Raw genomic sequence first — 57,231 nt, 5'->3', positions numbered from 1 at the left:
ACACCTGGGCGCTGATCCGCGACGCCGCGAACCAGTGGGTGGCGGACCAGAAGGCCAAGGGCCGCACCGACGCCCAGATCGCCCAGGAGATGCGGTCGTACGACCAGTGGGACCGCTTCGACTTCGACGGCGACGGCGACTTCAACGAGCCGGACGGCTACATCGACCACTTCCAGATCGTCCACTCCGGCGGCGACCAGGCCGACGGTGACCCGCACCAGGGCGAGGACGCGATCTGGAGCCACCGCTGGTCGGCGTACAACAGCTCGCCCGTCGGCCCGCCGAACTTCCCGATCGGCGGCACCGAGATCGGCAACACCGGCATCTGGATCCGCGACTACACCATCCAGCCGGAGAACGGTGGCCGGAGCGTCTTCTACCACGAGTACGGTCACGACCTGGGCCTGCCGGACGACTACGGCTCGACCGACAACAACAACGAGCACTGGACGCTGATGGCCCAGAGCCGGCTCGGCGCGAAGAACGACGCCGGCATCGGCGAGCGCGGCGGCGACCTCGGCGCCTGGAACAAGCTCCAGCTCGGTTGGCTCGACTACGAGGTGGTCGTGGCCGGGCAGAAGCGCACGCTCGACCTGGGTCCACAGGAGTACAACTCCAAGAAGGCACAGGCAGTGGTGGTGGTGCTGCCCCAACGGGAGTACACGTTCAACTACGGTCAACCGTTCGAAGGCTCGAAACAGTACTTCTCCGGTAACGACGACGACCTCAACAACTCCATGACGAGGACGTTCGACCTCACCGGGAAGACCTCGGCGTCGCTGTCCCTCAAGGGCAAGTACGCCATCGAGGAGGGGTACGACTACCTCTACTTCGAGGCCTCGACCGACGGCGGCCAGACCTGGACCGACCTGGACGGCACCGTCAACGGCCAGCCGATCGGCGTCGACGGCGCGGGCCGCCCGGCCCTCGACGGCAGCAGCAACGGCGCCTGGGCCGACATCAACATCCCGCTGAACTCGGTCGCCGGCAAGGTGGCGCAGGTCCGCCTGCACTACGTCACCGACGGTGGCGTGGCCGAGGGCGGCTTCTTCGGTGACGCCATCACCGTGACCGCCGACGGGCAGCAGGTGTTCAGCGACGGCGCCGAGACCGCGGACGCGGGCTGGACGCTCGACGGCTGGCAGGTGGTCGGTGCGACCTACACCCGCCTGTTCGACAACTACTACATCGCGGGCAACCGGTCGTACGTCTCGTACGACAAGTACCTGAAGACCGGGCCGTACTTCTTCGGTTACACGAACACCCGCCCCGACTGGGTGGACCACTACGCGTACCAGGAGGGCCTGCTCATCTCGTACTGGAACACCCGTTGGGCGGACAACGACACGGGCGCCCACCCGGGCGAGGGCCGCAACCTGTACATCGACGCACACCCGCGCCCGATCTACAACCTCGCCGGGCAGCCGTGGCGGGCCCGGATCCAGGTGTACGACGCGCCGTTCAGCCTGAAGAAGGCCGACTCGTTCACCCTGCACCTGAACAGCCAGCCGAGCTACATCCGCGGCCAGGACGCCCAGCCGCTGTTCGACGACACCAAGAAGTACTTCTACGAGGAGCTGCCGAACCACGGCGTCAAGCTCCCCGCGACCGGTGTCAAGATCAAGGTTCTGGAGCAGGACGGCACCTCGATGAAGGTGCGCATCTCCTGATCCGGTAACGGTGACGGCGGCGGCGCCCGGGGCTCTCCCGGGCGCCGTCGTCGTCTCCGGCCCCGTCCCGTCGGCGTCGGTTCCGGTTCCGCCGCCACCAGCCCGGAGTTGCCGGCGCCGGAACCACCGCGGGGCGCCGGGCGTCGAAGGAGCGTGTCGATGTCGCACCGAGTCGCCCTCGCGGCCCTGTCCCGCGCGGCCGCCGCCGCGGGCGTCGTGCTGGCGCTGACGGCCTGCTCGACGGGGCTCGAGGGGCCGGCGACCGCCGACCGCCCGAGCCCCACCGGCTCCGGGCCGGACGCGGCGGTCACGCCGACGCCGGGCGGCCCGGACGTGGCGGTCACGCCGACACCGGGCGGCCCGCCCGCGAGCGGACCGGCGTCGCCGGGCGCGCAGCCGTCGCCCCGTGCCGCGGAGCCGACCGGGCGGGCGAGCGCACCCCCGCTGTCACGTACGAAACCGCCGACGCTGCGTCCGCCCGTGGTCAAGCCGAGCCCGCCCACGGACCTGCGGGCGGCCGGCCTGGTCAGCGGCTTCGTCACACGCGGCGGCGCCGGTCCCTGCTACGGGCTGGTGGCCGAGGACGGCACCGAGTACGCGCTGCACGGCCCGGACGCCGGCGAGCTGCGCACCGGCGCCTTCGTCACGGTGCGGGTCACCGCACCCCGCGTGCGCGTCGACTGCGGCCCCGGAGTCCCGAAGAGCATCGTCTCCGACTGACCGGCCGGCCCCCGTCGCACGGCCCTGACCAGGCACCGGGACCCGGTACGGCCCGGGGGCCCTAGGCTGAGGCACATGACCGACCAGCACGGCGAACTCGTCGACGAGTCCTGCGTCCTCACCGAGGGGCCGTGGACGCACCGGTTCATCGGCGCGAACGGCAGCCGGTTCCACGTGGTCGAGGCGGGCGCGGGGCCGATGGTGCTCTTCCTGCACGGCTTCCCGGAGCACTGGTGGGCGTGGCACGAGCTGCTGCCGGCCGTCGCCGACGCCGGCTACCGGGCGGTCGCCGTCGACCTGCGCGGCTACGGCGCGAGCGACAAGCCACCCCGGGGGTACGACGGCTACACCCTCGCCGCCGACATCGCCGGGCTCATCCGGGCCCTGGGCGAACGCTCCGCCACGGTGGTGGGCACCGGTGCCGGCGGCCTGATCGCCTGGACGGTCGCCTCCTTCCACCCGGCGCTCGTACGCCGGTTGGTGGTGCTCGGCGCGCCGCACCCGCTGCGGTTGCGCGCCGCGATCTTCGCGGACCCGCGCGGCCAGTTCGCCGCCAGCACCCCGACGCTGAAGTTCCAGCTGCCCCGGTACGAGCACGTGCTGACCCGCGACGGCGGCGCCGTCGTCGAGGAGCTGCTGCGCCGCTGGGGCGGCCCGGACTGGGTGGACGGCCCGTCCTTCGCGGCGTACGCCGAGCGGTGCCGGGAGGCGATGCGGATCCCGCAGGCAGCGTTCTGCGCGCTGGAGGGCTACCGGTGGGCGTTCCGTTCCGTGCTGCGACTGCACGGCTACCGGTTCGTCAAGCTCATGCAGAAGCCCCTGGCCACCCCGACCCTGCAACTGCACGGCGCGGTCGACGTCGCCTCCCTGCCGCGCACCGCCCAGGGCTCCGGCCGCTACGTGGTCGCCCCGTACGAGTGGCGGCTGCTCGACGGTGTGGGGCACTTCCCGCACGTCGAGGCACCCGACGTGGTGCTCGGCGAGGTGCTGCGCTGGACGAAGACCTGATTGGGCCGGTCAGATCCGCTGTTCCCGGAGGTCCCTGACCTCGGAGGCCGGCGCCCAACCCTGGTAGACGCCGAAGTCGAAGACCTCCAGCCGCATCGCCTGCGCGACCGGCCACCGGCCACCGGTGTACTCCACCCGCAGCCACCCGTCGTGCTCGCCGAGCACGATGAACGGCTGCCCCTGCCAGGTGCAGGTGGTCCGCACGTACGCCAGCTCCTCGACGTCGCTCGCCGGGAGCACGCGCACGTACCGACCCGGCCGGACCTCCTCGAAGCCCTCACCCGGCTCCGGCTGGTAGAGGCGCACCTCGTCGCCGTCCGGGCTGGCCTGGTACTCGCGACCACGCCAGCGGGCAACGTACCCGTCACGGATCACGCCGTGCCCACCTCCCGCCAGAGCAGCGCGTCGCTGTCGAGGATCGCGACCACCCGCTCCGCGCCGTCGGCGCCGACCCGCCACAGCTGCGCGCCGTGCGGCAGCCGGGCGCTGTCCACCTTGAACTCCGCCACCACGTCGCTGCTCTCGCCGGGGGCGAAGCCGTTGCCGCGGAACGGCGGCCGCTCGATGACCCACCCCTCCATGGCCCGCATGGCCGCCTCGTTCTGCCCGCCGTAGGGGATGCGGTACAGGCTCGGCCGGTACGCCGGCCACCGCAGCACGTAGATCTCCTCGGCGTCGCGGGAGAACGGCGAGTCGGGGTAGCCGAGCCCGAGCGCGTCGTACAGCTGCGCGGGCGTGTTCAGGTGGGCGAGCTCGTTGGCCCGGTGCACGAAACCGGAGACGCGGTCGTAGCCGCGCTCCAGGTAGTAGGCGACCTGGCTGGGGGCGACCGCCTTCTGCATGACGACCGGGCGGGACGGGTCGACCGGCTTGGGCGTCGTCCGGGGCTGCGGAGCGGGTTCGGCCGCGGCGGCGGGCTCCTCCGCCTCCACGTCGTCGCCGAGCCCGACCTCGGCCGCCCAGTTCGCCAGCCCGACGATCTGCTCCCCCGGCAGCTTCGCCCCCACCGGCGTACCCGGGTTGACCGCGAACGACCAGGCGTCGTCCGGCCAGCGCCGGATCAGCTGGACGAACTTGACCCGGACCGTCTCCACCTCGCCCTCGACCCGCTCGGCCAGCCGGGCGGGCGAGGTGTAGACCACCACGAAGGTCTCGCCGTCCAGCTCCTCCGTACGCCAGACGAAACCCGGCTCACCCGGCCGGCTGCCGGGCGCGGACTCGGCCGCCACGGGCAGCAGCACCCGCGCGAGCAGCAGCGTGGAGAGGAAGGTGTCGGTGCTGCCGGCGTCGGCGGCGCTGAGCAGGTCCTCCTCCACCTCGTTGGCCGGCTCGAACGCGACCGCCGGCTCCGGGGCGGGCGCCCCGACCGCTGTGGCGTCGTCCGCCCCGGCGGCGTCGGCCCGTCCGCCGAGGCCCCCGGCGGGCGGGGCGGTGGCGGAGAGGTCGGCGGTCGCGTCGGCGAATCCACCCGCCCAGGCGGGGGGTGCGGCGTCGGGCACGTCCACCGGCTCGGCCGTCGTATCCGTGCCGCTCGGCGTCGCGTCGACGGGCCCGCCCGGTGGCTCGGAAGCGGTGGTCGCAGGACCGGCGAACCCGGTCCGCGACTCGCCGCCGTTGGTCGCCAGGTCGGCGAACCCGCGCTGCGCCTCGGTGTCGGCCTGAGCCGGGGCGGCGTGGCCGGCCTCCGCCGCCTCGCGAGCGCCGGACGACCGGTGCGCACCCCACAGGTCGGCATCGGCGTCGGGTCGACCCGTGGGAGCGTCGCCGGACCGGGTGGGTGACCACGGATCCTCACCGCCGGTGCCCGCGCTCGAAGACGAGCCCCAGAGGTTCGTGTCCCCGGTACTCCCGTCCCCGCCGGGCGGGGCGGAGTCTCGCCACCCGGCCGGGGCCTCGGTCGGCCCGGGGCCCGCCTCGGACCGGCCGTACGCCCCGCCGGAGCCGGCACCGGGAAGGTCCAGGTCCCGGGACTCGATGATCGTGCCCTCGATGACGATGGGCGTGAAGCCTCGGCGGGGCGCGGGCGGGCCGGAGACCGGCTCCGCGGCCGACGGGGGCAGCTCCTCGATCGGGTCGGGATCGCCGAGCCCCGTACGGGGGCGGGGCGGGAGCGGCTGTGTCGGCTCGCCGTCCGCGTCCGGCCAGGTGCCGGGCGGCACGGGTGAGCCGCTCAGCCCGAAGGCCCGGGTGGGCTCCTCGGCCGGTCGCTGGTATCGCAGGGGCTGGGTCGTCTCGGCGCTGGACCCGCGGGTCCGTGGCGCCCAGTCCTCGCTCAGCGACGGTCGCGGCGCCGGGGTCGGCTGCCGGGCGGGAGCGAAGAACGCCTGGGTCGCCTCCGGGTCCGTCGGACCCTCGGGACCGCGACGCGGAAACGGTTGTCCGCTCCCGCCGAACCGGAAGGCCGCCGACGTCCGTTCGCCGGGACGCACCGGTTCCCGGTGGGTCGCGCCCCGGCCCGTCGACGGTTCGAAGAAGGAGCGGCGCGGGGGCTCGGCGGGATTCCCTTCCCGTCGGGTGACCCCATCGCCGGCCCCCCGCGCGCCGTGGTCGCCGGGCGCCCGGCCCGGACCCTCGACGGCTCCCCGCCGGGTCGCGGACGGCCGGCCCTGGTCGACACCGGGACGGTCGGCGGGAGGATCCAACGGGGAGGGTCGTCCGGAGCCGGCGTGCTGCCCGCTCGCCGGGCGGGCGGGGTCGACGGCGGAGGAGTGGCGGGCGGCCTGTGCCGCGTCGGCCGCCCGCCGCTGCAGCACGGCCGGAGCGGGCGGGGGTGGCGGCACCCGTGGCGCCGGCCGGGCAGCTTCCGGCCCCAGTGGCGATCTGGCCGTGGGTGCCGCGTTCCGGAACGAGGTCCGCCCCGGCAGGCCGACGGGGGGCCCGGCGTCCCGCGCGCCGGCGGCGGGCGACGACGAGGTGTCCCGCCCTGGACCGGCGGCGCGGGCCCGGGCCAGCGACTCGGCCCGCTCCAGCCGGGCCCGGGCACCGAGGGTGCGGCCGGGCAGCCGCACCTCGCCCCGGGCGAGCTGGGCGACGAACCACGCCGGCAGGTAGCCCTCGACGGGCAGGCCGGGGTTCACCGCGAGCCACCACTCCGGGTTGGGCCACCCGTCGGCGAGATCCGCGTACGGCGTGCGACGGGTGGTCCCGACGTTCTCGCCGAGACAGGCCCGGAGCGCGGCGGAGGAGGTGAAGGCGAGCACGTGGGTGCGGCCACCACTGGTCCAGGTGCCCCAGCCGCCGGCCACGCCGGAGGTCGGCTGCGCGACCGGGAGGAGGAGATCGGTCCGGGCCAGGATCCGGAAGTAACGCTCCTGGTCGTTGGCGCGCAGCGCGTCCCGCATCGCCGCCTCGACCTCCGTGGCCGGCTCCCATTCGGTCACGGCCACCTCTCCTCCCGAGAACAGGCCATAGGCATCGCCTACAACCTACAAGGTAGTAACAAGATCACAATGGCAGCCCGGCCGCGGGGCGCCGGGACGGTAACATCCCGTGCCGGAGCCGACACGATACGGAGGCGTCGATGTCCCGGTCGATGACGCGCCGGTCACGGGCGTGCGGCGGCGGGTGCCGGACGTCGCGTCCGGCCGTGGCCGCGCTGGCGCTCACCCTGCTGGCCGGCGCACCGGTCGCCGCCGTCCCCGAGCCGGCCACCGTGCCCGTCGGTGGGCCGGCGCTGGCCGCCGGGCAGGCTCTCCGGCCGGCGCCGGGCTGCGCGACGCCGCCGGCTCCGGCCCGGACGGTGGAGGCGGTCCCGTGGCCGCAGCAGAGGTACGCCCCGGAGCGGCTGGCCCCGCTGGCCGACGGAGCCGGGGTGACGGTGGCGGTGGTGGACTCCGGTGTGGACCGGGACCATCCGCAGCTCGCCGGTCGGGTGCGCGACGGCACGGACCTGCTCGACACCGGCGGAGACGGCACCCGGGACTGCGCCGGTCACGGCACCGGCGTCGCGAGCATCATCGCGGCCGCGCCTCGACCCGATGTGGCGTTCCGTGGCCTGGCACCCGGCGCCCGGATCCTGCCCGTGCGGGTCAGCGAGCAGCAGGTGGTGGAGGGCCGGGAGTCGGGGCGTACGGTCGGCGCCGCCGAGTTCGCCCGGGCGATCCGGTGGGCGGTGGACCACGGTGCCGACGTGCTGAACCTCTCCGTCGTGCTGTACGCCGACAACCCGGCCGTCCGCTCCGCGGTCGGTTACGCGCTGGCTCGGGACGTGGTCGTGGTGGCCGCCGCCGGAAACCTGCGAGAGGCCGGGAACCCGCACCCCTACCCGGCCGCCTACGAAGGGGTGCTCGGGGTCGGTGCGATCGCCGCGGACGGCTCGCGGGCTGCCTTCTCCCAGGTCGGCCCGTACGTCGACGTGGTGGCGCCCGGCGTCGACGTGCTGATGGCCGCCCCCGGCCGGGGCCACCACCGGGCCGAGGGGACCAGTTACGCGACCCCGTTCGTCGCCGCCACCGCGGCGCTGCTGCGCGCGTATCGCCCCGACCTGACCGCCGCCGAGGTGGCCGGGCGGATCGTCGCGAGCGCCGACCCCGCACCGGGTGGCGGAGACGGAGCCGGTGTGCTCAACCCGTACCGGGCCGTGACCGACACCTCCGGTCACGACACCGGCCGGACGCGGCCGGTGGCCGGCCTGGCCGACGAGCCGGCCGACCCGGCCGCCCTGGCACGGCAGGCGCGGCGCGTCGACGCCCGCGACCGCGCCCTGCTCATGGTGGCGGTCGTCGGGGCGGTGGCCGCCGCGGTCGTCCTGCTCGCGCTGGTGGTGCCGCCCGGCACCCGCCGGCGCTGGCGGCCGGCCGACCCGGACTGACGGGCCGACGCGCCCTCGGGCGAGGCCGCCATCACCAAACCCGCGCCCGGCGCCGACCGCGCTGCCGGGGACCGGCCGGCGGGGTCTCGGAAACCGCCGGGCGATCCGCACGTGCCGGCGCGCCGAGTCGTGGCACCAGCGGCCGGACACGCCACGACGGTGGTGCCGGCTCCCCGTGGAGGGGATCGGCACCACCGTCGGCACGCGCACGGCCCACCCGGAACGCGTCGGGCGCCCCGGGCGCAGGCGTCACTGGAACAGCCCGACGTTCTTCCTCTCGGTGTCGAGGTAGTCGGCGGCGGAGTCGTCCACCGCGAGCTTGATGTCACGAAGCATCGCCTGCAGGTCCTGCGAGGCGGCGCGCCACCGCGACTGCCGCTGCTCGTACGCCTGCCGCGCCTCGCCCGTCCAGCTGGCCACCAACGGAGCGGCGTCCCGCTCCAACTGGCCGAGCTGCGAGTCGAGCGTGTTCAACGCCTTCTGGATGTCCGCGCCGGCCTGTTGCAGCGCGGCGAAGTTGACGACGAGTACGCCGTTGTCCACCTGCGGATACCTCCCCCTGGAGCTGATTCGGTCAGAGCGGCAGCTGGATGCCGCCGCGGTTGGTGCCGGCGACCCGGCCGGCCGCCTCGGTGTCGGAGACGTCGTACTGCTGGCCGGCGGTGCGGATGGCGCCGGCGGTCTCGCGCAGCGCGCGCTGCAACGTGGCCTGGTCCTGCGCCCACTGCTGCTTGACCTGCTCGAACGACCGCCCACCGGCGCCACGCCAGGCCTGCTGCAACACCTCCAGCTCGGCCATCAGACTGCTGAGCATCGACTGCAGCGACTGGTCGACCTGCTCGAACCTGGCCGCGGTCTGCTGCATCACCGCTGCTTCTGCCTGGGTCTGGGACACTCCGGACCTCACCTCGTCTCATCGGTCGTGGCTGGCCGTCAACGCGCCCACGGCGGGGACTCGCCACTCGCGCCCCGGGATGTCGCGCGCGGCGGGCGCTGGGGTCAGCGGGAACTCGTGGCTGACGGTAGCCGTCCGGTAGCAGTTCTGCTACCCCGCCCCACTCCCCTGTGGACAACGAGGGCCCACCGATTCGCCTACGATGTGCGTCGGTCAGGTAGCGCCATGTGACGGGGAGGCACGGTGACGGCCACCAGCACCGTCGACCCGCCGCTGACGGAGGGGGCCGGTCACCGCACCTCCGTCGTGGGTCGACGCCCCGCGCTGCCCGCGCAGTGGCTGGCGCACGCCCGCCGGCCGGTCGGCGTACGGGCCGGTCAGGTCGTCACGGCCCAGGTCGCGCTCGCCCTACCGGTGGCCGCCCTCGGCCGGGGGGTCGGCGTGCTCGCGGGCGCCGTGCTGGTCGCCGCGCTGCTGCTGCCGCTGGCCTGGCTGCGGGTCCGGCGCCGGTGGCTCTCCGAGTGGGCGGGGACCGCGCTCGGTCACGTCGCGCGGCGGTGGTGCCTCCCGGCGGGGTCCGGGCCGGCCGCGCTGCTCGACCGGGTCTCGCCGGGGGCCGTCGTCCGCGCCGGCGAGCTGGCGGGAGGGCCGGCCGCCGTGCTGGACGACGCGACCGGCGTGGTGGCGCTGGTGGAGATCGGCGACCCGGGCGACCTGTTCGGCGACGGCCGCCGGGCCCTGCCCGAGCCGTCCGAGCTGCTCGCGCCCGCCGGTCCGGATGCTCCACCGGTGCGGGTGCAGCTCCTGCTCACCGCGCTGCCGGCACCCGCGGTGGGCGGTGCGGTGGGCGCCTCCTACCTGCACCTCACCGACGGGCGGCCAGCCGCACGGCAACGCGCCGTCCTGGCCATACGGGTGCTGCGCGCCGATGGGTGGTCGCCGGCCGAGCTGCGGAGCGCGCTCGCCGGGACGGTGCGCCGGATCGTCCGCCGGCTGCGGCCGCTCGGCGCACGTCCGCTCGGCGTCGCCGCGGCGCTGCGCACGCTCGCCGAGCTGGCTCACCACGACGGGGCACCGGCACGGGAGCGCTGGACAGCGGTGCACACGGGCGGGCTGCGCCAGGCCACCTTCCGGCTGGACCGGTGGCCCGACCCGGGAGGGGACGGCGGCCGGCGGCTGGTGGCCCGGCTGCCGACGCTGCCGGCCACCGCCACCACGATCGCGCTCTCCGCCGGCCCCGAAGGGGCTCCGGCCGCGCTGACCGTCCGCCTGGCGGCCGGTTCGCCCGGAGCCCTGGAGGTGGCGGCCCAGGCGCTGCACCGGTTGGTGGGCGATCTCGGCGGGCAGATCCACCGACTGGACGGCGCGCACGCGGACGGGCTCGCCGGCACGCTGCCGCTGGCCCTGGTCGGGCCCTCGACCCGGCCGGCGCCCGCACCGGGCGACCTGGGACTGACCCTCGACGACGGTGGGCTGGTGGTCGGCACCAACCGGCACGGCGCACCGCTGACCGTCCGGCTGTTCCGGCCGGAGGGCGCCCGGGTGCTGCTGGTCGGCGGCGTACGCGCCGCGCAACTGCTGACGCTGCGCGCCCTGGCGCTCGGCGCGCGGGTCGTGGTACAGACCGCCCGTCCACGGTCGTGGGAGCCGTTCGTCCGGGGGGTGGGCGCGCCGGGCGCCACCATCCCGCTGCTCCCGCCGGGCCGACCGCTCCCGGCCGGGGCCGGCACCCCGCTCAACCCGCTGCTCGTGGTGGTCGACGGGGGCCCGGTGGCCGTCGATCCGGAGCCCGCCCCGCCGTGGGCCTCCACCCTGGTAATCCGCGAGGAGCTGAACCCGTCCGACGTGGACGTGCTGGGTCGGGCCGACCTCGCCGTGCTGCAGCCGCTCGACGAGGCCGAGGCCGCGCTCGCCGGCGCGGCCCTGGGGCTGGGCGACGCCGCGCGGTGGCTCACCCGGATCCGGCACGACATGGTCGCGGTCGTCAACCGGCGGGCGTTGCGCTGGGCGGTGCTCGCTCCCACCCCGGTCGAGACACAGCTCATCGGGTCGCCCGCCCGCGGTTGAGGCCGGGTCGAGGGCTGCCGTCGCTGGGCGGGGCGTGGCACGATCGCCGCCATGGATTTTCTGAAGGGCCTGCTGATTCGGCTGGTCACCACGGCGTTCGCCTTCTGGCTGGCCACACTCCTCATCCCCGGCATCACACTCGACTCGGACTCGGCCACCGAGACGGTCACCACGCTGGTCCTGGTGGCCGCGATCTTCGGCGTGGTCAACGCCGTGCTCCAGCCGATCATCAAGACCGTGGGCTGCGGCTTCTACCTGCTGACCCTCGGCCTGATCGCGTTGGTGGTCAACGGCCTGCTCTTCCTGCTCACCAGTTGGATCGCCGGTGAGGCCGGGCTTCCGTTCCACGTGGACGGGTTCTGGCCCGCGGCGGTGCTGGGCGCGCTCCTCGTCGGCATCGTGACCTGGGTCCTCGGCGCGATCCTCGACCGCGACTGAACGCGCCGACCTACCGCCCGCACCCGGGGCCTCGGGTCGCGCACCTCATGATCGTGCTGTTTCGGGGAAGTAGTGGCCTCCCGCGAGCCGTGACGCCACTACTTCCCGGAAACAGCCGAGCGGACCCGGGCCAGCACCGCGAGGCAACCAGACTCCGGGAATTGGCTGGCGCGACCGGTGGGGCACCGGGTTAGCGTCACGCGGGTGTTCACGCTGACCCGCGCCGACGGCTACCTGCTCACCACCGACCCGGACCGGCTCGACCTGGACCTCGTCCACCACTGGCTCAGCACCGACGCGTACTGGGCCCTCGGGCGGGACCGGGACACGGTGACGCGCGCCTTCGCCGGCTCCGTCGCGTTCGGGGTCTACCGGCCGTCGGACGGCCGGCAGGTCGCCGTCGCCAGGGCGGTCACCGACGGGGCGACCTTCGCCTGGCTCTGCGACGTCTACGTGGACCCGGCGGAGCGCGGGCGCGGGCTCGGCACGTGGCTGGCCGGGGCCGTCCGCGACCACCTCGCCGGGCTCGGCGTACGCCGGATCGTGCTCGCCACGCTCGACGCCCACGGCGTGTACGCGAGGGTCGGCTTCACTCCCGTGGAGCCGGCGCACTGGATGCAGCTCGACCAGCGCCACAATCCGGTGACCCAGGTCACCGGAAAGGATTCAAACGGCCAGACGCCCCTTACGGTAGAGGCGTGACTCCGCTCCGACTGGGATACCTCTACGGCTTCGGCGCGTACCTGCTCTGGGGTTTCTTCCCGCTCTACCTCAAGCTGCTGCGACCCGCCGGGCCGCTGGAGATCCTGGCCCACCGGATCGTCTGGTCGGTGGCCTTCGTGGCGCTGCTGCTCGCCGCGCAGCGCAACATCGGCTTCCTGCGCGCGCTCGCGCGCCGCCCCCGGGCGCTCGCCGGGATCGGCGTCGCCGCGGCGCTCATCGCGGTCAACTGGGGCACCTACATCTACGGAGTCAACTCCGACCGGGTGGTGGAGACCGCGCTCGGTTACTTCATCAACCCGCTGGTGGTCGTGCTGCTCGGGGTGACCGTGCTGCGCGAGCGCCTCCGCGCGGCGCAGTGGGTGGCGCTGGGAGTCGGCGGCCTCGCCGTGGCGGTGCTGACCGTCGACTACGGGCACGTCCCCTACCTGGCGCTCACCCTCGCGCTCAGCTTCGGCGGGTACGGCCTGGTCAAGAAGCGGCTCGCGCTGCCCGCCGCGGAGGGTCTCTTCGTCGAGTCCGCGGTGCTGGCCCTGCCCGCGGTGGGCTACCTCGGCTGGCTCGCCGCGGCGGGCGACGCCAGCTTCGGGCATGTCTCGGCCGGGCACACGGTGCTGCTCGTGATGGCCGGCGCGGCCACCGCGATCCCGCTGCTGCTCTTCGCGGGCGCGGCCAACCGGCTGCCGCTGACCAGCCTCGGCATGATCCAGTACCTCGCACCGATCCTCCAGCTCGCCTGCGGTGTGCTGATCTTCCACGAGCCGATGCCGCCGGCCCGGCTGGCCGGCTTCGCGCTGGTGTGGCTCGCGCTGATCGTCTTCACCGCCGACGCGCTGCGCCAGGCCCGGCGCACCCGCGCGGCCACCCGACTGGCCGCCGCCACCCCGGCCCCGGCCACCCGCTGACGCCGGGCGGGACGCCTCAGCGGACGTCGTAGCCGAGTACCGGCGTGCCGTCGGCACGCAGCAGCTCCAGGCGGACCAGCTCCGCGTCGGTGAACCGGGTGACGCCGGTGAACCGCACGTCGTCGCCGGGCGCGGCCAGCCACGAGCCGATCTGCTCGGTCGCGCCGTCCGGGCCGTGCGCCACGAGCCGGAAGGTGTACGCCTTGCCGTATCCCGGGCGCGGCTCGTACCCGCAGTGCATGGTCACCTGGGTGCCCCAGTCGGTGCCGGTGAGGCCGATCTCCGCGTGGACCGGCGCGCTCCCGGCCACCGGCTGCATGGCCACCATCCGCACCTGCTCCACCGGCGGGGCGGTCTCCCGGGGCAGCACCAGGGCCGTGCCGAGGCCGACCACCAGCGCGAGCGCCGCCGCGACGAGGGCGGTCAGCGCGTACCGCCGCCGGCCGGCCGCCCGCTCCCGGCGCCGACGGTTCCGGGCCTCGTCGAGCAGCGCCGGCAGCGGCGGGCCGGACGTGGGCAGGAGGAACTGCTCCAGGCCGGCCGGGTCGAGCCGGCCCAGCAGCCCGGGCAGTACGGCGATCTCGGCGACCGCCTCGCGGCACTCGGCGCAGCCGGCCAGGTGCCGCTCGTACGCGACCCGCTCGGCGGGGGAGAGCGCGCCCAGCACGTACGCGCCGTCGTCGTGCGCGAACTCGCAGCGGGTCATCCGGTCACCCCCATCTCCGCCAGGACCAACCGTAGTGAGCGCAGCGCGTAGTGCGTCCGGGACTTCACGGTGCCCGGGGGCACCCCCAACCGCGACGCCGCCTCCGCCACGGACCGTCCCTGGTAGAAGCACTCGACGAGCACCTCGCGGTGGGTGGGGCTGAGCCGGTTCAGCGCCTCGGCGACGGTCCAGGCCTCGACCGCGCGCTCGGCCTCGTCGACCACCTCCGGCGGCTCGGGCAGCTCGTCCGTGTAGATCTCGCCGACCCGGGTGGCCCGGCGCCGCCAGGCGTCGATGGCGAGGTTGCGGGCGGTGGTGAAGAGCCAGGCGCGGACGGAGCCGCGGCGCGGGTCGAGCGACTCCGGGTGCCGCCAGGCCCGCAGCAGCGTCTCCTGCACCAGGTCCTCCGCGCGTTGCCGGTCGCCGTTGACCAGCCGCAGGGCGTGCGCGTACAGCGCCTCCGCGTGCTCGTCGTGCAGTGCGCGGAGCAGTTGGGCGTCGTCGTCGCTGATGGCGACCTCCTCGCTCTCGACGCGACTCCGGCGGGTGTTCGCACCGGAATACGCGCGGTGACGCCGATCGGTTCAGCCCGAGGTCAAAACGGGTCTCCTCAGTGCCCTCCCGGCGAGGTGTTCACGCCCGGTTCACATTCAGGCCGACGCTCGCTCACCGCCTCCTCCTAGCGTCCGGCGGGTGGGCACGCCGGACGGCCTGTCCCGCATGCCACCGTCCCTTGTCAGGAGGCTTCCCCCCATGAGCGACCGTCCCCGGCTGCTCCCGCTGCTGGGCGCACCCCGCCACGGCAGCCGAGACGCCATGACCTGTCTCTACCGCTGCGGCAACGCCTGCGACCACCCGGTTCCGAACACCTCCGACAACGCGTACTTCGGCGACGTGGTCAACGCCGAGGTCTCGCGGCGCGGCGTCGTCCGGGCCGGCGCGGTCGGCGCGCTCGTCCTCGGCTTCGGTGGCGCGGCCGCCGGGGCGCTGGCCGGTGCGGCGCCCGCCGCGGCCGCCGGCCCCGCCACGGCCGCGCCGGAGGCCGCCGGCTTCGGCCGCCCCCGTCCGGGTGTCGGCAACGGGGCGCTGACCTTCAAGCCGATCCCGCCGAACAAGCTCGACACCCTGATCGTGCCGAACGGGTACGACCACGCCGTCGTGATCAAGTGGGGCGACGAGGTCGTGCCCGGCGCGCCGGAGTTCAACCTGCACCACCAGACCGCTGCCGCGCAGTCGATGCAGTTCGGCTACAACAACGACTTCGTCGGTGTGCTGCCGCTGGACAAGCAGGGCAAGCGGGCGCTGCTCGTGGTCAACCACGAGTACACCAACGAGGACCTGATGTTCCCCGGCTTCCCGGGCCTGGACAACCTCTCGGTGGAGCAGATCCGGGTTGCCATGGCCGCGCACGGCATGTCCGTGGTGGAGCTGGAGCGGGTCGACGGCACCGGCGAGTGGCGCCCGGTGAAGAAGGGCCGCCGCCAGTACAACCGCCGCGTCACGGCACTGGCGACGAAGTTCGAGCTGACCGGCCCGGCGGCCGGGTCGGCGTGGCTGAAGACCAAGGCCGACCCGAAGGGCCGGACGGTCATCGGCACGCTGAACAACTGCGCCGGCGGCGTGACCCCGTGGGGCACGGTGCTCTCCGGCGAGGAGAACTTCAACCAGTACTTCGTCGGTGCCGACGGCGCCCCGGCCGAGCTGAAGCCGAAGCTGGAGCGCTACGGCATCCCCACCACCTCGCGCTACCCGAGCGGCAGCCGCAAGTGGGAGCGCGCCGACGAGCGTTTCGACCTGGCCAAGCACCCGAACGAGGCGCACCGCTTCGGCTGGGTCGTCGAGATCGACCCACTGGACCCGGAGTCCAAGCCGCGCAAGCACACGGCGCTGGGCCGGTTCAAGCACGAGGGCGCGAACGTCATCATCGCCAAGAGCGGTCACGCGGTGGCGTACATGGGCGACGACGAGCGGTTCGACTACCTCTACAAGTTCGTCTCGGACAAGAAGTTCATGAAGGGCGACTCCTGGACCGCCCGCAACCACAACCTCACCCTGCTGGAGTCCGGCACGCTCTACGTGGCGAAGCTGGAGCAGACCAGCGCCGGTGAGATCGACGGCTCGGGCAAGCTCCCCTCCGACGGCGCGTTCAACGGCCGGGGCCGCTGGATCAAGCTGGTCAGCGGCAACCGCTCGTACGTCGACGGGATGACCGCCGCGGACGTGCTCACCTTCACCCGGCTCGCCGGTGACAAGGTCGGCGCGACCAAGATGGACCGGCCGGAGGACGTCGAGCCGAGCCAGCTCACCGGCAAGGTCTACGTGGCGCTGACCAACAACACCAACCGGGGTGTGGGCAGCAACCCGAAGGCGGACGAGGCCAACCCGCGCAACGCCAACAAGCACGGGCAGGTCCTCGAACTGGTCGAGGACCGCGGCGACAACACCTCCGAGACCTTCGCCTGGTCGCTGCCGATCGTCTGCGGCGACCCGACGGACCCGTCGACCTACTTCGCCGGGTACGACAAGACCCAGGTCTCCCCGATCTCCTGCCCGGACAACGTCGCCTTCGACGCCACGGGCAACCTCTGGATCTCCACGGACGGAAACGCGCTGGGCAGCAACGACGGCCTCTTCGCCACCGCTCTGGAGGGCCCGGAGCGGGGCCACCTCAAGCAGTTCCTCACGGTGCCGCTCGGCGCGGAGACCTGTGGCCCGTTCATCACCGAGGACAACCGCTCGGTCTTCGTGGCCGTCCAGCACCCGGGTGAGATCACCGGCGCGTCGGTCGAGAAGCCCGCTTCCACCTGGCCCGACGGCGACTACGCGAAGCCGGGCGTGGTGGTCACCTGGCGCCTCGACGGCGGCCCGGTCGGCAGCTGACCCTCCTCCGGCGGTCCGCCGCCGGACCGCACCGCGGGGCCCTCTCCCAGCCGGGGAGAGGGCCCCGCGGCCCGTCCGGGATCAGTGCTCCGCGGTGACGCTGTCGGCGACCGCCCGCGCCGCGGTGAGCAGCTTCGCCCGGATCATCCGGGCGGAGGTCATCATCTCGCCGGCCGGGAGCGCGCAGGCGAGCACCACCCGGCGTTCCATGTCCTTGTCGGGGCTGACCAGCACCGCCGCGCACGCCACGCCCTGCCGGAACTGCCCCATCTCCAGCTGCATGCCGCGCCGGTCGCCGGCCGCCAGGTCGGCCTCGAACGCCTCCGAGCTGGTGAGCGTGGCGTTGGTGAAGGGGCGCATGCCGTACTCCCTCAGGTAGCGGAAGCGCTGCTCGGCGGTGAGCGTGGCGAGCAGGGCCTTGCCGAGCGCGGTCGCGTGCGCCCCCTCGTCGAAGCCGGGAACCAGGTCCTCCAGGTACGGCGATCGCGCTCCCTCGGCGACGGCGGTGACCGCCACCTGGCCTCCGACGAAGCGGCCCAGGTAGTGGCTGTAGCCGGTCTCCGTGGCGGCCCGGCGCAGCACCTCACCGACCGCGGGCGGGCCGCGGAACGCGGCCACCAGTTCCCGGTAGCGGTCGGCGACCTCCAGCCCGACGATGTACGTGCCGTCCTCGCGGCGGATCACGTAGCCCTCGTAGGCGAGGGTGCGGACCAGGTGGTAGGTCGTCGCGACGGTCAGCTCGCAGCGCCGGGCGATCTGCTTGACGGTCAGCCCCTTGGGGGCACGACCGACCGACTCGAGCACTCGCAGCGCACGGGAGACGCTGCGGATCAGATCCGAGGGTTCCGCCAAGGGGTCGCGCACAACCACCTCCGCCGCCGGGGACTTACACCATATGAAATCTGGAGCCGGTACGAAATGACCGTTCGGGTCGAGGATGCCAGATCGTCATCTACGCGGCGTACCCCGGCGGCCACGATGCGTGCTCCACGACGCCTGACGTAGGTTTGCCAGACGATGACCGAGACCGCCGCCACCCCCCGTTCGACCACCACGCCGACCCGCCCGGTACGCGCCAGCGCCGGCGCCATCGTCGTCACCATCGCCTGCGTCCTGCCGGTCTTCCTGGTCGGCGGCCTCGCCGTCCAGCTCGGTGACGATCTCGGCTTCTCCCCCGCCGGGCTCGGCCTCGTCGTGTCGGTCTACTTCGGGGTGGGCGCGCTCGCCTCGGTGCCGTCCGGCGCCCTCGCCGAGCGGTACGGCCCGACCGTGGTGGCCCGGGCCGGCATCCTGCTCTCCGCCGCCTGCCTGCTCGCCGTGGCGGCGTTCGCCCGCTCCTACCCGGTCCTGCTCGGCCTGCTGGCGGTCAGCGGGGTGGCCAACGCGCTCGGCCAGCTCGCCAGCAACGCCGCCCTGGCCCGGCATGTGCCGCCGCACCGGCAGGGGCTCTCCTTCGGGGTCAAGCAGGCCGCCATCCCGGTCTCCACCCTGCTGGCCGGGGCCGCCGTGCCCACGATCGCGCTCACCGCCGGCTGGCGCTGGGCGTTCGTCGCGGCGGCGGCCGCCGCGCTGGCCGCCCTGGTGGCCGTGCCCGCGCGGGAGGCCCGGCCGGCGCGGCGGGCGGGCGGCGCGCGGGCCGGCCGGGGCACCGGCGCCCTCGTGGTCATCGGCGTGGCGGCGACGCTGGCCGCGGCGGCCGCCAACGCGCTGGGCACCTTCGTGGTCGACTCCGCCGCCGCGCGTGGCCTCGCCCCGGGCCTGGCCGGCCTGACCCTGACCCTGGGCAGCGCGGTCTGCGTCGCCGCCCGCGTCGGCTCCGGCTGGCTCGCCGACCGCCGCTCGGGCGGGCACGTCGCCGTGATCGCCGGCATGCTGGTGGTCGGCGCGGCCGGGCTCGGCCTGCTGGCGGTGGCCGGGCCGCTGCCCCTGGTGGCCGGCGTGGTGCTCGGCTTCGGCCTCGGCTGGGCCTGGCCGGGGCTCATGAACTTCGCGGTGGTCCGGCTGCACCCGCAGGCTCCGGCCGCCGCCACGTCGATCACCCAGACCGGGGTGTACGCCGGCGGCTGCCTCGGCCCGCTCGGCCTCGGCACGGTCGCCGCCCGGGCCGGTTACCCCGCGATGTGGGGGCTGGCGGCGCTGGCGATGCTCGCGGCCGCAGCGCTCATGCTGACCGGCAGCCGGCTGCTGACCCGCCCCTGACGGCGGACGGTTACCGGAACCGCCGCCGGCCTCACGATCGACGGTCGGGCCGGCCGCGTCGCCCCCCGCGCGAGCGCGTCGCGTGCGGTCAGCTGGTGCGGTCGGCCACGAAGTCGCAGAGGGACTCGAGGGCACGCCGGGCCGGGGCGTCGGGCAGCGGCGCCAGCTTGGCGCGCGCGTCCTCGGCGTAGCTGCGGACCGTCTCGCGGGCCCGCTTGAGCGCCGGGGACTCCCGCAGCAGGCCGAGCGCCTCGGCGTGCAGGTCGTCGTCCGTGACCGCGCCGGCCGCGAGGATCTCCCGCAGCCGTACCGAGGCGGCGTCGGAGTCGTCGCCCGCCCGGGCGTAGAGGACCGGCAGGGTGGGTACGCCCTCGCGGAGGTCCGTGCCGGGCGTCTTGCCCGACTGCACCGACTCGGAGGCGATGTCGAGCAGGTCGTCCGAGAGCTGGAAGGCGACCCCGATCGTCTCGCCGTAGCCGGCCAGCGCCTCGGTGTGCTCCGGTGAGGCGCCGCCGAACATCCCACCGAAGCGGGCCGAGGTCGCGATCAGCGACCCGGTCTTCCCGGCGATCACCTCGAGGTAGTGCGCCACCGGGTCCTCGCCGGGCCGGGGCCCGACGGTCTCGGCGATCTGCCCGTGGACCAGCCGGGCGAAGGTGCGTGCCTGGAGGCGTACGGCCTCCGTGCCCAGGTCGGCCGCGATGTCGGCGGCGCGGGCGAAGAGGTAGTCGCCGACCAGGATCGCGACGGAGTTCGTCCAGCGGGAGTTGGCGCTCGGCGCGCCCCGGCGCACGGCCGCCTCGTCCATCACGTCGTCGTGGTAGAGCGTCGCCAGGTGGGTGAGCTCCATCACCACCGCGGCCGGTACGACCTGGGCGGCGGTCGGGTCACCGAACTGCGCGCCGAGGGCCACGAGCAGCGGCCGGAACCGCTTGCCGCCGGCCTCGACGAGGTGCCGGGCGGCTTCGGTGACGAACGGGTCTGCGCTGGCCACGCTCGCCCGCAGGTCGGCCTCGACGGCATCCAGCACCGTCAGCACGGACGCCTCGAGGCGCGGATCGGCCAGGTAGAGGCCGAGCGCCCCGAACTGTCCCGCGCCCTGCCGGCTCCGACGGCCGCCGGAGCCGGTGGCACCTGTACCCTCGCCAGCCGGATTCACCACGCCTCAACCATGCCACACGCGTTCGACCAGCCCCGGGGCGGGATGCGTGCGAAGGCGGCCCGGCCGCCGCACCCGCCCGGCGGCACTGCGACCGGCGGACCGTGGACGCGGCGAAGGCCGGCACGCGCAGGGCGCACCGGCCTCCGTGGACCTCGGAGCCGTCATCTGACGAATTCGGCGGCTCCGGTGGCCAGATCCAGCAGGGGGGCCGGGGCGACACCGAGGACCAGGGTCGCCACCACCCCGATCATCAGCGCGGCCGAGGTGAGCATGCCCGGCACCGCGACGGTCGGCGTCGACTCGCCCGGCTCCGACAGCCACATCATCACGACGACCCGCAGGTACGGGAAGGCCAGCACCATGCTGGTGAGCACGCCGGCGACGACGAGCCACGCCCGCCCCTCGGCCAGCGCCGGTCCGAAGACCGCGAACTTGCTCGTGAAGCCGCTGGTGAGCGGGATGCCGGCGAAGGCGAGCAGGATGAACGTGAAGACACTGGCGTAGAAGGGCGAGCGCCGGCCCAGCCCCGCCCAGCGGGACAGGTGGGTGGCCTCCCCGTCGCCGTCGCGCACCAGGGTCACCACGGCGAAGGCCGCGAGCACCGAGAAGCCGTAGGCGACCAGGTAGAACATGGTGCCGGAGAGCCCGTCCTTCGACGGCGCGAGCACCCCGACCAGCAGGTAGCCGGCGTTGGCGATCGAGGAGTACGCCAGCAGCCGCTTGATGTCGGTCTGGGTCACGGCGAGCACGGCACCGACCAGCATGGTCAGCACCGCCACCACACCGAGCACCGGGGTGAAGTCCCAGCTGGCACCGGCGAAGGCCACGTGGAAGACCCGGAGCAGGGCGCCGAACGCGGCGACCTTCGTGCAGGCGGCCATGAACCCGGTGACCGGGGTCGGGGCGCCCTGGTAGACGTCCGGCGTCCACACGTGGAACGGCGCCGCGGCCGCCTTGAAGAGCAGGCCGATGGCGAGCAGCGCCATCCCGGCGAAGAGCAGTACCCGGTTGGCCGGCGACTCGCTCACCGCCGCGTTGATGGTGGCGAAGTCGACGCCGGCCGTCCGGCCCGGGATGCCCGAGGTGAAGCCGTAGATGAGCGCCACGCCGAAGAGGAAGAACGCCGAGGCGTACGCCCCGAGCATGAAGTACTTCAGCGCCGCCTCCTGGCTCAGCAGACGCCGGCGCCGGGCCAGCGCGCAGAGCAGGTAGAGCGGCAGCGAGAAGACCTCCAGCGCGATGAACATCGTGAGCAGGTCGTTCGCCGCCACGAAGATCAGCATGCCGCCGATCGCGAACGTGGTGAGCGGGTACACCTCGGTGGCCCCGCCCGACCCCTCGGCCTGCCGCCGGTCCTCGGCGGACTCGGCGGTGATCGCGGCCTGGGCCACGAACGCGCCGCCCCGCTCCACCGCGCGCTCGCCGATCAGCAGCAGCGCCATCGCGGCGAGCACCAGGATCCCGCCCTGGAGGAAGAGCGTCGGCCCGTCCACCGCGATCGCCGAACCGGCCGTCAGCAGCCGGTCGTCGGCGTTGAGCACCACCATGGTCAGCGCGGCGAGCACCGCGAGCAGCGCCACCGACAACTGCACGAGATGCCGTCGGCGCCGCGGCACGAACGCCTCGACCAGGACGCCGACCAGGGCGGCACCCAACATGATCAGGATTGGGGCGAGCGCCGCGTAGTCGATCGACGGCAGCTTCAGTTCGGTCACTTTGAAGCCTCCTGGACGGTGCCCACCGACGGGGCGGGGTCGGTCCTGCCGATGTCGTCCATGGTCGCCTGGACGGCGGGGTTGATCACGTCGGTGACCGGCTTCGGGTAGAAGCCGAGCAGCACGATCAGCGCGATCAGTGGCGCGACCACGACCTTCTCGCGCAGGTTGAGGTCACGACGCATGCCCTCGACCTCGGTGAGCGCCGGGTTGAGCGTGCCCTGGGTGGTGCGCTGCACCATCCACAGCACGTACGCGGCGGCCAGGATGATGCCGAGGGTGGCGATCACCGCGACCGGCTTGTTCACCGTGAACGCGCCGATCAGCACCAGGAACTCGGAGACGAAGGGCGCGGTGCCCGGCAGCGCGAGCGAGGCCAGACCGGCGAAGAACAGCACGCCGGCCAGCACCGGGACGAGCTTGCCGGCCCCACCGAAGTCGCTGATGAGGGCCGAGCCGCGGCGCGCGATCAGCATGCCCACCACCAGGAAGAGCAGGCCGGTCGCGAGACCGTGGTTGACCATGTAGAGCACCGCTCCGGTGCCGGCCTGGGTGGTGAACGCGAAAATGCCCACGCCGATGAACCCGAAGTGCGCGATCGAGGTGTACGACACGAGACGCTTCAGGTCGTTCTGGCCGACCGCCAGGAGGGCGGCGTAGATGATGCCGATGAGGCCGAGCGCCAGCGCCCACGGGGCGAACCACTTGGCCGCGTCCGGGAAGAGCGGCAGGCAGTAGCGCAGGATGCCGAACGTGCCGACCTTGTCGAGCACGCCGACCAGCAGAGCCGCCGCCCCGGCCGGGGCGGCGCCACCGGCGTCCGGCAGCCAGGTGTGGAACGGGAAGAACGGCGCCTTGATCGCGAAGGCGAGGAAGAAGCCGAGGAAGAGCCAGCGCTCGGTGCCGGTGGAGATGTCCACCTGCGACAGCGCCTGCCAGTCGAACGTCTTCCCGCCGACGACCCAGAGGCCGATCACCGCGGCGAGCATGAAGAGGCCGCCGACGAGCGAGTAGAGGAAGAACTTGACGGCCGCGTACTGCCGCTGGTGGCCCCCGTAGCTGCCGATGAGGAAGTACATCGGCACCAGCATGACCTCGAAGAACACGTAGAAGAGGAAGACGTCGGCGGCCGCGAAGACGCCGATCATCGTGCACTCGAGGACGAGCAGCAGGGCGAAGTAGACCGGCACCGAGCGCCTCGACGACTCGGCGTCGTGCCACGACGCCAGGATCACCAGCGGCACCAGCACCGCGATCAGCATCAGCATGACCAGCGCGATGCCGTCGGCCGCGAACGTGAAGTGCACGCCCCAGTTCGGGATCCAGGGGTACGACTCGCGGAACTGGAAGCGGTCACCACCCACCTGGAAGGTGATCCACATAAGCACCGAGAGCACCAGCACGAGCAGCGACCAGCCGAATGCCACCTGCTTGGCCAGCTCCGGCCGGCGACGCGGCAGCAGGGCCACCACCAGGGCGCCCACCAGCGGCGCCACGGTCAGCACCGAGAGGAACGGGAAGTTGGACATTATGCGGCCTTACCTCCGTCGTCACTGCGTGGTCCGCCGGCGGGGGCGGCCGGGAAGAGGTCGATCACGCCAGCCACCCCGCCTGTACGGCCAGGAACGCCGCCACCACCAGCAGCGCGCCGGTCAGGATCGAGGTCGCGTACGACCGGACGAAGCCGGTCTGCAGCCGCCGGAGCCGACCCGAGCCCCCGCCCACCGCGGCGGCCAGGCCGTTGACCAGCCCGTCCACGCCCCGGTTGTCGAGGAAGACCAGCGCCCGGGTGAGGAAGATGCCCGGCTTCTCGAAGACCGCCTCGTTGAAGGCGTCGGTGTAGAGGTTCTTCCTGGCGGCGGTGACGAGCACCCCGGCGGGCTGCGGCGCGGTCGCCGTGCCGCCGCGGAACAGGAACCAGGCCAGCCCGGCACCGAGCACGGTGACCGCCAGCGAGAGCGTGGTGATCACGGCGTGGGAGAGGACCCCCTCGTGCTCCCCGTGCTCGCCGCCGAGGCCCGCGGTGGCGGTCAGCCAGTCCGGGACGGAGGTCGAGAGGAGGAAGCCCGCGCCGACCGAGCCGATCGCCAGCAGCACCAGCGGGACGGTCATCAGGGCCGGCGACTCGTGCGGGTGCTCGATCTCCTCGGTCCACCGCTTCGGCCCGTGGAAGGTGAGCACGAACAGCCGGGTCATGTAGAAGGCGGTCAGCCCGGCACCGAGCAGCGCGGCGCCACCGAAGAGCCAGGCCGTCCAGTCCTCCCGCGCGAACGCCTCGACGATGATCGGCTCCTTGGAGAAGAAGCCGGAGAACGGGAACATGCCGATGATGGCGAGCCAGCCCATCATGAACGTGATCCAGGTGATCTTCATGTACTTCGACAGCCCGCCGAAGCGGCGGATGTCCACCTGGTCCTTCATGCCGTGCATCACGGAGCCGGCGCCCAGGAACATGTTGGCCTTGAAGAAGCCGTGCGCCAGCAGGTGCACGATGGCCAGCGCGTACGCGCCGCCGCCGAGGCCCACACCGAGGAACATGTAGCCGATCTGACTCACCGTCGACCAGGCCAGCACCCGCTTGATGTCGTCCTTCGCCGCACCGATGACGCAGCCCATCAGCAGGGTCAGCGCGCCGACGCTGACGACCACGAGCTGGAGCGTCGAGTCGGCCGAGAAGATCGGGTTCGACCGGGCGATCAGGTAGACGCCCGCGGTGACCATGGTGGCCGCGTGGATGAGCGCCGACACCGGGGTGGGGCCCTCCATGGCGTCGGGCAGCCACGCCTGCAACGGGAACTGACCCGACTTGCCGGCGGCGCCGAGCAGCAGCAGCAGGCCGAGCACGAGCACCATGGTGTGGGTGAGGCCGCCGACACCGGAGAAGACCTCGTCGTACTGGGTGGTGCCGAGAGCGGCGAACATGATGAAGATCGCGATGGCGAGGCCGGCGTCGCCGACCCGGTTCATCAGGAACGCCTTCTTGCCGGCCGTGGCGGCGCTCGGCCGCTCGTACCAGAAGGAGATCAGCAGGTACGACGCCAGACCGACGCCCTCCCAGCCGACGTAGAGCATCACGTAGTTGTTGCCGAGCACCAGCAGGAGCATCGCGGCGACGAACAGGTTGAAGTACCCGAAGAACCGCCGCCGGCCCGCGTCGTGCGCCATGTACTCGACCGCGTAGAGGTGGATCAGGAAACCCACCCCGGTGATCAGCAGGACGAAGACCGCGGAGAGCGGGTCGAAGAGCAGGCCGAAGTCCACCCGGAGGCCGCCCACCGCGATGAAGTCCCACAGGCTCAGCTCGACCGACTTGTTCTCCAGCCCGCGCAGCTGGAAGAACGAGGCGAGGCCGAGCACGAAGGACACGCCGATCGCGGCCACCCCGAGCCAGTGCCCCCAGCGGTCGGCACGCCGGCCGAGCAGCAGCAGGATCGCCGCGCTGACCAGCGGAACCGCCACCAGCAGCCACACGCTGCCGAGCAGACCGTCGGCCGCCGCGTAGGTGACGGCTCCCGTCGGCTCCGCCGGGGCGTTCGTCAGAATCTCTCCCACCGCAGGCCCCTCTAGTACTTGAGCAGGTTGGCGTCGTCGACGCTCGCGGAGCGCCGGGTCCGGAAGATCGCCATGATGATCGCGAGCCCGACCACGACCTCGGCCGCGGCCACCACCATCACGAAGAACGCCATGATCTGACCGTTGAGGTCACCGTTGATCCGGCTGAAGGTGACCAGCGTCAGGTTGGCGGCGTTGAGCATCAGCTCCACGCACATGAACAGCACGATCGCGTTGCGCCGGATCAGCACCCCGGCGGCGCCGATGGTGAACAGCACCGCGGCGAGGACCAGGTAGTAGTTCGGCTCGACCGAGAAGAAGTTCTCCATTACCGGTCCCACCTCTCGTTCGCGACTGCGGGGCTCGCAAGCTCACTCCTCGCGCTCACCGGGCCCACCTCTCGTTCGCGACTGCGGGGCTCGCAAGCTCACTCCTCGCGCTCACCGGGCCCACCTTTCGTTCGCGACTGCGGGGCTCGCAAGCTCACTCCTCGCGCTCACCGGTCCGTTCCCTTCAGGGCGGTTTCCTCGGCGGTCAGCTCGCGCACCGGCAGGATCTCCGGGGTGCTCCGCTCGGTCAGCCGGCCGTCCGGCAGGCGGGCCGGGGTGGCCACCGACGAGGAGGTGGCGAAGACACCGGGGCCGGGCTTCGGGCCGGGGTAGTTGCCGGGCCGGAAGCGGGCCCGCATGGTCGTGGGCTGGTCGAGCTTGTCCTGCTTGCGCCGCTCGACGTGGGCCAGCACCATCGCGCCGACCGCCGCGGTGATCAGCAGCGCCGAGGTCAGCTCGAAGGCGAACACGTACTTGGTGAAGAGGAGCCGGGCGATGCCCTGCACGTTCCCCTCGGCGTTGGCCTGGGTCAGGCCGGCCGCCGTGCTGCCCGCCAGCGCCCGGTAGACACCGCCGCCGACCAGGCCGGCGAAGCCGAGGCCGAGGACGATCGCGGCGGTCCGCTGCCCGCGCAGCGTCTCGATCAGCGAGTCGGACGCGTCCCGCCCGACCAGCATGAGCACGAACAGGAACAGCATCATGATGGCGCCGGTGTAGACGATGATCTGCACCATGCCGATGAACGGCCCGGACTGGAGGACGTAGAACACGCCCAGGCAGAGCATGGTCAGCACCAGCCAGAGCGCCGAGTGCACCGCGTTGCGCGCCCACACCATGCCGATCGCGCCGATCAGCGCGAGCGGGGCGAGGATCCAGAAGGTCACCGCCTCGCCGCCGCCGACCGAGGCCGCCTCGGCGAGCACCGTCTGCGTGGTCATGCCGTGTCTCCCTTGCCGGCGGCGGCCCGCTGGGCGTGCTGCTCGGCGCCGGGGAAGGTCACACCGGGGTGCTCCTCCACCTGGTACCGACCCGGGCTGTTGGTCGCGCGCTCGGCGCCGGCCGACGTGCCCGGGTTGGTCAGCGAACCGACGTAGTAGTCCTTCTCGCTGTCACCCAGCCGCATGGGGTGCGGCGGCTGCTCCATGCCCGGCAGCAGCGGCGCGAGCAGCTGCTCCTTCGTGAAGATCAGGTCCTGCCGGTTGTCCCGGGCCAGCTCGTACTCGTTGCTCATGGTCAGCGAACGCGTCGGGCAGGCCTCGATGCAGAGCCCGCAGAAGATGCACCGGGCGTAGTTGATCTGGTAGATGCTGGCGTACCGCTCACCCGGGGAGAAGCGCTGCTCCTCGGTGTTGTCGCCACCCTCCACATAGATCGCGTCGGCCGGGCAGGCCCAGGCGCAGAGCTCGCACCCGATGCACTTCTCCAGCCCGTCCGGGTGCCGGTTGAGGATGTGCCGCCCGTGGTAGCGCGGCGCCGACACCGGCGGCTTGAACGGGTAGTCGGTGGTGACCACCTTCTTGAACATGTGCGAGAAGGTGACCCCGAAGCCCTTGAACGTTCCGGTGATCGCGCCCACGTCACACCTCCCTGGACTCCGGGCCGGCGGCGATGTTGGCCGGCTCCCGCTCGGCGACCACGCGCCTGGTGCGCGGGCTCGGTGGAACCTGAAGGTCCATCGGCGGCAGCGGGAAGCTGCCGTGCGGACGGTTGTTGACCTGCTCCTGGACGCTCTGCTTCGGCTGCGGCTTGCGGCTCGGCCAGAAGAGCGTGGCGAGCAGCAGCACGCCGGCCGGGATGCCGACCGCGATCAGCTTGGACCGGGTGTCGAAGTGCTCGATCGAGCGGAGCCCGCTCAGCACCAGGATCCAGACCAGGTTGATCGGGAGCAGCACCTTCCAGCCGAACCGCATGAACTGGTCGTACCGCAGCCGGGGCAGCGTGCCGCGCAGCCAGACGAAGACGAAGACCAGCGCGATCACCTTGCCGAAGAACCAGAGCATCGGCCACCAACCGGAGTTGGCGCCCTCCCAGAGGGTGATCGGCCACGGCGCCCGCCAACCGCCGAGGAAGAGCGTCGTGGTGACCGCCGACATGGTCACCATCGACACGTACTCGGAGAGCATGAAGAGCGCGAACTTCAGCGAGCTGTACTCGGTCATGAAGCCGGCCACCAGCTCGGACTCCGCCTCGGGCAGGTCGAACGGCGCCCGGTTGGTCTCGCCGACCGTGGCGATGAAGAAGATCACGAAGCTCGGTAGCAGCAGGATCGCGTACCAGCCGGGCGCCGGCACCGGCGTGCCGAACAGGTTCAGCTCGGTGGCGTCACCCTGCGCGGCGACGATCCCGCTCGTGCTCATCGTGCCGGCGGTCATGAACACCGCCACGATGCTCAGGCCCATGGCGACCTCGTACGAGATCATCTGGGCGCTGGAGCGCAGGCCGCCGAGGAGCGGATAGGTCGAGCCGGACGCCCAGCCGCCGAGCACGATGCCGTAGATGCCCATCGACGAGCAGGCCAGCAGCACCAGGACCGCCACCGACACGTCGGTGACCTGCAGCGGCGTCCAGTGGCCGAAGATGCTCACCATCGGGCCGAACGGCACGACCGACAGCGCGGTGACCGCGCAGATCACCGAGATCGTCGGGGCGAAGAAGTAGACGACCTTGTCCGCCGCCCGCGGCAGGATGTCCTCCTTGAAGGCCATCTTGAGGCCGTCGGCGAGGGTCTGCAGCAGGCCGAGCGGGCCGACCTGGTTGGGGCCGGGCCGGACCGCCATGCGGCCCACGACCCGGCGCTCGAACCAGACGCCGAGCAGGGTGGCCAGCACCGCGAAGACGAAGGCGACGAGCACCTTCAGGCCCACCAGCCACCACGGGTCGTGCCCGAAGTCGGCAAGCGTCGGGTCCTGGGCCAGGTAGACCGGATTCACTGGACGCCCCCTTCGTTCGCGGCCGAGACCCGCACCACCGCGCCGGAGGTCGCGCCGAGGCTGCGCCGGACGGTCGAACCGGGCGAGTTGGTCGGGAGCCAGACGACCCCGTCCGGCATCTCGGTGATGGCCGCGGGCAGCGTCACCGCCCCGCGGTCGGTGCCGACCGTCACCGGGTCACCGTCGGCGACGCCCAGCGCCTCCGCGGTGCCCTTGCCCAGCCGGACCAGCGGCGGGCGGGCCGTGCCGCCCAGGTGCTCGTCACCGTCGAGGAGGCTGCCCAGGTCGATCAGCTGGTGCCAGGTGGCGAGCACCGCCTCGCCGGCGGCCGGCTGCGGCACCGCGACCGGCTCGACCGACGGGGCCGCGGGACGCGTGGTCCGGGTCGGCGGCAGGGCGCCCAGCTCGCGCCGGATGCTGGGTACGTCGCCGGTGCCCAGCTCCACGTCGAGGTGGGCGGCGAGGGCGTCCAGCACCCGCGCGTCGGTCATGGCACCCGTACGCAGCACCGCCTCGAAGGTGCGCAGCCGGCCCTCCCAGTCGACGAAGCTGCCCGCCTTCTCCTCGGCCGGTGCGACCGGGAAGACCACGTCCGCCCGGCGGGCCACGGCGCTGTTGCGCAGCTCCAGGCTCACCAGGAACGGCACGTTCTCCAGGGCCTGCTCCGCGAGGCGCGGGTCGGCCAGGTCGGCCGGGTCGACGCCGGCCACGACGAGCGCGCCGAGCTGGCCGTTGACGGCGGCCGTGAGGATGCCGTCGGTGTCCCGGCCGGCCTGGCTCGGGATCACACCGGCCGCGATGTCCCACGCCTCGCCCAGCTCCGCCCGGGCGGCCGGCTCCGTGACCAGGCGGCCACCGGGGAGCAGGTTCGGCAGGCAGCCGGCGTCGACGGCGCCGCGGTCACCCGCGCGCCGCGGCACCCAGGCCAGCTTCGCGCCCGTACGCCGGGCGATGTCCGCCGCGGCGGAGAGGCCACCGGGCACCTCGGCGAGCCGCTCGCCGACGATGAGGATGGCACCCTCGGTGCTCAGCGCCTCGGCGACGGTGGCGTGCTCGGCGAGGACGGCGGCCTCCTCACCCGGCACCACCCGGGCCAGCTTGGCACCGAGCTTCTCCAGCCCACGGGTCGCGAACGGGGCGATCGCGTAGACCGTGAGAGTGCGCTTGAGGTGGGCCTTGCGCAGCCGCAGGAAGAGGATCGGGCACTCCTCCTCCGGCTCGATCCCGACCAGCACCACCGCCGGCGCCTTCTCCACGTCGGCGTAGGTGACGTCGGTGCGGCCGGCGACGGTGCTGGCGAGGAAGTCCGCCTCCTCGCGGGAGACCGGCCGGGCCCGGAAGTCGATGTCGTTGGTGTTGAGGGCGACCCGGGCGAACTTCGCGTACGCGTAGGCGTCCTCGACCGTGAGGCGGCCGCCGGTGAGCACCGCGGCGCCCTGCCCGTTGTCGCGGGCGGCCCGCAGCCCCTCGGCGGCGACGGTGAGCGCCTCGCTCCACGACGCCTCCCGCAGCTCACCGGTGCGTTCGTCGCGCACCAGCGGCGTGGTGAGGCGGTCGAAGGCGCGGGCGTACTGGAAGCCCCACCGGCCCTTGTCGCAGTTCCACTCCTCGTTCACCGCCGGGTCCTCACCGGCGAGCCGGCGCAGCACCTTGCCCCGCCGCCAGTCGGTGCGCTGGGCGCAGCCGGCCGAGCAGTGCTCGCAGACGCTGGGGCTGGAGACGAGGTCGAACGGGCGGGCCCGGAACCGGTACTGGGCGCCGGTCAGGGCGCCCACCGGGCAGATCTGCACGGTGTTGCCGGAGAAGTAGGAGTTGAACGGCACGTCGCCGCTCTCCTCCCCGGGCTCCGCGCCGTACGCGTCGTCCCGGTAGATGTTGATCTCCTCGGCGGAGGAGCGGTTCATCAGGTCGATGAACTTGTCGCCGGCGATCTCCTCGGAGAACCGGGTGCACCGCTGGCAGAGCACGCACCGCTCGCGGTCCAGCAGCACCTGGCTGCTGATCGGCAGCGGCTTGGGGTACTCCCGCTTGTGCTCGTGGAACCGGGAGTCGGTGCGCCCGGTGGACATGGCCTGGTTCTGCAGCGGGCACTCGCCGCCCTTGTCGCACATCGGGCAGTCGAGCGGGTGGTTGAGCAGCAGCAGCTCCATGACCCCCTCCTGCGCCTTCTTGGCGACCGGGGAGGTGAGCTGGGTGCGGACCACCATGCCGTCGGCGACGGTCTGGGTGCAGGAGGCGACGGGCTTGCGCTGCCCCTCCACCTCGACCAGGCACTGCCGGCACGCGCCGGCGGGCGCCAGCAGCGGGTGGTCGCAGAACCGGGGGATCTCGATCCCCATCTGCTCGGCGACCCGGATCAGCAGCGCCCCCTTCGGGGCGGTGACCTCGATGCCGTCGATGGTGAGGGTGACCGTGTCGGTCTTCTTGGCTACGTCGGTCATCAGAGTCGCCTTCCACTCGCGACTGCGGGACTCGCGAGCTCGTTCCTCGCGCTCATCAGTGCGCCCCCACCAGCTGCCGGTCCGACAACCTGGGTGCGGTATGACCCTCGATGTAGTCGAGGTAGTCCTGCTTGAAGTACTTCAGCGACGAGGTCACCGAGCTGGTCGCGCCGTCACCCAGACCGCAGAACGACCGGCCCAGGATGTTGTCGCAGGTGTCGAGCAGGGTGTCCAGGTCCTCGTGGGTGCCCTGGCCGGAGAGGATGCGCCGGTAGACCCGGACCATCCAGTAGTTGCCCTCCCGGCAGGGGGTGCACTTCCCGCACGACTCGTGGTGGTAGAACTCCAGCCACCGGTAGGTCGCGTAGACCGGGCAGTCCTGGTCGGAGAAGATCTGGGTGGCCGTGGTGCCGAGAATCGAGCCGGCCGCCGCCACCGACTCGAAGTCGAGCGGCACGTCCAGGTGCTCGGCGGTGAGCAGCGGGGTCGACGAGCCACCCGGAGTCCAGAACTTGAGGTTGTGCCCCGGCTGCATCCCGCCGGCCAGCTCCAGCAACTCCCGGAGGGTGACCCCCATCGAGCACTCGTACTGGCCGGGGTTGGCGACCCGGCCGGAGAGCGAGTAGATCATCGGCCCGGAGGACTTCTCCGTGCCCATGGTCTTCCACCACTCGGCGCCGCCCAGCACGATGTACGGCACGCTCGCGATGGTGCCGACGTTGTTGACCACCGTCGGGCTCGCGTACAGGCCGTGGGTCGCCGGGAACGGCGGGCGCAGGCGGGGCTGGCCCCGGAAGCCCTCCAGCGAGTCGAGCAGCGCGGTCTCCTCGCCGCAGATGTACGCCCCGGCGCCCGAGTGCACCACCAGCTCCAGGTCGAACCCGGAGCCGAGGATGTTGCGGCCGAGGTAGCCCTTGGCGTACGCCTCCTGCACCGCGTTGCGCAGCCGCCGCGCGGCGTGCACCGCCTCGCCCCGGATGTAGATGTACGCGCGGTTGGCCCGGATGGCGTACGAGGCGATGATCACGCCCTCGACCAGCGAGTGCGGGTCGTGCGTCATGAGCGGCAGGTCCTTGCAGGTGCCCGGCTCGCCCTCGTCGGCGTTGACCACGAGGTAGTGCGGCTTGCCGTCGCCCTGCGGGATGAAGCCCCACTTCAGGCCGGTGGGGAAGCCCGCGCCACCGCGGCCCCGCAGGCCCGAGTCCTTCACGAGCTGGATCAGGTCGTCCGGGTGGGCCTTGAGCGCCTTGCGCAGCGCCGCGTAGCCGTCGAGCTTCTCGTAGGTGCCGATCCGCCAGGCGTCCGGCGACAGCCAGCGCTTGGTCAGCACCGGCGTGAGCTTGGCCAGCGTCTCCGGCCGAGGAGTGGTCACTTCTGGACCCCCGTTTCGCTCGCGACCGCCGGGCCGGCGCCACCGGCGTCCGTCTCGGCCTCCGCATCCTTGAGGTTGCGCTCCTGCGCACCGGCCTCGTCGCCGGCGGGCTTGCCGTCACCGGCCGGCGGGTTGGCCGCCACGCCGGCGGCCTCCGCCTCCTGCGCGTCGCGGGGCGCCGGCGGCACGGTGTCCGCCGGTGCCTTGGTGCCGGGAGCGTCCGGCACGGCCGTGGCGGCGTCGGGCTGCCGGGTCTCGGCGGTGCGCACCTGCGGCGACTTGTCGTCCGGTGCCTTCACGTCCGGCGCGGTGCTGCCCGTGGCCTGCTCCGGCGTGGCCGCCTCGACGCCCGTCGGGGCCGACGCGCCGTCGCCACCCTTCACCGGGGCGCTCGGCGCCTGCTTCGCCGCGGCCTCGGCCTTCGCCTTCTCCGCCGCGTCGGCCTTCGCCTTCGCCTCGGCGGCGGCCCGGTCGGCCTCGGCCTTGCTGCGGATCGGGGTCTTCGGGTCGAAGCCCGGCACCGAGATGCCGTGCTGCTGCGCCAGGCGCAGGCCACGCAGGCTCGGCTCGCCCGGCCCCCCGTCGGCGACCGCCCCGTCGCGCTCGTCGGCGAAGCCGGCGAGCTGGACGGCCATCTCCTTGAGGGTGCAGAGCCGGGCGCCGCGGGTCGGCATCGGCCGGCCGCCGGCGCGCAGCTCGTCGACCACGCCCACCGCGGTCTGCGGGTCGACGTTGTCGAAGAAGTCGTAGTTGACCGTCATGACCGGGCCGTAGTCGCAGGCCGCCAGGCACTCGGCGTGCTCGAGGGTGATCGTGCCGTCCGCGGTGGTCTCGTCGTGCCCGACGCCGAGGTGCTCGGCGAGGGTGTCGTAGACCTCCTGGCCGCCCAGCACGTTGCACATCGTGTTGGTGCACACGCTGACCAGGTAGTCACCCGTCGGCTTGCGCTTGTACATGGTGTAGAAGGTGGCCACGGCGCCCACCTGGGCCTTGTTCAGCCCCAGCACCTCGGCGCAGAACTCCACCCCGGCCGGGGAGACGTAACCCTCCTCGGCCTGCACCAGGTGCAGCAGCGGCAGCAGGGCCGAGCGGGAGCGGTCGGCCGGGTAGCGGGCGATGATCTCCCGCGCCCGCGCCCGGGTCTCGTCAGTGAAGACAGTCATCAGAGGCGCCTTCCGTTCGCGACTGCACGGTCCTGCGCCCGCGACTGCGGTGCTCGCTCCGCTCGCTCCTCGCGCAGGCACCTGGGGCTCGCAAGCTCACTCCTCGCGCTCACCGGTCACAACCTCCCATCACCGGGTCCAGCGAGGCGCCACCGGCGATCACGTCGGCGATCAGGCCGCCCTCGGCCATCGCCGGGAGGGCCTGGAGGTTCACGAAGCTCGGCTCCCGGTAGTGCACCCGGTACGGCCGGGTGCCGCCGTCGGAGACCGCGTGCACGCCCAGCTCGCCGCGGGGCGACTCGATGCCGACGTACACCTGGCCCGGCGGCACTCGGAAGCCCTCCGTGACCAGCTTGAAGTGGTGGATCAGCGACTCCATCGACTGACCCATGATCTTGGCGACGTGCTCCAGCGAGTTACCCATCCCGTCGACGCCGATGGCCAGCTGGGCCGGCCAGGCGATCTTCCGGTCGGCGACCATCACGGGGCCCGGCTTCGCGAGCCGGTCCACCGCCTGCTCGACGAGCTTCAGCGACTCGCGGATCTCGGCGAGGCGGACCAGGTAGCGGCCCCACACGTCGCCGTCGGTGTGCGTCGGGACGTCGAACTCGTACGTCTCGTAACCGCAGTACGGCATGGTCTTGCGCAGGTCCCAGGCGAGACCGGCGGAGCGCAGCACCGGGCCGGTCACGCCGAGCGCCAGGCAGCCGGTCACGTCGAGCACCGCGACGTTCTGCGTGCGCTCGATCCAGATCGGCTGGCCGGAGAGGAGGTTCTCGTACTCCTTGAGCCGCTTCGGCATGAGCTTGAGGAACTCGCGGATCTTGACGATGGCGTCGTCCGGCACGTCCTGGGCCACACCGCCGGGGCGGACGTACGCGTGGTTCATCCGCAGGCCGGTGATGAGCTCGAAGATCTCGAGGATGTACTCCCGCTCGCGGAAGCCGTACAGCATCATGTTGATGGCGCCGAGCTCCATGCCCGTGGTGGCGAGCCACACGAGGTGGGAGCTGATCCGGTTGAGCTCCATCATGAGCACCCGGATCGTGGTGGCACGCTCGGTGACCTCGTCGGTGATGCCGAGCAGCTTCTCGACCGCGAGCGCGTACGCCGTCTCGTTGAACAGCGGCGAGAGGTAGTCCATCCGGGTCACGAAGGTGCTGCCCTGGACCCAGGTGCGGAACTCCAGGTTCTTCTCGATCCCGGTGTGCAGGTAGCCGACGACCGAGCGGGCCTCGCGGACCGTCTCGCCCTCCAGCTCCAGGATCAGGCGCAGCACGCCGTGCGTGGACGGGTGCTGCGGACCCATGTTGACGACGATCCGCTCGTCGTTGATCGGGTCGGTGCCGGAGACGACCGTGTCCCAGTCTCCACCGGTGACGGTGAAGACCTTGCCCTCGGTGGTCTCCCGCTCGGTCGCGTAGTTCGAAGTGGTCACTGGTACGACCTCCGCTGGTCCGGGCCGTTCGCGGTGCTGGGGATGCCGGCGCCCGTCACTGGTACGACCTCCGCCGGTCCGGCGGCGGGATCTCGGCGCCCTTGTACTCGACCGGCACGCCGCCGAGCGGGTAGTCCTTGCGCTGGGGGTGCCCCTCCCAGTCGTCCGGCATGAGGATCCGGGTCAGGTTGGGGTGGCCGTCGAAGACGATGCCGAACATGTCGTACGCCTCCCGCTCCTGCCAGTCCGCGGTCGGGTAGACCGCGGTGACGCTGGGCAGGTGCGGGTCCTCGGCGGGGACCGCGGCCTCCAGCCGGACCCGCCGGCGGTAGGTCATCGAGGTGAGCTGGTAGACGACGTGCAGCCGCCGCTCGTCGGCGCCCAGGTAGTCCACGCCGGACACCGAGGAGCACAGCTCGAACCGGAGGGCCAGGTCGTCGCGCATCACCTGGCAGACCTCGGCGATTCGCTCGGGCCGGATGTGCAGGGTCAGCTCGCCCCGGTCGACCACGACCTTCTCGATGGCGTCGGCGAAGCCCGGGTACGCCTCCTCCAGGGCGTCGTAGACCTCGTCGAAGTAGCTCCCGAACGGCCGCGAGGCCGCCTCGACGGGCCGGCGCTGGCGGACGAGGCCACCGTAGCCGGAGACGTCACCGGAGCCCTGGTTGCCGAACATGCCGCGACCGGCCGGGCTCGACGGTGGGTGCTCGGCCGGCGCGCCGCTGCTGGCCCCGGCCGGGGTCACCGGTACGGGCACGCCACCGTCGTTCGGCTTGTCCTGAGGTGAGGTCACTTCTTCATGCCCCCGTACTGCTGAAGATGGTTCTGGGCCTTCATCCAGTTCTCGATCCGCAGCTGCTCCTCGCGGCCCTCGCGGACGGCCTTGGTCCACTCCGCACGGCGAGCCTTGTCACTGCGGTACGACGACGGCATCGAGCCGTAGGGGACGACCGGGACGTCGCCGCGCTCCTTGCGCGCCTCGAGCATCTTGCGCCCGTTCGGGCCGAGCGGCTCGTGCATGATCTTCTCGCGCAGCTTGAGGACCGCGTCGATGAGCATCTCGGGCCGGGGCGGGCAGCCCGGCAGGTACATGTCGACCGGCACCACGTGGTCGACGCCCTGCACGATGGCGTAGTTGTTGAACATGCCGCCGCTGCTGGCGCAGACACCCATGGAGAGCACCCAGCGGGGCTCCGCCATCTGGTCGTAGATCTGCCGCAGCACCGGGGCCATCTTCTGGCTGACCCGACCAGCCACGATCATCAGGTCCGCCTGGCGGGGCGAGGCGCGGAACACCTCCATGCCCCAGCGCCCCATGTCGTAGTGCGGGCCGCCGGCCGCCATCATCTCGATGGCGCAGCAGGCCAGACCGAACGTGGCGCCCCAGACGGACGACTTCCGGGACCAGTTGACGAGCTTCTCCACCGAGGTCAGCAGGATGCCGGCGGGGAGCTTCTCCTCGATGCCCATCTGACGTTCCTTCCTCAGTCCCAGTCCAGGCCGCCGCGCCGCCACACGTAGGCGTACGCGACGAAGACCGCGACGATGAACAGGACCATCTCCACGAAGCCGAAGATCGGCAGGGCGTCGAACGAGACCGCCCAGGGGTAGAGGAAGATGATCTCGATGTCGAAGACGATGAAGAGCATCGCCGTCAGGTAGAACTTGATCGGGAACCGACCGCCGCCGACCGGCTGCGGGCTGGGCTCGATGCCGCACTCGTACGCCTCGAGTTTGGCCTTGTTGTAACGCCGGGGACCGGCGAAGCGGGCGGCGGCCACGGAGAACAGCGCGAACGCCGCGGCGAGGGCGAACAGCCCGACGATGGGTGCGTAAGGCGAGAGCGACATCTTCTTCTCCTGCTCGTCCTTCCCTGCCCTCGTGGTTGACGAGAATCACACTATTCACGTCCCCCGAAGCGTTCGGCGTCGGGGGCGGGGTCTGTCGTTCCGGTCCGCTTCCCTCGCAGGTCACGGCCGCCGTGTCACACCGCTGGCGCCACCTTGGTCATCGCATTGATGACCCGGTCCATCGCGTCCCCGCCACGCGGGTCGGTCAGGTTCGCCAGCAGCTTGAGTACGAAGCGCATCAGCGTCGGGTGCGGCATACCGTGCCGCGTCGCGATCCGCATGATCTCGGGGCGCCCGATGAGCTTCACGAAGATGCCGCCGAGCCGGTAGTAGCCGCCGAAGCGCGCCTTCAGCTCGGCCGGGTAGGCCTGCAGGGCCCGCTCCCGCTCGGCGCCCGCCGGCCGGGCCAGCGCCTGCACGACGACCTCGGCGGCCAGCTCGCCGGACTCCATCGCGTACGCGATGCCCTCGCCGTTGAACGGGTTCACCATGCCGCCCGAGTCGCCGACCAGCAGCACACCGCGCGTGTAGTGCGGCACCCGGTTGAAGCCCATCGGCAGCGCGGCACCGAGGATCGGGCCGTCCGCGTTCGCCTCGTCGGTCATGCCCCAGTCCGCGGGCGTGTTGTCCAGCCAGTCGGTGAGCAGCCGGCGGTAGTTGGTCTTGCCGAACGCGGAGGAGGAGTTGAGCACGCCGAGCCCCACGTTGACCCGCCCGTCGCCGAGGCCGAAGATCCAGCCGTATCCCGGCAACAGGTTGTCGCCGCTCTCCTTGCTGCGCAGTTCGAGCCACGACTCCAGGTAGTTGTCGTCGTGCTTCGCGGGCGAGCGGTAGTAGCGGCGCACCGCCACGCCGATCGGCCGGTCCTCCCGCTTGGCCAGCCCGAGCGCGAGCGGGAACCGGCCGGAGACGCCGTCGGCCGCGACCACCAGCGGCGCGTGGAAGGTCGCCGGCTGCTTCTCCGGGCCCACCTCGGCCTGGACGCCGATCACCCGGCCGTCCGGATCGAGCACCGGGCCGGTGACGTTCGTGCCGGTGCGCAGCGTGGCACCCACGGCGACGGCCCGCTGGACGAGCAGGTGGTCGAAGTCCATGCGGGTGCGGACCAGACCGTAGTTGGGGAAGCTGGCCAGGTCGGGCCAGTCCAGCTCCAGCCGGACGCCGCCGCCGATGACCCGCAGGCCACGGTTGTGCAGCCAGCCCGCCTCCGGCGAGGTGTCCACCCCCATCCGGATGAGCTGGCGCACGGCGCGCGGGGTCAAGCCGTCACCGCAGACCTTCTCCCGCGGGAACTCGGTCTTCTCCAGCAGCAGCACCCGGACCCCGTGCCGGGCCAGGTGGTACGCCGTGGCCGAGCCACCGGGACCGGCGCCTACGACGATCACGTCGGCGTCGTGCTCCACCGCGGTCATCCGCGCCTCCTCCCGCCTGCTCGTGAAATGCTTCACAAGCCAACCGCTGGGAGTCTATGACCGACGTCTCATCCCCGCTTGACCAGGGGTACCTAAGTTGCCGATGTGACAGCTGGGAGGGGATCGAGAGCGGTGGGTGTCAGGCCCGACTGGGCGCGTCGAGGCCCGCGTCGACGCGGATCGTCTCGGGTAGATGCTCGCGCAACGCGCCGCCGGCCGCCCGGTCGAGCGCGGCGAGGACCTCGGCCACCACCTGACGGACGTCGGCCGGATCGGCACCGGCCAACTCCCGCAGCTGCGCGATGAGTTCGGCCGCGTCGTCGTCGGTGGCGTCCACCCGGTCCGCCGGCTCTGGTCCCGTCATGGGGGCGAGCTTACGGCGCAAAGTGGACTAAAAGACGATATTCACGAAAAAGACATCGGGTGCGCTAGGCGCGGGTCGCCCGGTGCAGCGCGACGATGCCGCCGGTGAGGTTGCGCCACGCGACCCTCCCCCAACCGGCCGCGCCGATCCGGGCCGCGAGCGCCGGCTGGTCGGGCCACGCGCGGATGGACTCGGCGAGGTAGACGTACGCCTCCGGGTTGCTGGAGACCGCGCGGGCCACGGCCGGCAGCGAGCGCATCAGGTACGACAGGTAGACCGTGCGGAACGCCGGGTTGACCGGGGTGCTGAACTCGCACACCACGAGGCGGCCCCCGGGCCGGGTGACCCGGGCCAGCTCGCGCAGCGCGGCGTCGGTGTCGGTGACGTTGCGCAGCGCGAAGGAGATCGTCACCGCGTCGAAGCTGGCGTCCGCGAAGGGCAGCCGCAACGCGTCACCGGCCAGCAGCGGCACGCTGGGGCGGCTGCGCCGGCCCGCGTGGAGCATGCCGAGCGAGAGGTCCGCCCCGACCGCGTACGCCCCGGACTGGGCCAGCTCCTCGGTCGACACCCCGGTGCCGGCGCCCACGTCGAGCACCCGCTCGCCGGGGCGCAGCCCGAGCGCGGCCCGGGTGGCCCGTCGCCAGGACCGGTCCTGGCCGAAGGAGAGGACGGTGTTCGTCAGGTCGTAGCGCGCGGCCACACCGTCGAACATCGCGGCGACCTCGTGCGGCTGCTTGTCCAGGCTGGCGCGCTGGCCCTGCGGGGTGCGACTCACCCCTCCACTCTGCCAGCCGCTCCCGCCCCGCCGGCCGTCGGGTCAGCGTGGACGGGGCATCACCCGACCACGCACGGATCGAGGACGGGGGTCTTGGACAGCTGCCGCGCGCGGCGAACGGAACCTGTCCAGGATCTCCCCTCGGGGCCGCCGGGAGGACGACGAGGGGCGGGACGGCCACGCCGTCCCGCCCCTCGGTGAGCGTCCGGTCAGTCGGTCGAGCGGTCCTCGTCCGGTGCGACCAGCACGACCCTGCGCCGCCGCGACATGAGCACCAGCACGCCGCCGACCAGCAGGACGGCCGCGCCGATCCCGCCGATCAGGCCCACCTGCACGCCGGTCACCGGCAGGCCGCCCTCCCCGGCGCCGCCACCGCCGGCGCCCGGCGTCGGGCTGGGCGTGGCGCCCGGCGTGGTGGTCACGCTCGGCGTGGGGGTGGGCGTCGCCGTCGGCTCACCGGTCGGCGTCACCGTGGGCGTGGGGGTGGGGCTCGACGTCGGCTGCGCCGACAGGTCGACGAACGCCTCGAAGGTGGTGTGGTTGTCCAGCACGTCGGTCTCGGAGAAGGTCCTGCGCTGCCGCTGGGTGGCGATCTGCGGCTCCTCCTCCGGCTGCCCCTCGGCCACGTCCAGCCCGTACGCGAAGAGGTCGCCCTCCGGGAGCACGGGCTCGGTCACGTCCTCGCCGACCTTCACCCGGACGTCCGCGGTGTAGTACTGGCCCGGCTTGACGACCGCGCCCGCGTCCTCGCAGAAGAGCTGGGCCTTGCCCAGGAACTCCTGCTCGACGCAGCCCTCCGGCTTCTGCGCGAAGCTCACACCCGCCGGCAGCGTCAGGCCGTAGAAGATGCCCGTCGCCCGGCGACTGCCGTCGTTGTACACCGCCCAGTCGAGCGGGACCGTCTCGCCGCGCGGGACGGGCTTCAGGTCCGGCTCGTCGGCGACGGCGCCGTTGACCACCACGTTGGCCTGGACGTCCTGCACCCACGCGGTCAGGTCGTAGCCGGGCTTGGCCACGCTGATGTCGTGCTCGATGGTCTCCGCCTCGGCGTTCGCCGCGCTGATCGTGACCGTGAGCGTGCCGGCGTCGCCCCGGCCGCCCGTGGAGAAGAGCGGGATGCCGAAGTCCTCGCTGGTGCCGCCGCGCAGGTCACCGAGGAGGCAGGTGAAGGTGCCACCCGACTGCTGGCAGCCGTCCGGCACCACGAAACCGACCTTCTTGCGCTTCAGACCGGTGGTGTCCACGGTGACCGTGACGGCGGACGCGTCGACCGCCGCGAGGTTCCGGACGGTGAACTTGAAGGGCTTGGCCTTGGCCGCCTTGACGCCCTTGGCCAGCTGGTAGCTGAGCGGGCTGACGGCGAGGTCGGCCTGGTCCTGCGCCTGCGCCGGGGCGGCCGCGACGGCCAGGCCGCCGGTCGCGAGCAGGGCCACGGCGCCGAGACGTGCCAGGGCCGAGCGGTGGAGCTTTCTCATCTGTCCCCCGGGGTTAGGGAAGAAGGGAGGTCGTTCACGGGACCGAGCGGACGTTATCGGAGGTCGATCTCCCACGCCAGCGCGGCCAGCCGGAAATCAGCCGTCCGTCCACCCCGCACGAACAGTGCGGGCGGGATGGTCGACCATCCCGCCCGCACTGCCCTGCGTTATGTGAACGGCCCTCGTGGGCCGGTGGAGGACCGCCTTCGGGTGACCGCCAGGGGTCCCGTGTCGCTCCGGGGCCTCAGTTCGCCTCGACCAGCGGCAGCGCCCTGCCGGCCCCGCCGCCCGGCAGGGCGATCGAGGAGAAGTGCGAGACCACCCGGTCGTCGGTCGGGTCGTCGGCCGGCGTCCAGTGCACCGCAAGGCGATGGTAGAGCGTGTCCCGCTGTGCCGGGATCCGGTCCGCCGTACGGATCATGCCGATCAGCTCGTGCAGGTTCGACCGGTGGCGGGCACCGGCGGAGGAGATGACGTTCTCCTCCAGCATGATCGAGCCGAGGTCGTCCACACCCATGTGCAGGGCCAGCTGACCGACGTCCTTGCCGGTGGTCAGCCAGGAGGCCTGGAGGTGCGGCACGGTCTCGAAGAAGAGCCGGGCCACCGCGATCAGCCGCAGGTACTCCAGCGTGCTCGCCTGCGTACGCCCCTTGAGGTGGTTGTTCTCCGGCTGGTAGGTCCACGGGATGAAGGCCCGGAAGCCGCCGGTGCGGTCCTGCACGTCGCGGATCATCCGCAGGTGCTCGATCCGCTCGGCGTTCGTCTCCCCGGTGCCCATCATCATCGTGGCGGTCGATTCGAGGCCCTGGCGGTGCGCCAGCTCCATGACCTCCAGCCACCGCTCCCCGGACTCCTTCAGCGGGGCGATGGCCTTGCGCGGCCGCTCGGGCAGCATCTCGGCCCCGGCGCCGGCGATCGAGTCGAGCCCGGCCGCCTTGATCCGGGCGATCGCCTCGTCGAGGCTCACCCCGGAGACCTTCGCCATGTGCAGGATCTCGCTCGGCCCGATGGAGTGGATGGCGAGCTGCGGGTACGCCTGCTTGACCGCGGAGAAGAGCTCCTCGTAGTACTCCACGCCGTAGTCCGGGTGGTGCCCGCCCTGGAGCATCACCTGCGTGGCGCCCAGCTCGACGGCCTCACCGCAGCGGCGCAGGATCTCCTCGGTCGGGTGGGTCCAGCCCTCCTTGTGCTTCGGCGCACGGTAGAAGGCGCAGAACTTGCACGCCGTCACGCAGACGTTCGTGTAGTTGATGTTGCGGTCGATCAGGTACGTGACGATGTTGTCCGGGTAGCGCCGCCGGCGTACGGCGTCGGCCGCCTCACCCAGGGCGTGGAAGGGCGCGTCGGTGTAGAGGAGCAGAGCCTCCTCGGGCGTGATCCGCCCGCCGTCCGCGCCGCGCTGCAGGATGTCGTCGATCTCCCGGCTCACCGTCACGCCTCCGAGCCTACGTCGCCCCCGCAGGCGGGGTGGAGAGCGGCCACCCCCGGTGTGACCGCGGCGTCGCCCCGGGGGGACCGGACAGCCGGGGAAAGGGGACGTCGCCGGCGGCCCGCGTCGCCTATCGTGCGTTGGCCTCATGTCACCCCCGATGAAGGAAGTGCAGTGACCTCGTCATCCCCCTCCGCGCCGCCGGCACCTGCCCCGTCCGGCCCCGGCCTCACCTGCCGGTACTGCGGTTCCGTCCCCGCGATCAAGGGGACCCTGCACGGGCACCAGGGCTTTCTCATCTTCATGCGCGTGCTGACGCGGTACGGCCCGTTCTGCCGGTCCTGCGGGATCGCCATCTGCCGGGACATGAGCGCGAAGACCCTCTGGCAGGGCTGGTGGGGGCTGCTCTCGTTGATCATCACGCCGGGCGTACTGATCGGGAACCTCATCACCCGGATGAGGCTCGGTCGACTCGCCGAACCCGTTCCGGGCGCGCCGGGAGTCCCCGCCGTGCCGGGAAAGCCGGTGCTCCGGCGAGCGGCCGCGCTCGGCCTGGTCGCGCCGGTCGTGATCGCTTCCGCGATCGCCTGGGGCGTCTCCCGCGACCCCGCGTACGCCGACGTGGGTGCGTGCATCCACGCCGAAGGCCCGGACACCGACCCCGAGGTCACCGTGGTGGACTGCGGCGACGCGACGGCCACGTACGTCGTCATCGGGAAGGTCGAGGACAGCACGGACAGCGGGGAGTGCGCGACGTTCCCCGGCACCGCCGCCAGCTACACGGAGGAACGGGAGTCGAGCCGGCTCCTGCTCTGCCTCGGCGAGAACACCTGACGTGACCCGCGGGGAACGACGGGTGGCCCCTGCCGTCGTTCCCCGTCAGGCGTCGTAGTCGACGACGAGCTTGTCGGTCACCGGGCTGGACTGGCAGGTCAGCACGTAGCCGGCGGCGACCTCGTCCGGCTCCAGCGCGTAGTTGCGGGCCATCGTGACCTCGCCCTCCACCACCTTCGCCTTGCAGGTCGAGCAGACCCCGCCCTTGCAGGCGTACGGCAGCTCGCCGCGCACCTTCAGGGCCGCGTCCAGCACCCGCTCGTCGCGGCGCATGGTGAGGCTCGACGAGCGGCCGTCCAGCACGAACGTCACCTCGGTCCCGGCGCCGGCCTCCTCGACCGGGCGGCGCGGCGGCTCCGGCGGCGCGTCGACGTGGAACAGCTCGGTGCGCACCGCCGTCTCCGGCACACCCCGGGAGGCGAGCACCTCGCGCACGTCGACCACCATGCCGTACGGGCCACAGAGGAACCACTCCTCGATGCGGTCACCCGGCACGATCGTCTCCAGCAGCCGGCCCAGCCGGTCGGCGTCGATCCGGCCGGAGAGCAGCGGCGACTCGCCCTGCTCCCGGGAGAGCACGTGCACCAGGTGCAGCCTCGTGGGGTAGCGGTCCTTCAGGTCGGCCAGTTCCTCGGCGAACATCACCGTGTTCGCCCGCCGGTTGCCGTACACCAGGGTGAAGGTGCTGGCCGGCTCGACGGCGAGCGCCGTCGCGACCAGCGCGAGCACCGGGGTGATGCCGGAGCCCGCGACCACCGCGCCGTAGTGGCGGGCCCGGGCCGGGTCGAACGCCGTGGTGAAGTGCCCGAGCGGGGGCAGCACCTCGACGGTCTCGCCACCGCGCAGCACGCCGCAGGCGAAGGTCGAGAAGGCGCCGCCGGGCACCTCCCGGACCCCGATCCGCAGCCGCCCGTGCCGGGCCAGGTCGTCCGGCGTGGAGCAGATCGAGTACGACCGGCGCACGTCCGTCCCGTCCTCGGCGACACGCCGGACGGTCAGATGCTGCCCCGCACGGAACGCGAACGTCTCCCGCAGCTCCTCGGGCACGTCGAAGGTGATCGCCACGGCGTCGTCGGTGAGCCGGTCGACGGCGGCTACCGGAAGGGGGTGGAAGACGGGCCGGCGACGGACCGGCCGGGTGATGGTGACAGTCACAGCGCCTTCAGGTGGTCGAAGGGTTCGGAGCAGGAGCGGCACCGCCAGAGCGCCTTGCACGCGGTGGAGCCGAAGCGGCTGAGCTGCTCGGTCTCCGGCGAGCCGCAGCGTGGGCAGCGGACCGAGAGCGTCAGTGGCACGGCACCGGTCGGGCGCACCGCCGGCGGCGGCGCGATGCCGGCCGCGGCCAGCTTGGCCCGGCCGCTCGCGGAGATCCAGTCGGTGCTCCACGCCGGGGAGTGGACGGTACGGATCTCGGCGTCCGCGTGCCCCGCCGCGGCGAGGGCCCGGCGGATGTCGGCACGGATCACGTCCATCGCCGGGCAGCCGGTGTAGGTGGGGGTGATGGTGACGACCACCCGGCCGGTCGCCGGGTCCTCGTCGACCGCCCGCAGGATGCCCAGCTCGTCGATGGTGAGCACCCGGATCTCCGGGTCCACCACCGCCGCCACGGCCTCCCTGGGGTTCACCACGTCGCCCCCGGGTGGGCGCGGTGCAGCACCTGCATCTCGGCGAGGAGGTACGACAGGTGCTCGGTGTGCACGCCGTCCCGCCCGCCGGCCGGGGCCCACGCGGTCTCCGGCCGGGTGAGGGTGGCCTCGGCCAGCACGGCCGCCACGGTGGCGTCGAACTCCCCCCGCAGCGTGGCCGGGTCGACCGGCGCGGCCGGGTCGGGGGCGAACAGCTCCACCGTGTACGGCCACACCTGGTCGACCGCCGCCTGCATCCGCCGGTGCGACTCCTCGGTGCCGTCACCGAGCCGGCGCACCCAGAGCGAGGCGTGGTCCAGGTGGTACGCCGACTCCTTGCGCGCCTTGGCCCCGATCGCGCCCAGCCGCTCGTCGGCGCAGCCGGACAGGGCCGTGTAGAGCGGCAGCTGGTACGCGGAGAGGAAGAGCAACTTGGCCATGGTGACCGCGAAGTCGCCGTTGGGCAGCTCCACCAGGAGGCAGTTGCGGAACTCCCGGTCGTCCCGGAGGTAGGCGAGCGCGTCCTCGTCCCGGCCGGCGCCCTCCAGTTCGCCCGCGTACGTCAGCAGCAGCCGCGCCGCGCCGAGCTGGTCGAGGGCGATGTTGGCCAGCGCGATGTCCTCCTCCATCTCCGGGGCGCGGGTGGTCCACTCGGCCAGCCGCTGCGCGGCGATCAACGCGTCGTCGCCGAGCCGGAGGGTGAACTCGAACGGGCCGTTCACAGGTGCGCCACCCCGTCCGGCACCTCGTAGAAGGTGGGGTGGCGGTAGACCTTGTCGGCCGCGGGGTCGAAGAACGCGTCCTTCTCGTCCGGGCTGGACGCCGTGATGGCGCTCGCCGGCACCACCCAGATCGAGACGCCCTCCTGCCGCCGGGTGTAGAGGTCGCGGGCGTTGCGCAGGGCCAGCTCCGCGTCGGGGGCGTGCAGGCTGCCGACGTGGGTGTGCGACAGCCCGCGCCGGGCCCGGACGAAGACCTCCCACAGCGGGGTGTGGTCACTGCTCACGCTGCCACCTTCTCCTCGTTCTCCGCCGCGGCCCGCTCCGCCGCCCGCTTGGCCGCGTACGCCGCGGCGGCCTCGCGCACCCAGGCGCCGTCGGCGTGGGCCTGCCGCCGGTGCGCCATCCGCTGCCGGTTGCACGGCCCGTCGCCGGAGATCACCCGCATCAGCTCGTCGTAGTCGGGCTGGGTGTAGTCGTACGCCTGCCGCTCGTCGTTCCAGCGCAGGTCCGGGTCGGGAATGGTGAGACCGAGGATCTCGGCCTGCGGCACGCACATGTCGACGAAGCGCTGGCGCAGCTCGTCGTTGGAGAACCGCTTGATCTTCCACGCCATCGACTGGGCGGAGTGCGTGGATTCTCCGTCGGGCGGGCCGAACATCGCCAGTGACGGGTACCACCAGCGGTCCACCGCGTCCTGGGCCATCGCCTTCTGCTCCGGGGTGCCGTGCGACAGGGTGTGGAGGATCTCGTAGCCCTGCCGCTGGTGGAACGACTCCTCCTTGCAGACGCGGATCATGGCCCGCGCGTACGGCCCGTAGGAGCAGCGGCACAGCGGCACCTGGTTGACGATCGCCGCGCCGTCCACGAGCCAGCCGATGGCGCCGACGTCGGCCCAGGTGAGGGTGGGGTAGTTGAAGATCGAGCTGTACTTCTGGCGGCCGCTGAGGAGCAGGTCGACCAGCTCGTCGCGGCTCACGCCGAGGGTCTCGGCGGCGGCGTACAGGTAGAGGCCGTGCCCGGCCTCGTCCTGGACCTTGGCCAGGAGGATCGCCTTGCGCTTGAGCGACGGCGCCCGGCTGATCCAGTTCCCCTCCGGCTGCATGCCGATGATCTCGGAGTGGGCGTGCTGGGCGATCTGCCGGATCAGCGTCTTGCGGTACGCGTCCGGCATCCAGTCCCGTGGCTCGATCTTCTGGTCCGCCTCGACGACCTGGGCGAAGTATCCCGCCAGGTCGTCGTCGGACGCGGGCCCGCCCGCCCGCTGTCGGGCGGCGGCTTCCCGCAGGGCGGCCTCCGCCGCCTCGACCTCGCCGAGCAGGCCGCCGCCGGGTGCGTCCTCCGGGGCGCCGAAGTCGTTGCCATACATGAGCTCAAGTGTTACAGCTCACGACCAAAGAAACCAGAGGGTGTAACAGGAATCCCGGGTACACGTTCCGTACCGGATGCCCGCTTTCCCGAGCCTCTGTTTACGGCGCCCCTACAGACGGTCCGGCTAATCTGACTCAGGCAAGAAAGATGAATGCCCACAGAAGCCGTGTAATAGCACCATTTCCCGCCTTCATCGCAACTTGCCAGGCGCCGCACTCTGGCATCGGGCTGTTGCGGACGTAGACTTTCCGCGTCACACCGATCGGCTACCGAGAATCGCCATCCCGCACGGGCCGGCCGACCCCCCGGCCCCGGCGATCAGCCGCTCAGTCCTGGCAACACAGCCGGTCCCCCCGGCCCTGACCTCTGGAGCTCACCCACTCATGCGTTCCCGCGTGACCATGGTGTTCGCCGTCGTAGCGGTCCTCCTCGGCACCGCCCTGATCGTTCCGGCCGCGTACGCCCGCCTCTCCGGCGACGCCGGCGACAGCAGCGGTGGTGGTGGCGGCGCGGCGAGTGTCGCGGCGCCCGCACCCACCCCGCCCCCGCCGCCGACCCTGGCCGCCGGCCCGGTCTCGGTGAACTTCAAGGACGAGTTCTTCTCCTGGGCCCTCATGGACCGCGCCACCGGCGAGATCTCCGGGTCGAAGAACATGGCCGAGACCAGCTCGACCGAGTCGATGATCAAGGCGTGGATCGTCAGCGACTGGCTACGGCAGCTCGGCGACAAGGAGCCGTCCGCCGCGATGCTGAAGCAGGCCAGCCTCGCCATCCGGGACAGCAACGACGACGCGGCCAACGCGATCAACGCGGCGGCCGGCGGCTCGTACCGGGTCTACCCCAACGGCCAGCCGAGCCCGGTGATCCAGCGGGCGATCAAGATCTGCGGCCTCACCGACACCAAGCGCGGCAACGTGCCGAAGTACGAGGGCTACTGGAGCTTCACCCGGATGTCGCCCCGCGACGCCGTCCGGCTCGGCGACTGCATCGCCGACGGCAAGGCGGCCGGCGAGAAGTGGACCAAGTGGGTCCTCGACGAGATGAGCAAGGTCCGGGGCAGCATCGCGGACCAGCACGACTCGTACGGCGGCGGCAAGTGGGGGATCGTCGACGGCCTGCCGGCCTCGATCAAGGCCCAGGGGCCGGTCAGCATCAAGAACGGCTGGACGCCGCTCGCGTACGACGGCAACTGGCACGTCAACTGCCTGGCCGTCACGGATGACTGGAGTCTCGCCGTCATGACGCGCTACCCCATCAGGCGCGGCCTCTCCTACGGGGCGAAGCTCTGCGCGAGCGTCGCCGCCCAGCTGGTGACCCCGCAGCCCGGCGCCGCCCTCAAGGTGCCGCAGCAGCCGGTCGGGAAGCTCTGATGGCCGGTGGCCGGCGGGGCGGCGAGACCTCCCCGCTACGGCTCATCGCCGTCGCAGTGATCCTCATCGGGCTGGTGCTCGTGTCGCTGCGCCTGCTGCCCGGCTCGCCGTTCCAGTCACAGGCCGCCGCGACCTGGGGTGTGGGGGCCGGCGAGGGCGTCCGCGCGACCGACGCGCCGGGCACCCGCGGCAACCGGCCCTCGGCGGAGCCGAGCCCGAGCCCTTCCCTACCGCCGCTGCCGTTCGAGGCCAAGGATCTCGACCTCGACATCGAGGGCTGGTACTCCTGGGCGGTGCTGGACCGGCGCACCGGCGACATCATCGGCTCGAAGAACATGGACGAGACCAGCACCACGGCGTCGCTGATCAAGTCCTGGATCGTCGCCGACTACCTGCGCCGGGCCGACGAGAAGGACCAGACGCCGAGCGACGCCAAGCTCGCCGACGCGACGATGATCATCCGGGACAGCGACAACACCCGGGCCGAGCAGTTCTACGACAGCGTCGGGCGGTCCGCCTCCATCAAGCGGGCGATCTCGATGTGCGGCCTCGGCGACAGCAGCGTGGCGCCCGACGGCGGCTGGAGCCGGACGGCGCTGTCGCCCCGGGACGTCGCCCGCCTCGGCAACTGCATCGCCGAGGGGAAGGCGGCGGGCCCGAAGTGGACCGACTGGCTGCTCAACGAGATGCGTCAGGTGCGCGGCACCGGCGACTTCGGCATCCGGAAGGCCTTCCCGGCCGCCGAGCGGAAGCAGATCGCGATCAAGAACGGGTGGATCGACCGGACCAGGGAGCAGGAGATGCACATCAACTGCCTGGCCATCGGCGACACGTGGACGATGGGCGTGATGGTCCGCTACCCGATCGACATGGGCTACGACTACGGCATGAAGAACTGCCAGAAGATCACCGCGGCGCTGCTGCGGTCGAACGTCTGACGCCGCCGGCCGGTCGGGGCCGGGATCAGGACGCCCGGCGGCTCGGCCGGGCCGGGCCGGAGCCCCGCCCGGCCGGTCGCTCCGGCGGTCAGCCGAGGAAGAACTGGGGGCCGCCCGCCGGCAGCGCGGGCACCTCACCGACGGCGGCGGCCCGACGCCCGAACTCGCGCAGGCCGGCGACCTGCCGCTCGCCGAGGGAGAAGTCCAGGGTCCGGAAGTACGTGGCGAGGGTCTCCGCGTCGAACGGCTCCCAGCGCGCGCCCGCCTCGGCGACCTGGTCCAGCTCCGACAGGCTGAGGTCGCGCGAGCGCAGGAACGCCTCGTGCACCTCCTTGACGCGGCCGGGATGGGCGGCGGCGAAGTCCCGGCGTACCGCCCAGACGGCGAAGACCATCGGCAACCCGGTCCAGTCGCGCCAGGCCTGCCCCAGGTCGGTGACCTGGAGGCCCCGGCGGGGCGCCTCGTAGAGGGCGCGCAGCGCCACGTCACCGATCACCACGCCGGCGTCCGCCTCCAGCAGCATCTGGGTCAGGTCCGGCGGGCAGCGGAAGTACTCGGGGCGGACGCCGTACTGGTCGGCCAGCAGCAGCTGCGCGAGCAGCACCCCGGTCCGGGAGGTCGAGCCGAGCGCCACGCGGCGCCCGTCCAGCTCGCTCAACGGCCGGGTGGAGACGATGTTGACCGAGAGCACGGGGCCGTCGCTGCCCACCGCGATGTCCGGCAGGAGCAGCAGCTCGTCGGCGTGCCGGAGGTACTCGACCAGGGTGATCGGGCCGATGTCGAGGTCACCGGCGACGAGCGCGGCGCTGAGCTGGTCCGGCGTGTCCTTGTGCAGGTCCACGTCGATCAGCGCCCCGGATCGCATCAGCCCCCAGTAGATCGGCAGGCAGTTCAGGAACTGGATGTGTCCGACCCGGGGACGGGCGATGCGCTCAGCCATGCCCTGACCGTATCCCCGGCCGCCGGAGCCGGCTCAGCGACCCGGCACCGGAGTGGCACACCCCGCATCCGCCCCGATGTCCGGTCTCCCGCCGGCGGGTTCGTCGCGGTCGGCGGCCTCCGGCCGGCCGGCGCGCTCCGCCCGTGCCGCCCGGGAGAGCGGCACGGCCAGCACGGCGACCGCGACCAGCCCGGCGAGCCCGGCGGCCGCGACCAGCGGCCGGGGGCGGAACAGTTCGAGGAGGAACCCGCCGGCCAGGTAGCCCATCATCGACGCGCCCTGGACCGCACCGACGAAGAGCGCGAAGGCGCGACCGCGGGCGGCCTCGGGCACCCGCCGGGCCATCAGCACGTTGCCGAGGACGTTGACGCCGCCGTTGCAGACTCCCCCGACCAGCCAGATCGGGACGATCAGCAGCGCGGTCGGCACCGCCGCCGACACCAGCACCGCCAGGCAGCACCCCGACAGCAGGGCGAGGTCCGCACCGGCCATCGCGCCGTCGCGGCGCCACCGCCGGGCCACGCGGGCGAAGATCCACGCACCGACGAGGACGCCGACCGTCCAGGCGCCGGTGACCAGCCCGTACACGGTCGTGCTGCTGTGCAGCGTCTCGCGGATGAAGAAGACCTCCACCACGTTGATGGCGCCGACCGCGCCGACCACGCCGGCCACCCCGGTCACCGTCGCGAGCAGCAGCGGGTCACGACGCAGGCGCCAGGCCGCCACCGGGCGGCTGCCGTCGGCGGGCGCCGGAGCCGTCCGCCGGCCGCCACCGCGGCGGGTACGGATCAGCAGCCCGGCCGCCACCAGCGCGAGGTAGCTGGCCGCGTCGACGAGCAGCGGCAGGCGGGTGCCGAAGCTCCCCACGAGCACGCCGGCGAGGGCGGAGCCGGCCAGGGCGCCGAGCGTGCCGGCCGACTGCTGGAGCGCACTGGCCCGCGGCAGGTCGGCGGAGCGGACCATCACGGGCACCAGGGCGGCGAGCACCGGCTGGGTCACGGCCAGCCCGACGGCGAGCAGTCCCACGAGGACGATCACGAGCGCCGGGCTCTCGGCGTGCGCCAGCGTGAGGCAGATCGCCGACTGGACGAGGCCGGCGGCGACCAGCAGGGTGCGGCTGTCGACCCGGTCGGCGAGCCGCCCGGTCAGCGGGGCCAGCACCACCAGCGGCAGCGTCGCCGCCAGCAGCAGCCCCGAGACCGCCAGGCCGCCGGCCCCCGCGCTCTGCAGGGCGAGCGTCAGCGCGCTCGCGGCGAGGAAGTCGCCGCAGCTGGAGATGCCCCGGGCGGCGGTGACGAGCCAGACGTCGGCCCAGCGCGACGAACCAGATGTGAAGGACATATTTCGAAAATAATCCTTCACACCTGTCGGTGACAACCCCTGTCAATCCAGCGGCAGCGCCTTGTAGTGGATCGACACGGTGCGCGCACCGGGCGGCGGGTCGGTGCGTCCCCGCTTCCGGTACGGCTCCATGAGCCGGTCCACGGCCTCGTTCAGCTCCGTCAACTCCTCGGCCGTGAGCAGCAGCTGTCCGTCGGAGAGGCGGGCCGCGTCGTACCACTCGACCGGCTCGTCCGGAGCGCGGCGCAACCAGTCGCGACTGCGCTCCAGCTCCCGGGCGAGCCACGCCTCGATCAGGGCGTTCTCCGCCGCGCGGGCCTCGGGAGCGGCGCTGCGGCCAGCGTCCACCGTCCAACTGGAGCTGACGGCCCGCCAGATCCGCTCCCGCGCGTCACCCCGGCTGGGCGCCGGCTCCACCAGGCCGGCCTTGGCCAGCTCGCGCAGGTGGTAGCTGGTGGCGCTCGGTGACTGGCCCACGAACCCGGCGCACTCGGTGGCCGTCGCGCCCTCCGGAAGCGCGCTCAGGTGTTCCATGATCGTGAGTCGGGCCGGGTGGGCCAGTGCCCGCATCACCTGCGGATCGCTGATCCTCACCCCGCGTCGCTCGGCAGGCGGCTCGGTCATTCCTCCATGATCCCGGCCCACCCCCCACCCGTCACCCACCCCGTGGTCCACCGGCGCCTCCAGGTGATCAGGGTTCGCGTCCCCGGTGGGGCGACGTCTGACGCGAATCTCGTGATCATCGGGCCGAGAGGCGGGAGGGGGTGGGGAAATGCGTCGCCTTCCGGCGGGTCGGGGCGTAGGGTGGACGACCGCGCGCGTCGACGCGCGCCTCCTGCCTGCGGGCACAGCCGACACCGCCTCGACGGAGCGCCGGGCGGCCCAGGTCAACCGATCACACGAACGCACCGGAAGGTCGCCTCGGATGACCCTTGCCGCCCACACCTCGCACGACCCCGCCATCGCACCCGCCGGCCCGAACGCCGACGCGGACCTGTCCGGCGACGCGCACCTGCCCGAGCCCGACGCGGCGCGCACACCCGACGCCGACCAGCGCCGCCACCCCGCGCCGGGCACACCCGACGCCGACCGGCCCGACGCCGACCGGCCCGGCCCCGACACGCCGGACGCACTCGACGCCGAGCTGGCCGCCGAACGCGCGCACCTCGACGCGTCCCGGGACGCGCTGCGCCGCATGCGGGAACGGGCCGAGTCCCTCTTCGCCACCGGCGACAAGGTCGCCGGTGACTCGTACACCGCCGAGCAGTTGGGCCGCCACATGGCCCGGCGGGTCAAGGAGCTGGCCGACGACCCGACCACGCCGCTCTTCTTCGGCCGGCTCGACTTCGGCGGGACCGCCGACGGTTCGGAGGGCGGCGACGTCGACCCGGACCACGCCGGGCGCAGCTACCACGTCGGGCGGCGGCACGTCACCGACGAGTCGGGCGAGCCGATGGTGCTCGACTGGCGGGCTCCGGTCTCCCGCTCGTTCTACCGGGCCAGCGCCCGCGACCCCCAGGGCATCGCCGTACGCCGCCGCTTCGGCTTCAGCACCGGGGTCCTGACCAGCTTCGAGGACGAGCACCTGGACCGGGGCGAGGAGCTGGGCACGGCCAGCCGGATCCTGACCGCCGAGATCGAGCGGCCGCGCGTCGGGCCGATGCGGGACATCGTCGCGACCATCCAGCCGGAGCAGGACGAGCTGGTCCGCGCCGACCTCGCCGACTCGATCTGCGTGCAGGGGGCCCCTGGCACCGGTAAGACGGCCGTCGGGCTGCACCGGGCCGCGTACCTGCTCTACCTGCACCGCGAGCGGCTGCACCGCTCCGGCGTGCTGATCGTCGGGCCGAACCGGGCCTTCCTGTCGTACATCGCGGCGGTGCTCCCCGCCCTCGGGGAGGTGGAGGTCGAGCAGTCCACGGTGGAGGACCTGGTCGCCCGGGTGCCCGTCCGCGCCGTCGAGGACCCGGCCACGGCCGCGCTGAAGCACGACGTACGGATGGCCGAGGTGCTGCGTCGCGCCCTCGACGCGCACATCGCGGAGCCGACCGAGCCGATCATGGTGTCCGACGGCTCGTTCCGCTGGCGGATCGGGCTGGAGCCCTTGCACCGCGTCATCGAGGAGACCCGCCGGGAGGGCCTGCCCTACGGCGTGGGGCGGGAACGGGTCCGCGCCCGGGTGGTGAGTCTGCTGCAACGGCAGTCCGAGGCGCGCCGCGCCGAGTCGCCCAGCGACGCCTGGTTGCGCCGGATGGCGAAGTGCCGGCCCGTGACCGACTTCCTCGACGCCGCCTGGCCGGCGGTCACACCCGAGGGCTTGGTGCACCTCCTGCTCGCCGACCCGGCGGCCCTCGCCGCGGCCGCGGACGGGCTGCTCACCGAGGCCGAGCAGGCGCGGCTCACCTGGGCGAAGCCGCCGCGCACACCCAAGGCGGCCCGGTGGACGGCGGCGGACGCGGTGCTCATCGACGAGGCGGCCGGGCTGATCGAGCGTCCGGCGGGCTTCGGCCACGTCGTGATCGACGAGGCGCAGGACCTCTCGCCCATGCAGTGCCGCGCCGTCGCGCGGCGTAGCGAGCATGGATCCATCACCCTCCTCGGCGACCTGGCCCAGGGCACCGCGCCGTGGGCCGCCACCGACTGGCGGGAGTCCCTCACCCATCTGGGCAAGCCGGACGCGACCATCGTGCCGCTGACCGTCGGGTTCCGGGTTCCGGCCGCGGTTGTCGCGTTCGCCAACCGGCTTCTCCCGCTGCTCGCCGTCGACGTGCCCCCGGCCGAGTCGCTGCGCCACGACGGGGGCCTCGACGTGCGTACGGTGGCGGAGCCGACCGCGGCGACGGTGGCCGAGGTGCGGGCGGCGCTCGCGCACGAGGGTTCCATCGGCGTCATCGCCGCCGACGACGCCGTCGAGGAGTTGCGGGCGGCGCTCGACGCCGCGGGCGTCGACACCGGGACGGCCGACGACGTGGAGGCCGCCGCGCGGGTCACCCTGGTGCCCGCGACGCTGGTCAAGGGCCTGGAGTACGACCACGTGGTGGTCGTCGAGCCGGCCGCGATCGTGGCCGCCGAGCCGCGTGGCCTGCACCGGCTGTACGTGGTGCTGACCCGGGCGGTGTCCCGGCTGACGGTGCTGCACCGGGAGCCGCTGCCGGCACCGCTCGCCGGCTGACCGCCCCCGTCACCGCTCGCCGCGCCGGCCCGCGTCCGGCCCGGCGGCGGGGTGCGGTCGGGTGCGGAGGCCGGCTGGGCCCGGGTGCGGCGGCGCGGCTCAGCGGGAGAGTACGGCGGGGCGGCTCAGCGGGAGAGTGCGGCGGCGACCTCGCGCAGCGGCCGGCCGGACTCGGCGATCGGTACGGTGAAGGCGAGCCACGAGCCGTCGGTGAAGTCGATGCGCAGCCGCTTCGGGTTGAGCCGGTGCCAGCCCACCCGCACCGACGCCAGCTCCGACCGTGACGCCGCCCAGGCGACGGTGGTCTCGGCCACCGCCCGCTCCTCGTCCTCCCGTTTGGACAGCAGCTTCACCGGCCCGCTCACGCAGACCAGCAGCCGCCGGTCCGTGGCGACGAGCAGGATGTCCCGCACCGTGACGTCGGGGCGGGGCGGCTGCAACGCGTGGTGCAGCCGGGAGGCGGCCGAACCGGGCGCGCCGCGCCCGGCGATGCCCCAGACGATGCGGTCCACCAGCCGGTCGCCGGGCGCCGAGGTGATCAGCGGCGCGAGCAGGTTGAGCAACGCCGACCCCGGGGTCACCCGGCGGGACACCTGCGCCTCGGCCGCGTCGGGCGGCGCAGGGGGCGTGGCCCCGTTGGCGGCGTCGGCCTTCGCGTACGCCAGCACCCGTTCGCCCGGCTCGGCGAGCTGACCGACCCGGTCGCGGTACCTGGTCTCCTCCATCGGCTCAGTATCGGTCGTAGCCGTCGTCGGAGCGGCGCTGCGGGGCCGGAGCGTCGCTCATGACCTCGCCGACGATCTCCCGGACCCGGGCGGCGGCGGCCTCCTGGGCCCGGTTGGCGGCGGCGGTGAACTCCTCGGCGAGGGTGTACGAGTCGAACCGCATGGCGCGTGCGTTGACCTCGGTGGAGAGGATCTTGCCGTCGGCCGCGGCGGTCACCGTGACGAGACCCGAGTCGCTCACGCCCTCGGCGCTGCTCTGTTCCAGCTCGGACATCCGGTCGGCGAGCTGGCGCTGCCACCCGTCGAGGTTGCGCGCCAGCGCCTCGATCCGGTCCAGTGCGGGGAAGGTCATGGCTGCCTCTCAGTTGACGATCGAGTCGAAGACGTTCTGCACACCGTTGGTGTACGGCCCGAGGTCCTCCCGGTAGGTGCCGTCCACCAGGTAGTTCCGGTCCTTCTGCCCGTCGGAGACGTCGTGCAGGCCGACCCCGGTGTCCAGCAGCGCACCGCCGATGCCCGGGATGTTCACCGGGGACGCCTGGTTGATGGCGAACCTGCCGGGGAAGAGGATCGCCGTCCGCTTGAGCTTGAACTCGAGCGCCTCCCTGGTGTAGCCGGACTTGTTCCAGGCCCGGTACGCCTTCTTGGCCTTGCGCAGCTCCATCACGGTCCGGCGGTACTTCATGAGCAACTCGGCGACCTTCTGCAGCTTGGTCGCCAGCTTGGTGAGGATCTCGGCGAACCGGGCCACGATCTTGACCATGCGGCCGACCGTGGTGGCGAGCCGGGCGAGCACGCGGACCACCGTGGCGGCGAGGGAGACGCCCGCGCTGAGCACGGCGGCCACCGCCGCGATGATGACCTCGGTGAGGAACCAGAGCAGGAACTCCAGGATCAGCTCCACCAGGAGGTTGAAGGCGTCGACCGCCGCGTTCGCCGCGTCGACCAGCACCTCCTTGGTGCCGTCGAGGCCCTTGGCGAGCTCCTCGATCGCCTCCTCGACGGACTCCATCGAGGCGTGGAACTTGTCCGCCGCGTCACCCGTCCAGGCGCCACGCAGTCGGGCCCGGTCGGCGACCTGGTCACCGGCGATCCGCCGGACCGCGTCGCCCGTGGTCAGCGCGAGCTGAGCCGCCTTCATCAGGTCGTCCGGCTCGCCCGCGACCAGCTCCAACAACTGCTCGAACGGCCAGAGCACGGCCTCGGAGAGCGGCTTGAACGGGTCGGGGGTGCCCGACACGATCTGCTCGAAGTAGGTCTTGTTGCGCTGCAGCGCCTCGGTGCTCATCGATCCCCCTCAGGCGCCCGGCGTGAACAGGTCGTTGGTGGCCACGTCCGTCCCGGTGTACGCGTCCGCGGTGTCGGTGATGCCCTCGGCGATGTCGGCCATCATCTCCGCGCCCTCCTCCAGCCCCTGCAGGCAGGCCTCGAACTGCTCGGCGTACGCGGCGGCGAGGCTGAACGACGCCGGCATGATCCCGAACGCGTGCCGGGGCACGTGCCCGTCGTTGAACACCCGTCGCAGCTCGCGGAACCGCTCGGCCCGGTCCCGCGAGGTGGCGGCGAAGGACGTCAACGCCTCCGGTTGGACGTCCAGGTTCCTGCTCGGACTCGTCACGGACCCTCCCCAGTGTCCTGCGGCCACCCGCTCGTCGACCGGCGCCTCGGCCGGCGGGAATACCACAGTAGGCGATGCGCCAGACGGCGCACGCCCCCGTCCCGGGGACAGCGGGAGGTGGCGCCCACCGGGTAGACAGGGAGCCGGCAGTTC

At 72.7% G+C, this 57,231-nt stretch carries 53 protein-coding genes (1 of these 53 cut by a window edge); 14 read left to right on the top strand and 39 right to left on the bottom strand.

The features are described from left to right. The 3 genes from SM573_RS14635 to SM573_RS14625 all read left to right on the top strand — a co-directional run. Positions 1-1,670, top strand: partial view of an immune inhibitor A domain-containing protein gene (locus tag SM573_RS14635; protein WP_474612898.1) — the 3' portion only. The gene continues 736 nt to the left of window position 1, outside the view; 1,670 of the gene's 2,406 nt are visible here — the last part of the coding sequence; its start codon lies off the left edge, out of view; the stop codon is at positions 1,668-1,670. 159 nt (positions 1,671-1,829) lie between these two features. After that, positions 1,830-2,390, top strand: coding sequence for a hypothetical protein (locus SM573_RS14630; protein WP_474616284.1), 561 nt, complete (start codon positions 1,830-1,832; stop codon positions 2,388-2,390). Positions 2,391-2,465: 75 nt separating this feature from the next. Beyond that, positions 2,466-3,398 carry an alpha/beta fold hydrolase gene (locus SM573_RS14625; RefSeq protein ID WP_474616283.1) on the top strand — a complete coding sequence of 311 codons (933 nt, stop codon included), beginning with the start codon at positions 2,466-2,468 and terminating at the stop codon, positions 3,396-3,398. Between the two features lie 9 nt (positions 3,399-3,407). Here SM573_RS14625 and SM573_RS14620 read toward each other — a convergent pair whose 3' ends face one another. Both SM573_RS14620 and SM573_RS14615 read right to left on the bottom strand, forming a co-directional pair. Continuing rightward, entirely contained in the window at positions 3,408-3,773 is a 366-nt protein-coding gene (locus SM573_RS14620; protein ID WP_474612717.1) for a hypothetical protein, read from the bottom strand. Beyond that, on the bottom strand, positions 3,770-6,778 hold the full coding sequence (locus SM573_RS14615) for an SseB family protein (protein WP_474616282.1): 3,009 nt from the start codon (positions 6,776-6,778) through the stop codon (positions 3,770-3,772). The genes SM573_RS14620 and SM573_RS14615 overlap by 4 nt, the downstream gene beginning before the upstream one ends. A gap of 152 nt (positions 6,779-6,930) precedes the next feature. Between SM573_RS14615 and mycP the strand changes: the two genes are divergently transcribed. Then, positions 6,931-8,208, top strand: coding sequence for a type VII secretion-associated serine protease mycosin (gene mycP, locus SM573_RS14610; RefSeq protein WP_474616363.1), 1,278 nt, complete (start codon positions 6,931-6,933; stop codon positions 8,206-8,208). A gap of 249 nt (positions 8,209-8,457) precedes the next feature. Here mycP and SM573_RS14605 read toward each other — a convergent pair whose 3' ends face one another. Both SM573_RS14605 and SM573_RS14600 read right to left on the bottom strand, forming a co-directional pair. After that, positions 8,458-8,751 carry a WXG100 family type VII secretion target gene (locus SM573_RS14605; protein ID WP_474612715.1) on the bottom strand — a complete coding sequence of 98 codons (294 nt, stop codon included), beginning with the start codon at positions 8,749-8,751 and terminating at the stop codon, positions 8,458-8,460. Positions 8,752-8,782: 31 nt separating this feature from the next. Further along, the gene (locus SM573_RS14600) at positions 8,783-9,103 is read right to left on the bottom strand and encodes a WXG100 family type VII secretion target (RefSeq protein ID WP_474612714.1); all 321 of its coding nucleotides are present in this window, start codon (positions 9,101-9,103) and stop codon (positions 8,783-8,785) included. A gap of 243 nt (positions 9,104-9,346) precedes the next feature. Between SM573_RS14600 and eccE the strand changes: the two genes are divergently transcribed. From eccE to rarD, 4 genes are all read left to right on the top strand, one after another. Continuing rightward, entirely contained in the window at positions 9,347-11,170 is a 1,824-nt protein-coding gene (gene eccE, locus SM573_RS14595) for a type VII secretion protein EccE (RefSeq protein WP_474616281.1), read from the top strand. A gap of 51 nt (positions 11,171-11,221) precedes the next feature. Next, the gene (locus SM573_RS14590) at positions 11,222-11,608 is read left to right on the top strand and encodes a phage holin family protein (RefSeq protein WP_474612712.1); all 387 of its coding nucleotides are present in this window, start codon (positions 11,222-11,224) and stop codon (positions 11,606-11,608) included. Positions 11,609-11,812: 204 nt separating this feature from the next. After that, positions 11,813-12,310: a GNAT family N-acetyltransferase gene (locus SM573_RS14585; protein ID WP_474612711.1), complete on the top strand. Its 498-nt coding sequence runs from the start codon at positions 11,813-11,815 to the stop codon at positions 12,308-12,310. After that, a complete protein-coding gene (gene rarD / locus SM573_RS14580; protein ID WP_474612710.1) occupies positions 12,307-13,233 on the top strand; it encodes an EamA family transporter RarD in 927 nt (308 codons plus the stop codon). The genes SM573_RS14585 and rarD overlap by 4 nt, the downstream gene beginning before the upstream one ends. Before the next feature lie 16 nt (positions 13,234-13,249). On the opposite strand, the gene SM573_RS14575 is transcribed toward rarD, so the two are convergent. Together SM573_RS14575 and SM573_RS14570 are read right to left on the bottom strand one after the other, a co-directional pair. Continuing rightward, positions 13,250-13,939 (bottom strand): anti-sigma factor family protein, encoded by a 690-nt coding sequence (locus SM573_RS14575; RefSeq protein ID WP_474612709.1) that lies wholly within the window; start codon positions 13,937-13,939, stop codon positions 13,250-13,252. Then, complete coding sequence (locus SM573_RS14570; protein WP_474612896.1) at positions 13,936-14,430, bottom strand: sigma-70 family RNA polymerase sigma factor; 495 nt, start codon at positions 14,428-14,430, stop codon at positions 13,936-13,938. The genes SM573_RS14575 and SM573_RS14570 overlap by 4 nt, the downstream gene beginning before the upstream one ends. Positions 14,431-14,692: 262 nt before the next feature. Between SM573_RS14570 and SM573_RS14565 the strand changes: the two genes are divergently transcribed. Continuing rightward, positions 14,693-16,819 carry a PhoX family protein gene (locus tag SM573_RS14565; protein ID WP_474612708.1) on the top strand — a complete coding sequence of 709 codons (2,127 nt, stop codon included), beginning with the start codon at positions 14,693-14,695 and terminating at the stop codon, positions 16,817-16,819. 81 nt (positions 16,820-16,900) lie between these two features. On the opposite strand, the gene SM573_RS14560 is transcribed toward SM573_RS14565, so the two are convergent. After that, positions 16,901-17,683: an IclR family transcriptional regulator gene (locus SM573_RS14560; RefSeq protein WP_474616280.1), complete on the bottom strand. Its 783-nt coding sequence runs from the start codon at positions 17,681-17,683 to the stop codon at positions 16,901-16,903. Between the two features lie 153 nt (positions 17,684-17,836). Here SM573_RS14560 and SM573_RS14555 point away from each other — a divergent pair, with 153 nt between their 5' ends. Then, positions 17,837-19,018, top strand: a complete 1,182-nt coding sequence (locus SM573_RS14555) for an MFS transporter (RefSeq protein ID WP_474616279.1) — start codon at positions 17,837-17,839, stop codon at positions 19,016-19,018. Between the two features lie 88 nt (positions 19,019-19,106). Here the strand turns inward: SM573_RS14555 and SM573_RS14550 are convergent, their stop codons facing one another. The 20 genes from SM573_RS14550 to mqnC all read right to left on the bottom strand — a co-directional run bounded on the left by SM573_RS14550 (position 19,107) and on the right by mqnC (position 42,431). Next, the gene (locus SM573_RS14550) at positions 19,107-20,180 is read right to left on the bottom strand and encodes a polyprenyl synthetase family protein (protein WP_474616278.1); all 1,074 of its coding nucleotides are present in this window, start codon (positions 20,178-20,180) and stop codon (positions 19,107-19,109) included. 161 nt (positions 20,181-20,341) lie between these two features. Beyond that, on the bottom strand, positions 20,342-21,895 hold the full coding sequence (gene nuoN, locus SM573_RS14545; RefSeq protein ID WP_474612704.1) for an NADH-quinone oxidoreductase subunit NuoN: 1,554 nt from the start codon (positions 21,893-21,895) through the stop codon (positions 20,342-20,344). Beyond that, on the bottom strand, positions 21,892-23,424 hold the full coding sequence (locus tag SM573_RS14540; protein WP_474612703.1) for an NADH-quinone oxidoreductase subunit M: 1,533 nt from the start codon (positions 23,422-23,424) through the stop codon (positions 21,892-21,894). Before SM573_RS14540 ends, nuoN begins: the two co-directional genes overlap by 4 nt. A gap of 64 nt (positions 23,425-23,488) precedes the next feature. Next, on the bottom strand, positions 23,489-25,447 hold the full coding sequence (nuoL, locus tag SM573_RS14535; RefSeq protein ID WP_474612702.1) for an NADH-quinone oxidoreductase subunit L: 1,959 nt from the start codon (positions 25,445-25,447) through the stop codon (positions 23,489-23,491). Positions 25,448-25,458: 11 nt separating this feature from the next. Next, positions 25,459-25,776: an NADH-quinone oxidoreductase subunit NuoK gene (gene nuoK, locus SM573_RS14530; protein WP_474612701.1), complete on the bottom strand. Its 318-nt coding sequence runs from the start codon at positions 25,774-25,776 to the stop codon at positions 25,459-25,461. A 167-nt stretch (positions 25,777-25,943) separates the two neighbouring features. Further along, a complete protein-coding gene (locus tag SM573_RS14525; RefSeq protein ID WP_474612700.1) occupies positions 25,944-26,714 on the bottom strand; it encodes an NADH-quinone oxidoreductase subunit J in 771 nt (256 codons plus the stop codon). Beyond that, positions 26,711-27,352, bottom strand: coding sequence for an NADH-quinone oxidoreductase subunit NuoI (gene nuoI / locus SM573_RS14520; RefSeq protein ID WP_474612699.1), 642 nt, complete (start codon positions 27,350-27,352; stop codon positions 26,711-26,713). Before nuoI ends, SM573_RS14525 begins: the two co-directional genes overlap by 4 nt. Before the next feature lies 1 nt (position 27,353). Beyond that, positions 27,354-28,706, bottom strand: a complete 1,353-nt coding sequence (gene nuoH / locus SM573_RS14515; RefSeq protein WP_474612698.1) for an NADH-quinone oxidoreductase subunit NuoH — start codon at positions 28,704-28,706, stop codon at positions 27,354-27,356. Continuing rightward, entirely contained in the window at positions 28,703-31,147 is a 2,445-nt protein-coding gene (locus SM573_RS14510; protein WP_474612697.1) for an NADH-quinone oxidoreductase subunit G, read from the bottom strand. The genes nuoH and SM573_RS14510 overlap by 4 nt, the downstream gene beginning before the upstream one ends. A gap of 55 nt (positions 31,148-31,202) precedes the next feature. Next, the gene (nuoF, locus tag SM573_RS14505) at positions 31,203-32,519 is read right to left on the bottom strand and encodes an NADH-quinone oxidoreductase subunit NuoF (protein ID WP_474616277.1); all 1,317 of its coding nucleotides are present in this window, start codon (positions 32,517-32,519) and stop codon (positions 31,203-31,205) included. After that, on the bottom strand, positions 32,516-33,682 hold the full coding sequence (gene nuoE / locus SM573_RS14500) for an NADH-quinone oxidoreductase subunit NuoE (protein WP_474616276.1): 1,167 nt from the start codon (positions 33,680-33,682) through the stop codon (positions 32,516-32,518). Before nuoE ends, nuoF begins: the two co-directional genes overlap by 4 nt. 109 nt (positions 33,683-33,791) lie before the next feature. Further along, positions 33,792-35,120, bottom strand: coding sequence for an NADH-quinone oxidoreductase subunit D (locus tag SM573_RS14495; RefSeq protein ID WP_474612694.1), 1,329 nt, complete (start codon positions 35,118-35,120; stop codon positions 33,792-33,794). 55 nt (positions 35,121-35,175) lie between these two features. Beyond that, positions 35,176-35,913 carry an NADH-quinone oxidoreductase subunit C gene (locus tag SM573_RS14490; protein WP_474612693.1) on the bottom strand — a complete coding sequence of 246 codons (738 nt, stop codon included), beginning with the start codon at positions 35,911-35,913 and terminating at the stop codon, positions 35,176-35,178. After that, positions 35,910-36,590, bottom strand: a complete 681-nt coding sequence (locus SM573_RS14485) for a NuoB/complex I 20 kDa subunit family protein (RefSeq protein WP_474612692.1) — start codon at positions 36,588-36,590, stop codon at positions 35,910-35,912. The genes SM573_RS14490 and SM573_RS14485 overlap by 4 nt, the downstream gene beginning before the upstream one ends. A 14-nt stretch (positions 36,591-36,604) precedes the next feature. Beyond that, positions 36,605-36,970 carry an NADH-quinone oxidoreductase subunit A gene (locus tag SM573_RS14480; RefSeq protein WP_474612691.1) on the bottom strand — a complete coding sequence of 122 codons (366 nt, stop codon included), beginning with the start codon at positions 36,968-36,970 and terminating at the stop codon, positions 36,605-36,607. Between the two features lie 134 nt (positions 36,971-37,104). After that, the gene (locus tag SM573_RS14475; protein WP_474612690.1) at positions 37,105-38,382 is read right to left on the bottom strand and encodes a geranylgeranyl reductase family protein; all 1,278 of its coding nucleotides are present in this window, start codon (positions 38,380-38,382) and stop codon (positions 37,105-37,107) included. 139 nt (positions 38,383-38,521) lie between these two features. Further along, on the bottom strand, positions 38,522-38,746 hold the full coding sequence (locus SM573_RS14470) for a hypothetical protein (protein WP_120327976.1): 225 nt from the start codon (positions 38,744-38,746) through the stop codon (positions 38,522-38,524). A 64-nt stretch (positions 38,747-38,810) separates the two neighbouring features. Further along, positions 38,811-39,521 carry a demethylmenaquinone methyltransferase gene (locus tag SM573_RS14465; RefSeq protein ID WP_474616275.1) on the bottom strand — a complete coding sequence of 237 codons (711 nt, stop codon included), beginning with the start codon at positions 39,519-39,521 and terminating at the stop codon, positions 38,811-38,813. A gap of 209 nt (positions 39,522-39,730) precedes the next feature. Continuing rightward, positions 39,731-40,996, bottom strand: coding sequence for a cell wall anchor protein (locus tag SM573_RS14460; protein WP_474616274.1), 1,266 nt, complete (start codon positions 40,994-40,996; stop codon positions 39,731-39,733). A gap of 244 nt (positions 40,997-41,240) precedes the next feature. Then, a complete protein-coding gene (mqnC, locus tag SM573_RS14455) occupies positions 41,241-42,431 on the bottom strand; it encodes a cyclic dehypoxanthinyl futalosine synthase (RefSeq protein ID WP_474612687.1) in 1,191 nt (396 codons plus the stop codon). A 168-nt stretch (positions 42,432-42,599) separates the two neighbouring features. Here mqnC and SM573_RS14450 point away from each other — a divergent pair, with 168 nt between their 5' ends. Next, positions 42,600-43,259 carry an LppU/SCO3897 family protein gene (locus SM573_RS14450; RefSeq protein WP_474616273.1) on the top strand — a complete coding sequence of 220 codons (660 nt, stop codon included), beginning with the start codon at positions 42,600-42,602 and terminating at the stop codon, positions 43,257-43,259. 45 nt (positions 43,260-43,304) lie between these two features. Here the strand turns inward: SM573_RS14450 and paaE are convergent, their stop codons facing one another. From paaE to paaA, 5 genes are read right to left on the bottom strand one after another with little or no spacing between them, the layout of a single operon-like run. Further along, positions 43,305-44,414, bottom strand: a complete 1,110-nt coding sequence (paaE, locus tag SM573_RS14445; protein WP_474612685.1) for a 1,2-phenylacetyl-CoA epoxidase subunit PaaE — start codon at positions 44,412-44,414, stop codon at positions 43,305-43,307. Beyond that, positions 44,411-44,887 (bottom strand): 1,2-phenylacetyl-CoA epoxidase subunit PaaD, encoded by a 477-nt coding sequence (gene paaD, locus SM573_RS14440; RefSeq protein WP_474612684.1) that lies wholly within the window; start codon positions 44,885-44,887, stop codon positions 44,411-44,413. The genes paaE and paaD overlap by 4 nt, the downstream gene beginning before the upstream one ends. Continuing rightward, entirely contained in the window at positions 44,881-45,606 is a 726-nt protein-coding gene (paaC, locus tag SM573_RS14435) for a 1,2-phenylacetyl-CoA epoxidase subunit PaaC (protein WP_474612683.1), read from the bottom strand. The genes paaD and paaC overlap by 7 nt, the downstream gene beginning before the upstream one ends. After that, positions 45,603-45,890, bottom strand: a complete 288-nt coding sequence (gene paaB / locus SM573_RS14430; RefSeq protein ID WP_474612682.1) for a 1,2-phenylacetyl-CoA epoxidase subunit PaaB — start codon at positions 45,888-45,890, stop codon at positions 45,603-45,605. Before paaB ends, paaC begins: the two co-directional genes overlap by 4 nt. Beyond that, positions 45,887-46,972, bottom strand: coding sequence for a 1,2-phenylacetyl-CoA epoxidase subunit PaaA (paaA, locus tag SM573_RS14425; RefSeq protein WP_474612681.1), 1,086 nt, complete (start codon positions 46,970-46,972; stop codon positions 45,887-45,889). Before paaA ends, paaB begins: the two co-directional genes overlap by 4 nt. Before the next feature lie 385 nt (positions 46,973-47,357). Between paaA and SM573_RS14420 the strand changes: the two genes are divergently transcribed. Together SM573_RS14420 and SM573_RS14415 are read left to right on the top strand one after the other, a co-directional pair. Then, the gene (locus tag SM573_RS14420; protein ID WP_474612680.1) at positions 47,358-48,344 is read left to right on the top strand and encodes a hypothetical protein; all 987 of its coding nucleotides are present in this window, start codon (positions 47,358-47,360) and stop codon (positions 48,342-48,344) included. Continuing rightward, positions 48,344-49,282, top strand: coding sequence for a serine hydrolase (locus tag SM573_RS14415; protein ID WP_474612679.1), 939 nt, complete (start codon positions 48,344-48,346; stop codon positions 49,280-49,282). The genes SM573_RS14420 and SM573_RS14415 overlap by 1 nt, the downstream gene beginning before the upstream one ends. Before the next feature lie 88 nt (positions 49,283-49,370). Here SM573_RS14415 and SM573_RS14410 read toward each other — a convergent pair whose 3' ends face one another. Genes SM573_RS14410 through SM573_RS14400 form a run of 3 tightly spaced genes read right to left on the bottom strand, consistent with a single transcriptional unit; the run spans position 49,371 to position 52,187 of the window. Continuing rightward, positions 49,371-50,222: a menaquinone biosynthetic enzyme MqnA/MqnD family protein gene (locus tag SM573_RS14410; RefSeq protein ID WP_474612678.1), complete on the bottom strand. Its 852-nt coding sequence runs from the start codon at positions 50,220-50,222 to the stop codon at positions 49,371-49,373. A gap of 33 nt (positions 50,223-50,255) precedes the next feature. Next, entirely contained in the window at positions 50,256-51,563 is a 1,308-nt protein-coding gene (locus SM573_RS14405; protein ID WP_474612677.1) for an MFS transporter, read from the bottom strand. Between the two features lie 42 nt (positions 51,564-51,605). Then, positions 51,606-52,187, bottom strand: coding sequence for an ArsR/SmtB family transcription factor (locus SM573_RS14400; RefSeq protein WP_474612676.1), 582 nt, complete (start codon positions 52,185-52,187; stop codon positions 51,606-51,608). A 301-nt stretch (positions 52,188-52,488) separates the two neighbouring features. Between SM573_RS14400 and SM573_RS14395 the strand changes: the two genes are divergently transcribed. Beyond that, positions 52,489-54,735 (top strand): HelD family protein, encoded by a 2,247-nt coding sequence (locus tag SM573_RS14395; RefSeq protein ID WP_474612675.1) that lies wholly within the window; start codon positions 52,489-52,491, stop codon positions 54,733-54,735. 125 nt (positions 54,736-54,860) lie between these two features. Here SM573_RS14395 and SM573_RS14390 read toward each other — a convergent pair whose 3' ends face one another. Genes SM573_RS14390 through SM573_RS14375 form a run of 4 tightly spaced genes read right to left on the bottom strand, consistent with a single transcriptional unit; the run spans position 54,861 to position 57,078 of the window. Further along, positions 54,861-55,460, bottom strand: a complete 600-nt coding sequence (locus SM573_RS14390; protein ID WP_474612674.1) for a hypothetical protein — start codon at positions 55,458-55,460, stop codon at positions 54,861-54,863. Positions 55,461-55,464: 4 nt separating this feature from the next. Beyond that, on the bottom strand, positions 55,465-55,812 hold the full coding sequence (locus tag SM573_RS14385; protein WP_474612673.1) for a YbaB/EbfC family nucleoid-associated protein: 348 nt from the start codon (positions 55,810-55,812) through the stop codon (positions 55,465-55,467). Between the two features lie 9 nt (positions 55,813-55,821). Next, complete coding sequence (locus SM573_RS14380) at positions 55,822-56,748, bottom strand: WXG100 family type VII secretion target (protein WP_474612672.1); 927 nt, start codon at positions 56,746-56,748, stop codon at positions 55,822-55,824. A 9-nt stretch (positions 56,749-56,757) separates the two neighbouring features. Continuing rightward, a complete protein-coding gene (locus SM573_RS14375; RefSeq protein ID WP_474612671.1) occupies positions 56,758-57,078 on the bottom strand; it encodes a type VII secretion target in 321 nt (106 codons plus the stop codon). Positions 57,079-57,231 lie beyond the last annotated feature (153 nt).

This window comes from Micromonospora xinjiangensis (assembly GCF_056150165.1).
This window is presented reverse-complemented; position numbering and strand designations above follow the sequence as displayed.

Bases quoted from the DNA above. Each gene is read 5' to 3' on its own strand.
- SM573_RS14510 (WP_474612697.1), bottom strand. From the start codon at position 31,147: ATGACCGACGTAGCCAAGAAGACCGACACGGTCACCCTCACCATCGAC.
- SM573_RS14590 (WP_474612712.1), top strand. From the start codon at position 11,222: ATGGATTTTCTGAAGGGCCTGCTGATTCGGCTGGTCACCACGGCGTTC.
- SM573_RS14395 (WP_474612675.1), top strand. From the start codon at position 52,489: ATGACCCTTGCCGCCCACACCTCGCACGACCCCGCCATCGCACCCGCC.
- mycP (WP_474616363.1), top strand. From the start codon at position 6,931: ATGACGCGCCGGTCACGGGCGTGCGGCGGCGGGTGCCGGACGTCGCGT.
- SM573_RS14400 (WP_474612676.1), bottom strand. From the start codon at position 52,187: ATGACCGAGCCGCCTGCCGAGCGACGCGGGGTGAGGATCAGCGATCCG.
- SM573_RS14380 (WP_474612672.1), bottom strand. From the start codon at position 56,748: ATGAGCACCGAGGCGCTGCAGCGCAACAAGACCTACTTCGAGCAGATC.
- SM573_RS14460 (WP_474616274.1), bottom strand. From the start codon at position 40,996: ATGAGAAAGCTCCACCGCTCGGCCCTGGCACGTCTCGGCGCCGTGGCC.
- SM573_RS14555 (WP_474616279.1), top strand. From the start codon at position 17,837: ATGACCGAGACCGCCGCCACCCCCCGTTCGACCACCACGCCGACCCGC.
- SM573_RS14420 (WP_474612680.1), top strand. From the start codon at position 47,358: ATGCGTTCCCGCGTGACCATGGTGTTCGCCGTCGTAGCGGTCCTCCTC.
- SM573_RS14625 (WP_474616283.1), top strand. From the start codon at position 2,466: ATGACCGACCAGCACGGCGAACTCGTCGACGAGTCCTGCGTCCTCACC.
- paaA (WP_474612681.1), bottom strand. From the start codon at position 46,972: ATGTATGGCAACGACTTCGGCGCCCCGGAGGACGCACCCGGCGGCGGC.
- nuoE (WP_474616276.1), bottom strand. From the start codon at position 33,682: ATGACTGTCTTCACTGACGAGACCCGGGCGCGGGCGCGGGAGATCATC.
- SM573_RS14575 (WP_474612709.1), bottom strand. From the start codon at position 13,939: ATGACCCGCTGCGAGTTCGCGCACGACGACGGCGCGTACGTGCTGGGC.
- SM573_RS14475 (WP_474612690.1), bottom strand. From the start codon at position 38,382: ATGACCGCGGTGGAGCACGACGCCGACGTGATCGTCGTAGGCGCCGGT.
- SM573_RS14480 (WP_474612691.1), bottom strand. From the start codon at position 36,970: ATGTCGCTCTCGCCTTACGCACCCATCGTCGGGCTGTTCGCCCTCGCC.
- SM573_RS14415 (WP_474612679.1), top strand. From the start codon at position 48,344: ATGGCCGGTGGCCGGCGGGGCGGCGAGACCTCCCCGCTACGGCTCATC.
- SM573_RS14630 (WP_474616284.1), top strand. From the start codon at position 1,830: ATGTCGCACCGAGTCGCCCTCGCGGCCCTGTCCCGCGCGGCCGCCGCC.
- SM573_RS14540 (WP_474612703.1), bottom strand. From the start codon at position 23,424: ATGTCCAACTTCCCGTTCCTCTCGGTGCTGACCGTGGCGCCGCTGGTG.
- SM573_RS14565 (WP_474612708.1), top strand. From the start codon at position 14,693: ATGAGCGACCGTCCCCGGCTGCTCCCGCTGCTGGGCGCACCCCGCCAC.
- SM573_RS14485 (WP_474612692.1), bottom strand. From the start codon at position 36,590: ATGGGCATCGAGGAGAAGCTCCCCGCCGGCATCCTGCTGACCTCGGTG.
- SM573_RS14470 (WP_120327976.1), bottom strand. From the start codon at position 38,746: ATGACGGGACCAGAGCCGGCGGACCGGGTGGACGCCACCGACGACGAC.
- SM573_RS14390 (WP_474612674.1), bottom strand. From the start codon at position 55,460: ATGGAGGAGACCAGGTACCGCGACCGGGTCGGTCAGCTCGCCGAGCCG.
- SM573_RS14410 (WP_474612678.1), bottom strand. From the start codon at position 50,222: ATGGCTGAGCGCATCGCCCGTCCCCGGGTCGGACACATCCAGTTCCTG.
- SM573_RS14385 (WP_474612673.1), bottom strand. From the start codon at position 55,812: ATGACCTTCCCCGCACTGGACCGGATCGAGGCGCTGGCGCGCAACCTC.
- SM573_RS14525 (WP_474612700.1), bottom strand. From the start codon at position 26,714: ATGACCACGCAGACGGTGCTCGCCGAGGCGGCCTCGGTCGGCGGCGGC.
- nuoK (WP_474612701.1), bottom strand. From the start codon at position 25,776: ATGGAGAACTTCTTCTCGGTCGAGCCGAACTACTACCTGGTCCTCGCC.
- SM573_RS14405 (WP_474612677.1), bottom strand. From the start codon at position 51,563: ATGTCCTTCACATCTGGTTCGTCGCGCTGGGCCGACGTCTGGCTCGTC.